63 protein-coding genes, 2 pseudogenes and 1 riboswitch (2 of these 66 only partly in view) are annotated in these 56,372 nt (G+C 41.2%); of the genes and pseudogenes, 37 read left to right on the top strand and 28 right to left on the bottom strand.

The window, feature by feature from the left end; genetic code table 11:
* Positions 1–61 carry the beginning of an ABC1 kinase family protein gene (locus tag E0H88_RS01465; protein WP_131272832.1) on the bottom strand. The gene continues 1,313 nt to the left of window position 1, outside the view, so 61 of the gene's 1,374 nt are visible here — the first part of the coding sequence; the start codon lies at positions 59–61; its stop codon lies beyond the left edge, outside the window.
* 266 nt (positions 62–327) lie between these two features.
* Positions 328–633 (bottom strand): hypothetical protein, encoded by a 306-nt coding sequence (locus tag E0H88_RS01460; protein WP_092819698.1) that lies wholly within the window; start codon positions 631–633, stop codon positions 328–330.
* A gap of 205 nt (positions 634–838) precedes the next feature.
* Here E0H88_RS01460 and E0H88_RS01455 point away from each other — a divergent pair, with 205 nt between their 5' ends.
* The 6 genes from E0H88_RS01455 to E0H88_RS01430 all read left to right on the top strand — a co-directional run bounded on the left by E0H88_RS01455 (position 839) and on the right by E0H88_RS01430 (position 6,494).
* Entirely contained in the window at positions 839–1,204 is a 366-nt protein-coding gene (locus tag E0H88_RS01455) for a lysozyme inhibitor LprI family protein (protein WP_131272831.1), read from the top strand.
* Between the two features lie 102 nt (positions 1,205–1,306).
* Positions 1,307–2,317, top strand: a complete 1,011-nt coding sequence (gene prmB, locus E0H88_RS01450; protein ID WP_131272830.1) for a 50S ribosomal protein L3 N(5)-glutamine methyltransferase — start codon at positions 1,307–1,309, stop codon at positions 2,315–2,317.
* A 12-nt stretch (positions 2,318–2,329) separates the two neighbouring features.
* Entirely contained in the window at positions 2,330–3,424 is a 1,095-nt protein-coding gene (gene aroC / locus E0H88_RS01445) for a chorismate synthase (RefSeq protein ID WP_092819695.1), read from the top strand.
* 111 nt (positions 3,425–3,535) lie between these two features.
* Entirely contained in the window at positions 3,536–4,078 is a 543-nt protein-coding gene (locus E0H88_RS01440; RefSeq protein WP_131272829.1) for a GNAT family N-acetyltransferase, read from the top strand.
* Positions 4,079–4,256: 178 nt separating this feature from the next.
* Positions 4,257–4,346, top strand: a riboswitch (glycine riboswitch).
* A 148-nt stretch (positions 4,347–4,494) separates the two neighbouring features.
* Positions 4,495–5,739, top strand: a complete 1,245-nt coding sequence (locus E0H88_RS01435; protein WP_131272828.1) for a D-amino acid dehydrogenase — start codon at positions 4,495–4,497, stop codon at positions 5,737–5,739.
* 110 nt (positions 5,740–5,849) lie between these two features.
* Complete coding sequence (locus E0H88_RS01430; RefSeq protein ID WP_131272827.1) at positions 5,850–6,494, top strand: flagellar biosynthesis protein; 645 nt, start codon at positions 5,850–5,852, stop codon at positions 6,492–6,494.
* Positions 6,495–6,560: 66 nt separating this feature from the next.
* On the opposite strand, the gene E0H88_RS01425 is transcribed toward E0H88_RS01430, so the two are convergent.
* Positions 6,561–7,211, bottom strand: coding sequence for an A1S_1983 family putative colistin resistance protein (locus E0H88_RS01425; protein ID WP_131272826.1), 651 nt, complete (start codon positions 7,209–7,211; stop codon positions 6,561–6,563).
* 99 nt (positions 7,212–7,310) lie between these two features.
* Between E0H88_RS01425 and ispF the strand changes: the two genes are divergently transcribed.
* The gene (ispF, locus tag E0H88_RS01420; protein WP_092819690.1) at positions 7,311–7,802 is read left to right on the top strand and encodes a 2-C-methyl-D-erythritol 2,4-cyclodiphosphate synthase; all 492 of its coding nucleotides are present in this window, start codon (positions 7,311–7,313) and stop codon (positions 7,800–7,802) included.
* Here the strand turns inward: ispF and E0H88_RS01415 are convergent.
* The 3 genes from E0H88_RS01415 to E0H88_RS01405 form a co-directional block, all read right to left on the bottom strand.
* Entirely contained in the window at positions 7,790–8,314 is a 525-nt protein-coding gene (locus E0H88_RS01415; RefSeq protein WP_092819689.1) for a protein tyrosine phosphatase family protein, read from the bottom strand. The genes ispF and E0H88_RS01415 overlap by 13 nt on opposite strands.
* A gap of 61 nt (positions 8,315–8,375) precedes the next feature.
* Positions 8,376–9,467, bottom strand: a complete 1,092-nt coding sequence (locus E0H88_RS01410; RefSeq protein ID WP_131272825.1) for a 3-deoxy-7-phosphoheptulonate synthase — start codon at positions 9,465–9,467, stop codon at positions 8,376–8,378.
* Positions 9,468–9,594: 127 nt separating this feature from the next.
* The gene (locus E0H88_RS01405) at positions 9,595–10,485 is read right to left on the bottom strand and encodes a sulfite exporter TauE/SafE family protein (RefSeq protein ID WP_131272824.1); all 891 of its coding nucleotides are present in this window, start codon (positions 10,483–10,485) and stop codon (positions 9,595–9,597) included.
* 712 nt (positions 10,486–11,197) lie between these two features.
* Between E0H88_RS01405 and lpxB the strand changes: the two genes are divergently transcribed.
* Positions 11,198–12,391, top strand: a complete 1,194-nt coding sequence (lpxB, locus tag E0H88_RS01400) for a lipid-A-disaccharide synthase (RefSeq protein ID WP_131272823.1) — start codon at positions 11,198–11,200, stop codon at positions 12,389–12,391.
* A gap of 1 nt (position 12,392) precedes the next feature.
* Here the strand turns inward: lpxB and E0H88_RS01395 are convergent, their stop codons facing one another.
* A complete protein-coding gene (locus E0H88_RS01395) occupies positions 12,393–13,316 on the bottom strand; it encodes an AraC family transcriptional regulator (RefSeq protein WP_131272822.1) in 924 nt (307 codons plus the stop codon).
* Positions 13,317–13,508: 192 nt separating this feature from the next.
* Between E0H88_RS01395 and E0H88_RS01390 the strand changes: the two genes are divergently transcribed.
* The 9 genes from E0H88_RS01390 (at position 13,509) to E0H88_RS01350 (ending at position 21,600) form a co-directional block, all read left to right on the top strand.
* Positions 13,509–14,723, top strand: coding sequence for an alkane 1-monooxygenase (locus E0H88_RS01390; protein ID WP_131272821.1), 1,215 nt, complete (start codon positions 13,509–13,511; stop codon positions 14,721–14,723).
* A gap of 250 nt (positions 14,724–14,973) precedes the next feature.
* On the top strand, positions 14,974–15,438 hold the full coding sequence (locus E0H88_RS01385) for a MarR family winged helix-turn-helix transcriptional regulator (RefSeq protein WP_131272820.1): 465 nt from the start codon (positions 14,974–14,976) through the stop codon (positions 15,436–15,438).
* 438 nt (positions 15,439–15,876) lie between these two features.
* The gene (ybaK, locus tag E0H88_RS01380; RefSeq protein ID WP_131272819.1) at positions 15,877–16,344 is read left to right on the top strand and encodes a Cys-tRNA(Pro) deacylase; all 468 of its coding nucleotides are present in this window, start codon (positions 15,877–15,879) and stop codon (positions 16,342–16,344) included.
* A 245-nt stretch (positions 16,345–16,589) separates the two neighbouring features.
* Positions 16,590–17,810 carry an MFS transporter gene (locus E0H88_RS01375; protein ID WP_131272818.1) on the top strand — a complete coding sequence of 407 codons (1,221 nt, stop codon included), beginning with the start codon at positions 16,590–16,592 and terminating at the stop codon, positions 17,808–17,810.
* Positions 17,811–18,021: 211 nt separating this feature from the next.
* A complete protein-coding gene (locus E0H88_RS01370; RefSeq protein WP_502699714.1) occupies positions 18,022–18,651 on the top strand; it encodes a 2'-5' RNA ligase family protein in 630 nt (209 codons plus the stop codon).
* On the top strand, positions 18,648–19,166 hold the full coding sequence (gene cobU, locus E0H88_RS01365) for a bifunctional adenosylcobinamide kinase/adenosylcobinamide-phosphate guanylyltransferase (RefSeq protein ID WP_131272817.1): 519 nt from the start codon (positions 18,648–18,650) through the stop codon (positions 19,164–19,166). Before E0H88_RS01370 ends, cobU begins: the two co-directional genes overlap by 4 nt.
* On the top strand, positions 19,166–20,218 hold the full coding sequence (gene cobT / locus E0H88_RS01360; RefSeq protein ID WP_131272816.1) for a nicotinate-nucleotide--dimethylbenzimidazole phosphoribosyltransferase: 1,053 nt from the start codon (positions 19,166–19,168) through the stop codon (positions 20,216–20,218). Before cobU ends, cobT begins: the two co-directional genes overlap by 1 nt.
* A 27-nt stretch (positions 20,219–20,245) precedes the next feature.
* The gene (locus E0H88_RS01355; protein WP_131272815.1) at positions 20,246–20,854 is read left to right on the top strand and encodes a histidine phosphatase family protein; all 609 of its coding nucleotides are present in this window, start codon (positions 20,246–20,248) and stop codon (positions 20,852–20,854) included.
* Complete coding sequence (locus E0H88_RS01350) at positions 20,851–21,600, top strand: adenosylcobinamide-GDP ribazoletransferase (RefSeq protein ID WP_131272814.1); 750 nt, start codon at positions 20,851–20,853, stop codon at positions 21,598–21,600. The genes E0H88_RS01355 and E0H88_RS01350 overlap by 4 nt, the downstream gene beginning before the upstream one ends.
* A gap of 68 nt (positions 21,601–21,668) precedes the next feature.
* Here the strand turns inward: E0H88_RS01350 and E0H88_RS01345 are convergent, their stop codons facing one another.
* The gene (locus E0H88_RS01345; protein ID WP_131272813.1) at positions 21,669–22,361 is read right to left on the bottom strand and encodes an LrgB family protein; all 693 of its coding nucleotides are present in this window, start codon (positions 22,359–22,361) and stop codon (positions 21,669–21,671) included.
* A gap of 1 nt (position 22,362) precedes the next feature.
* Positions 22,363–22,797: a CidA/LrgA family protein gene (locus tag E0H88_RS01340; protein WP_131272812.1), complete on the bottom strand. Its 435-nt coding sequence runs from the start codon at positions 22,795–22,797 to the stop codon at positions 22,363–22,365.
* A gap of 96 nt (positions 22,798–22,893) precedes the next feature.
* Between E0H88_RS01340 and E0H88_RS01335 the strand changes: the two genes are divergently transcribed.
* Both E0H88_RS01335 and E0H88_RS01330 read left to right on the top strand, forming a co-directional pair.
* Positions 22,894–23,793, top strand: a complete 900-nt coding sequence (locus E0H88_RS01335; protein ID WP_131272811.1) for a LysR family transcriptional regulator — start codon at positions 22,894–22,896, stop codon at positions 23,791–23,793.
* 171 nt (positions 23,794–23,964) lie between these two features.
* Positions 23,965–24,447 carry a winged helix-turn-helix transcriptional regulator gene (locus E0H88_RS01330; protein ID WP_131272810.1) on the top strand — a complete coding sequence of 161 codons (483 nt, stop codon included), beginning with the start codon at positions 23,965–23,967 and terminating at the stop codon, positions 24,445–24,447.
* 17 nt (positions 24,448–24,464) lie between these two features.
* On the opposite strand, the gene E0H88_RS01325 is transcribed toward E0H88_RS01330, so the two are convergent.
* From E0H88_RS01325 to E0H88_RS01295, 6 genes and pseudogenes are all read right to left on the bottom strand, one after another.
* Positions 24,465–24,776, bottom strand: coding sequence for a TusE/DsrC/DsvC family sulfur relay protein (locus E0H88_RS01325; protein ID WP_131272844.1), 312 nt, complete (start codon positions 24,774–24,776; stop codon positions 24,465–24,467).
* Between the two features lie 13 nt (positions 24,777–24,789).
* Positions 24,790–25,074, bottom strand: a complete 285-nt coding sequence (locus E0H88_RS01320; protein ID WP_092819671.1) for a DsrH/TusB family sulfur metabolism protein — start codon at positions 25,072–25,074, stop codon at positions 24,790–24,792.
* A 20-nt stretch (positions 25,075–25,094) separates the two neighbouring features.
* The gene (locus E0H88_RS01315; protein ID WP_092819670.1) at positions 25,095–25,445 is read right to left on the bottom strand and encodes a hypothetical protein; all 351 of its coding nucleotides are present in this window, start codon (positions 25,443–25,445) and stop codon (positions 25,095–25,097) included.
* Between the two features lie 43 nt (positions 25,446–25,488).
* Positions 25,489–25,857 (bottom strand): sulfurtransferase complex subunit TusD, encoded by a 369-nt coding sequence (tusD, locus tag E0H88_RS01310; protein ID WP_131272809.1) that lies wholly within the window; start codon positions 25,855–25,857, stop codon positions 25,489–25,491.
* Between the two features lie 453 nt (positions 25,858–26,310).
* A pseudogene (locus E0H88_RS01300) lies at positions 26,311–26,605 on the bottom strand (transposase); the annotation flags it as partial.
* Positions 26,606–26,690: 85 nt separating this feature from the next.
* Positions 26,691–27,071, bottom strand: coding sequence for a MerR family transcriptional regulator (locus E0H88_RS01295; protein WP_092819668.1), 381 nt, complete (start codon positions 27,069–27,071; stop codon positions 26,691–26,693).
* Positions 27,072–27,171: 100 nt separating this feature from the next.
* Between E0H88_RS01295 and E0H88_RS01290 the strand changes: the two genes are divergently transcribed.
* The gene (locus E0H88_RS01290; RefSeq protein WP_131272808.1) at positions 27,172–28,248 is read left to right on the top strand and encodes an SDR family oxidoreductase; all 1,077 of its coding nucleotides are present in this window, start codon (positions 27,172–27,174) and stop codon (positions 28,246–28,248) included.
* Positions 28,249–29,203: 955 nt separating this feature from the next.
* Here E0H88_RS01290 and E0H88_RS01285 read toward each other — a convergent pair.
* On the bottom strand, positions 29,204–29,548 hold the full coding sequence (locus E0H88_RS01285) for a hypothetical protein (protein WP_092819664.1): 345 nt from the start codon (positions 29,546–29,548) through the stop codon (positions 29,204–29,206).
* Between the two features lie 395 nt (positions 29,549–29,943).
* Here E0H88_RS01285 and E0H88_RS01280 point away from each other — a divergent pair, with 395 nt between their 5' ends.
* From E0H88_RS01280 to E0H88_RS01265, 4 genes are all read left to right on the top strand, one after another.
* Positions 29,944–30,951, top strand: a complete 1,008-nt coding sequence (locus tag E0H88_RS01280) for an SDR family NAD(P)-dependent oxidoreductase (RefSeq protein WP_131272807.1) — start codon at positions 29,944–29,946, stop codon at positions 30,949–30,951.
* Between the two features lie 134 nt (positions 30,952–31,085).
* Positions 31,086–32,480: a class II fumarate hydratase gene (fumC, locus tag E0H88_RS01275; protein WP_131272806.1), complete on the top strand. Its 1,395-nt coding sequence runs from the start codon at positions 31,086–31,088 to the stop codon at positions 32,478–32,480.
* A 280-nt stretch (positions 32,481–32,760) separates the two neighbouring features.
* Positions 32,761–32,961 carry a hypothetical protein gene (locus E0H88_RS01270; RefSeq protein ID WP_092819661.1) on the top strand — a complete coding sequence of 67 codons (201 nt, stop codon included), beginning with the start codon at positions 32,761–32,763 and terminating at the stop codon, positions 32,959–32,961.
* Positions 32,962–33,592: 631 nt separating this feature from the next.
* A complete protein-coding gene (locus E0H88_RS01265) occupies positions 33,593–33,943 on the top strand; it encodes a DUF3147 family protein (protein WP_131272805.1) in 351 nt (116 codons plus the stop codon).
* Between the two features lie 195 nt (positions 33,944–34,138).
* Here the strand turns inward: E0H88_RS01265 and E0H88_RS01260 are convergent, their stop codons facing one another.
* The 3 genes from E0H88_RS01260 to E0H88_RS01250 form a co-directional block, all read right to left on the bottom strand.
* A complete protein-coding gene (locus E0H88_RS01260) occupies positions 34,139–34,360 on the bottom strand; it encodes a hypothetical protein (RefSeq protein ID WP_180005683.1) in 222 nt (73 codons plus the stop codon).
* Positions 34,353–34,889, bottom strand: coding sequence for a hypothetical protein (locus tag E0H88_RS01255; RefSeq protein WP_131272804.1), 537 nt, complete (start codon positions 34,887–34,889; stop codon positions 34,353–34,355). The genes E0H88_RS01260 and E0H88_RS01255 overlap by 8 nt, the downstream gene beginning before the upstream one ends.
* 220 nt (positions 34,890–35,109) lie before the next feature.
* Positions 35,110–35,538 (bottom strand): hypothetical protein, encoded by a 429-nt coding sequence (locus E0H88_RS01250; RefSeq protein ID WP_131272803.1) that lies wholly within the window; start codon positions 35,536–35,538, stop codon positions 35,110–35,112.
* A gap of 180 nt (positions 35,539–35,718) precedes the next feature.
* On the opposite strand from E0H88_RS01250, the gene E0H88_RS01245 reads away from it, so the two are divergent.
* The 3 genes from E0H88_RS01245 (at position 35,719) to E0H88_RS01235 (ending at position 38,493) form a co-directional block, all read left to right on the top strand.
* Positions 35,719–36,858: a GGDEF domain-containing protein gene (locus tag E0H88_RS01245; protein ID WP_252151959.1), complete on the top strand. Its 1,140-nt coding sequence runs from the start codon at positions 35,719–35,721 to the stop codon at positions 36,856–36,858.
* A gap of 258 nt (positions 36,859–37,116) precedes the next feature.
* Positions 37,117–37,608, top strand: a complete 492-nt coding sequence (locus E0H88_RS01240; protein ID WP_092819658.1) for a hypothetical protein — start codon at positions 37,117–37,119, stop codon at positions 37,606–37,608.
* Positions 37,609–37,890: 282 nt separating this feature from the next.
* On the top strand, positions 37,891–38,493 hold the full coding sequence (locus tag E0H88_RS01235) for a nitroreductase family protein (RefSeq protein ID WP_131272801.1): 603 nt from the start codon (positions 37,891–37,893) through the stop codon (positions 38,491–38,493).
* A 90-nt stretch (positions 38,494–38,583) separates the two neighbouring features.
* Here E0H88_RS01235 and E0H88_RS01230 read toward each other — a convergent pair whose 3' ends face one another.
* Together E0H88_RS01230 and E0H88_RS01225 are read right to left on the bottom strand one after the other, a co-directional pair.
* Entirely contained in the window at positions 38,584–39,789 is a 1,206-nt protein-coding gene (locus E0H88_RS01230) for an MFS transporter (protein WP_131272800.1), read from the bottom strand.
* A complete protein-coding gene (locus E0H88_RS01225; protein WP_092819655.1) occupies positions 39,786–40,223 on the bottom strand; it encodes a MarR family winged helix-turn-helix transcriptional regulator in 438 nt (145 codons plus the stop codon). Before E0H88_RS01225 ends, E0H88_RS01230 begins: the two co-directional genes overlap by 4 nt.
* A 291-nt stretch (positions 40,224–40,514) precedes the next feature.
* Between E0H88_RS01225 and E0H88_RS01220 the strand changes: the two genes are divergently transcribed.
* From E0H88_RS01220 to E0H88_RS01210, 3 genes are read left to right on the top strand one after another with little or no spacing between them, the layout of a single operon-like run.
* Complete coding sequence (locus E0H88_RS01220) at positions 40,515–41,954, top strand: cytochrome ubiquinol oxidase subunit I (protein ID WP_092819654.1); 1,440 nt, start codon at positions 40,515–40,517, stop codon at positions 41,952–41,954.
* A complete protein-coding gene (gene cydB / locus E0H88_RS01215) occupies positions 41,951–42,955 on the top strand; it encodes a cytochrome d ubiquinol oxidase subunit II (RefSeq protein WP_092819653.1) in 1,005 nt (334 codons plus the stop codon). The genes E0H88_RS01220 and cydB overlap by 4 nt, the downstream gene beginning before the upstream one ends.
* 9 nt (positions 42,956–42,964) lie before the next feature.
* Complete coding sequence (locus E0H88_RS01210; protein WP_131272799.1) at positions 42,965–43,078, top strand: DUF2474 domain-containing protein; 114 nt, start codon at positions 42,965–42,967, stop codon at positions 43,076–43,078.
* Positions 43,079–43,203: 125 nt separating this feature from the next.
* Here the strand turns inward: E0H88_RS01210 and E0H88_RS01205 are convergent, their stop codons facing one another.
* Positions 43,204–43,758 (bottom strand): thermonuclease family protein, encoded by a 555-nt coding sequence (locus E0H88_RS01205; RefSeq protein WP_131272798.1) that lies wholly within the window; start codon positions 43,756–43,758, stop codon positions 43,204–43,206.
* A 379-nt stretch (positions 43,759–44,137) separates the two neighbouring features.
* Positions 44,138–45,055: a LysR family transcriptional regulator gene (locus E0H88_RS01200; protein ID WP_131272797.1), complete on the bottom strand. Its 918-nt coding sequence runs from the start codon at positions 45,053–45,055 to the stop codon at positions 44,138–44,140.
* Between the two features lie 91 nt (positions 45,056–45,146).
* Between E0H88_RS01200 and E0H88_RS01195 the strand changes: the two genes are divergently transcribed.
* From E0H88_RS01195 to E0H88_RS01170, 6 genes are all read left to right on the top strand, one after another.
* Positions 45,147–46,391, top strand: a complete 1,245-nt coding sequence (locus E0H88_RS01195) for an acyl-CoA dehydrogenase family protein (protein ID WP_131272796.1) — start codon at positions 45,147–45,149, stop codon at positions 46,389–46,391.
* A gap of 126 nt (positions 46,392–46,517) precedes the next feature.
* Entirely contained in the window at positions 46,518–47,639 is a 1,122-nt protein-coding gene (locus E0H88_RS01190) for a phosphotransferase family protein (RefSeq protein ID WP_131272795.1), read from the top strand.
* Entirely contained in the window at positions 47,636–48,334 is a 699-nt protein-coding gene (locus tag E0H88_RS01185; RefSeq protein WP_131272794.1) for a histidine phosphatase family protein, read from the top strand. The genes E0H88_RS01190 and E0H88_RS01185 overlap by 4 nt, the downstream gene beginning before the upstream one ends.
* A 26-nt stretch (positions 48,335–48,360) precedes the next feature.
* Positions 48,361–49,104 (top strand): SDR family oxidoreductase, encoded by a 744-nt coding sequence (locus E0H88_RS01180; RefSeq protein ID WP_131272793.1) that lies wholly within the window; start codon positions 48,361–48,363, stop codon positions 49,102–49,104.
* 261 nt (positions 49,105–49,365) lie between these two features.
* A complete protein-coding gene (locus tag E0H88_RS01175) occupies positions 49,366–50,076 on the top strand; it encodes an SGNH/GDSL hydrolase family protein (RefSeq protein WP_092819646.1) in 711 nt (236 codons plus the stop codon).
* A gap of 30 nt (positions 50,077–50,106) precedes the next feature.
* Positions 50,107–50,700, top strand: coding sequence for a uracil-DNA glycosylase family protein (locus E0H88_RS01170; protein WP_131272792.1), 594 nt, complete (start codon positions 50,107–50,109; stop codon positions 50,698–50,700).
* 21 nt (positions 50,701–50,721) lie between these two features.
* On the opposite strand, the pseudogene E0H88_RS01165 reads toward E0H88_RS01170, so the two are convergent.
* From E0H88_RS01165 to E0H88_RS01155, 3 genes and pseudogenes are all read right to left on the bottom strand, one after another.
* A pseudogene (locus E0H88_RS01165) lies at positions 50,722–51,203 on the bottom strand (pyridoxamine 5'-phosphate oxidase family protein).
* A 201-nt stretch (positions 51,204–51,404) separates the two neighbouring features.
* Positions 51,405–51,842 carry a hypothetical protein gene (locus tag E0H88_RS01160; RefSeq protein WP_131272791.1) on the bottom strand — a complete coding sequence of 146 codons (438 nt, stop codon included), beginning with the start codon at positions 51,840–51,842 and terminating at the stop codon, positions 51,405–51,407.
* 304 nt (positions 51,843–52,146) lie between these two features.
* Positions 52,147–53,706, bottom strand: coding sequence for a phospholipase D family protein (locus E0H88_RS01155; RefSeq protein ID WP_131272790.1), 1,560 nt, complete (start codon positions 53,704–53,706; stop codon positions 52,147–52,149).
* Positions 53,707–53,828: 122 nt separating this feature from the next.
* Here E0H88_RS01155 and E0H88_RS01150 point away from each other — a divergent pair, with 122 nt between their 5' ends.
* The gene (locus E0H88_RS01150; protein ID WP_092819642.1) at positions 53,829–54,944 is read left to right on the top strand and encodes an S-(hydroxymethyl)glutathione dehydrogenase/class III alcohol dehydrogenase; all 1,116 of its coding nucleotides are present in this window, start codon (positions 53,829–53,831) and stop codon (positions 54,942–54,944) included.
* A 53-nt stretch (positions 54,945–54,997) separates the two neighbouring features.
* Here E0H88_RS01150 and E0H88_RS01145 read toward each other — a convergent pair whose 3' ends face one another.
* Positions 54,998–56,203, bottom strand: coding sequence for an amino acid aminotransferase (locus tag E0H88_RS01145; protein WP_131272789.1), 1,206 nt, complete (start codon positions 56,201–56,203; stop codon positions 54,998–55,000).
* A 31-nt stretch (positions 56,204–56,234) separates the two neighbouring features.
* A protein-coding gene (locus E0H88_RS01140) for an amino acid permease (protein WP_131272788.1) crosses the window boundary here: on the bottom strand, positions 56,235–56,372 show its end. The gene runs 1,263 nt beyond the window's last position; the window shows 138 of its 1,401 coding nt (coding positions 1,264–1,401); its start codon lies off the right edge, out of view — the gene reads right to left on this strand; its stop codon occupies positions 56,235–56,237.

Below are 56,372 nucleotides of genomic sequence, written 5' to 3'. Positions count from 1 at the left end.
ATAAGCGTCGATCCATGGAAGAAGTTTTGAGTTGTTTAAGCTTATCGTTCTGATCTGACATTAAACAAAATCCTTAATCAGCAAGTCGCAGAATATTTAATTGTAGCGGATATTACCGTTTATTCACGTATTAAAAAAGTTCAATGTGCTGAATGGAGAGTAAATATGTTTAATATTTCATTTATTTTCCATGAAAAGTGTCACGGTACTTAGACAAAATAGAATTCAAGTGACACCTGCGCTTTGATCATAGACTTCCGATGACATTTATCAGGATTAAAGATAGGGATAGAGCAGAAAACCTGCTGCTCAGGGATGAGCTGAGATTTACATCCGAAATTGAATTTTAATATCGCTTTTCTGCTTTAATAAATTTTTATTGTCCTGAATATGTTTAAAAATCATGGCTTGAACCGTGTCATGCTGAAAACCAAGCGCATAACCTTTAACAATAATGATGCTTGGAAAACTAAAAAACAGATATTTTGCATCATCCTCGGATGGGCTGCTATGAATGGCGTGTTCAAGTAAAGTGTGTTGAAAGAATTTTTTTTCCTTCTGTACCTGTGCAGAATCGGTATCATTCCAGTAGTTTTCACGCATTGCCATTAAATTATTGTGTTTGTAGCTCATAAAAATAAAAATATTTTGTAGAAAAAGAATTGAAAATATATGGGGATATTTTAGTCAGATTCAATATGCAATTTGAATGAATTTGTTATTGGAGCTGAGGTCATAAAGGCTAAGCTTATAGGAATTTGCACATGATTGATGTAGTATCAAAGGATAAGCACAATAATAGTATTTAAATTTGAGTCATTTAAGACAGGGGAATATTATGCGATTGGCAATATCTGTGATGCTGAGTCTGGCTGCTTTCTGGTCAAATTCAGTTTTAGCTCAAGGCTATTCTGACGAATATAATAAATGTCTCGACACTTCTTATGGTGAAATTGAAACAGTCAAAAAATGTGTCGACAAAGAACTGAAAAATCAGGAAAAAATTTTAAATAAAGCTTATAAGGGCTATATAAATAAGAATGTGGTTAATCAAAGTAGTATCGAGCAACAGCATAAACTTTGGCTTAACCGTGTGGATCAAAAATGCTATTTAAAAGTAACATCTACCTATATGGCCGTTAAACAATCCAAGTGTGTACTCGAAATGACAATGGAGCGTACTTACTATTACCAGGCCAAATAAATTCGCCATAGATATTTGTTTTTAATCTGGTCGAAACATTATAAAACCCCGCAAAACAAGGTATCATAAGGCATTTTAAAATTGACCTTGGAGATGCCTTAAGTGGATCAACTGACTATTAGCCCTGAACATTTACAGGAAGCCGCTGAAAACCTAAGCACAATTCGCGATTTTATCCGTTTTGGTGTTTCAGCTCTACGTCAATATGATGCACACTTAGGTCAAGGTACAGAAGATTTTTTTGCTGAAAGCTCGGCTTTAGTCCTGCAAACACTGGCATTGGACTGGAATGCCAACCAGGAAATTTTAGATGCGAAATTGTTGCCAAGCGAAAAAGCAGAATTTATCAGCTTGCTGGAGCGTCGTATCAATGAGAAAGTGCCAACCTCTTATTTATTAAATCTGGCTTATTTCTGCGGGAAACCGTTCTATGTTGACGAGCGTGTACTGATTCCACGTTCACCGATTGCAGAATTGATCAATCAGCGCTTTGCACCTTACTGTCTGGATGAACATGGTCAGATGCGTGAAGCCTTGAACAATCTTCCAGAAAATGATCACCCACAAACACCGCGTCGCATTTTAGACATGTGTACCGGTTCAGGCTGTATTGCAATTGCTCTGGCTTATGCCTTCCCGGAATCTGAAGTGGATGCGACCGATATTTCCAAAGAAGCGTTGGAAGTGGCCTCGATTAACGCTGAACATCACAACATGCAATATCAGGTTGCCTTGATGGAATCCGACTTATTCGCCAAAATTCCTGCCGAAAATCAATACGATTTAATCGTATCCAATCCCCCCTATGTGGATGCCGAAGATATGGCAGATTTACCGGCAGAGTTCCTGCATGAGCCTGAGCTTGCACTCGCTGCGGGTCAGGATGGTCTGGATCTGGTGCGTAAAATGCTGGCACAAGCGGCAGATTATTTGACTGAAGATGGTTTGATTGTCATTGAAGTGGGCAATTCGGAATGGGCCATGAAACAGAATTTTAATACTGTGGATTTCCATTGGCTCACTTTCCAGAATGGCGGTTCAGGCATTTTTGCTTTAACCGCAGAGCAGTGCCGTAAATACCGTGATTTATTTGTACAATCTGTTCAAGCATAAGGAGTTGTGAACATGGCGGGTAATAGTATTGGACAACTGTTCCGTGTAACGACTTGCGGAGAATCTCATGGCGTTGGCCTGATGGCAATTGTCGATGGTGTGCCGCCCGGGATTGAACTGACTGAAGCAGATTTACAAAAAGATTTGGACCGCCGCAAACCGGGGACTTCCAAGTTTGCAACTCAGCGTAAAGAGCCGGACGAAGTTGAAATTATTTCCGGTGTTTTTGAAGGCAAAACCACAGGTACATCGATTGGTTTATTGATTCGTAATACCGACCAGAAATCGAAAGATTACGGCAATATCGCGCAAACTTTCCGTCCGGGGCATGCTGATTATACCTATACGCAAAAGTATGGTTTCCGCGATTATCGTGGCGGTGGCCGCTCAAGTGCGCGTGAAACAGCAATGCGTGTAGCTGCGGGAGCAATTGCGAAAAAATATCTGGCTGAAAAGTTTGGTATCGTGATTCGTGGTCATGTGACGCAAATCGGTACTGAAAAAACCGAAAAACTGGACTGGAATGAAGTTCCAAACAATCCGTTTTTCTGCGGTGATATCGATGCCGTGCCACGTTTTGAAGCTTTAGTGACTTCATTACGTGAACAAGGTACCAGCTGCGGTGCGAAGCTGGAAATTCTGGCCGAGAATGTTCCTGTAGGTTGGGGCGAGCCGGTATTTGATCGTTTAGATGCGGATATTGCCCATGCCATGATGAGCATCAATGCGGTGAAAGGCGTGGAAATTGGTGACGGTTTTGCGGTTGCCGAACAGTTTGGTCATGAATCGCGTGATGAATTAACCACAGATGGATTCCTGGCCAATCATGCCGGTGGTATTCTGGGCGGAATCTCAAGTGGTCAAACCATTCGTGTTGCGATTGCATTGAAACCGACTGCAAGTATCACTACTCCAGGTAAAACCATTAACATTCAGCGTGAAGATACGGACGTATTGACCAAAGGCCGTCATGATCCGTGTGTAGGTGTGCGTGCAACGCCAATTGCTGAGGCGATGTTTGCCATTGTACTTATGGACCATTTTATGCGCCATCGTGCACAAAATGCCGATGTAGTTGCACCGTTTGCTCCAATTGAGCCTAAGTGAAGAGCTTTTGTGATCCACTAAAAAACCAGACGCCAAGTCTGGTTTTTTATTGCTTGATTTTTTAGCTATTATTTATGGTAGTTTCTACGAAACAGAAATTTTTAGAAAAAAATGAAAGCATTAAAATATAGATTGGCAAATGCCAATGATATTGAAACGCTTGTTGTATTGATCAATCAGGCTTATCGCACAAATACTGGTCGCAGTTGGACCAATGAGCAGCATATTGTCATTGGAGACAGGATTAATGCCCAGCAGCTAAAGCAAACCTTGGCACAAGAGAATTTTTGTCTATTTATAGCTGAAATGGTCGAGGATTTAGAATCGGTTTTAGTGTCATGTATTGGCTTAACTTTTCTACAGAATAGTGTCGAAATAGGTACTTTTTGTGTAGCTTCAGCTTGGCAAAATCAGGGCATTGGAAAGCAGATGCTAGCCCATGCTGAAAGGAAAGCTTTAGAAATCTTTCCGGCATTCCAACAGTATGAAATGTATGTACTGCATGTAAGAACAGAGCTGATTCAATATTATGAACGCTGTGGCTATTCAAAAACAGCATGTGTTGAGTCTTATCCGATTGACGCCAATGTAGGGCAGCCCTTGATTGATCTGCAATTACAACAGATGTCAAAACCGGTGCTAAAATTGGGATAGGTGAAACACTCAAAACAGTGCATCTTGTGCATATAAGAGTTTAAGCTGAATCATTAAATGAAATTTTTAAATATAAGTGTTTGAAAATAATATTAATTTTTATTGTAATAACAGTGCTTAACAAATAAATGAATTTAGTGCTCGCGCATGGTACAAAAATTGCTCATATTAATAGAAGCAAATTATTGCAGGAGAGATGTTCTTCTGTGAACACGCCGAAGGAGCAACGACCCCGGAAACTCTCAGGCAAAAGGACTGTAATAATTTCAAAAATCTGGAGAGAAGCATAGCAAAATATATGCTCACCGAAGGGGATGGTCGACGTTATGGATGATAACGATATGATCGAAGCTCTCAGGTAAAAATGACAGATGGGGCGCATAGAAATGTAAATCTACATTTCCAAGGAGTGTGCTATGTGTCATATCGTTGTGATTGGATCAGGCATTACAGGAGTTACCACGGCCTATGAACTCGCCAATTTAGGTTATAAAGTCACGGTCCTAGATAAGCATTTGTATCCAGCCATGGAAACTTCATTTGCCAATGGCGGACAACTTTCCGCGTGTAATGCGGAAGTCTGGAATCAAAAAGCCACAGTACTGAAAGGTATCAAGTGGATGGCGAATAAAAATGCCCCCTTATTACTCAACCCATCTTTCGATTTGCATAAATATGGCTGGTTGATGGAATTCGTGGGCAATATCAAACATTATGAAGCCAATACCCGCGATACCGTTAAAATGGCACTTTTAGCGCGTGAGCACTTATTTGCTGTTGCTGAAAAAGAACATATTCAGTTTGACCTGGAAAAACGCGGCATTCTGCATTTTTACCACAGCAAGCTGGATTATGAGATCGCCACCAAAGTGAATGATTTATTGACCACGGGAGGACTGGAAAGAATAGCGGTTACTCCTGCCGACATCAAAGCCATCGAGCCAAGCCTGAAAGGTGAATATTACGGCGGTTTTTATTGTCCTGGGGATGCGACTGGCGATATTCATAAATTTACCAAAGGTCTCGCTGAAGCCTCTGAAAAATATGGGGTGAAATACCTGTTTGGGATGGAAGTCACCGATGTAAAACACCATAAAAAAGGTGTCACTGTGCTTTACCATGCCAGCAATGAAAATATGCATTTGGATGCAGCTGTGGTGGAATCTTTAGAAGCTGATGCCGTGGTGGTGTGTGGCGGTGTGGGAAGCTATCATTTGGCAAATTTACTGGGTGATCGGGTCAATGTCTATCCTGTGAAAGGGTATTCGATTACGCTGCATCTGAATGATGAAGAAAGTGTCAAAAATGCGCCGTGGGTCAGTTTGCTGGATGAAAGTGCAAAGATTGTGACTTCACGCTTAGGTGCAGATCGTCTGCGTGTAGCCGGAACGGCAGAATTTAATGGTTATAACCGGGATATCCGTGCCGACCGTATTCAACCGCTAACAGATTGGGTGAATAAAAACTTTAATATTACCACTGAAAATGTCGTTCCTTGGGCAGGTTTACGTCCGATGATGCCCAACATGATGCCGATGGTCAGTCGCGGTCGCCGTGAACGGGTTTTTTATAATACCGGTCATGGCCATTTGGGCTGGACTTTGTCTGCAGCGACAGCGGTGATGATTAGTCAGCAAGTCGCGTCGCAGCATCCTGTTTGAGAATACAAAAGCATGGAGTTATTGGCTTCATGCTTTTGAATATATAAAGATTCATTATTCGAAGACGATATGATAATTTGATTTTTATCACCTTAAAATAATGGATACTTATGAATATTTTTTCAAAAATTGTATTAAGTTCGGCTTTAATTGTGGGGATGACAGGGTGTGTGTCTACCCGTGGACTTGTGTCTTTAGAATCACCAGTGCAGCAGATAAATACACAGCAAAGTAGCCTTAAGACTGCAGTCATTAAAATCGTTGAAGATAAACGTGTATTTGAAGACAAGCCCAAACAGGCAAATATTCCTTCGCTCAAAGGTGGATTACAGAAAGCGACAGCATCAGATAAAGCGAAAGCGATTGCCCGTAAGCGTAATGGTTATGGTAAAGCCATGGGGGATATTTTCTTAAGAGATGAAACTGTGGTTTCCGTTTTCGAAAAACGCATTGAATCTGCTTTATTGCATGCTGGCTATAAAGTGGTGCCAGCGGCACAGGTTCAAAAGCCAGATTTGGTGTTAATGGTTAAAGTGAACAAGTTCTGGTCATGGATGCAGCCAGGTTTTTCTTATATAACGCTCAATACAGAAATTGAAACTGAAATTTCTGATGCCAATAGTGTTACACCGCCTATTCGTACTTATACAAAACTTTCTAAACCAACTGTAATGGCAACAGGCTCGCAATGGATTAGCACCATGAATGAAGCCTTAAACGATTATGAAAGCCGCTTAGTTGACCAGTTGAAATAATCTGACAGTTTGAATCAAACAGAGGCATAACTGCCTCTGTTTTTTTATGCACTAAATTCAATCTTTTTAATCATAAAGCCGGTATATACCTGCAAAACGTTCACAGCCTTTTTGCTTGGTTGTAATAGATAAAATCGCCTTGTTAAAGTCGAAATGGTATTTGCAATCATGTTCGTTATCGACAATCTCACTTTTCTGGTCAGCCGTGGTATAGGCTAGAAAGGGGATTGTTTGTGTTTCCAGTTTATTGTTTGGATTACGGTAGGCAATCCCTTCAATTTTAATTTTATCTTTGGTGAGCTGATGCACCTGTAAATGTACAGGCTGAGTGGCGAATTGACCGTGTTCAAATTTTAAATAATGATTGGTCAGACTCTGGTTTAATGAGGTATAAAAATTCAGATCTTCAATGCGTATTTCAAATTGCTGCTTATAACAGTCCAGACTTTTACAAAGTTGTAAACGTTTAAGCCATAAATGATGGGTATCTTCCAATAAGCGAACCGGTGCATCGCTGACCAAAAAGGCCGTGATATAGTGGTTACTCAGTTTTTCTCGCGATTCCGCAAAATTATCAGCGCAAATTTTTTTCATTGAGGCTGTATCAGGCCGTGTACAGTCAATGTCTTGAGCATATGCCATGGTTGAGCACAAACAGCCAATACTGAATAATGTGCCTAATGTTTTAATGAGATTAATATCGGTATTCACCAGCATGATCGCTTATAATTTCACTATGTTGCGCTGCTGTAACTATAGCGAAATAGAAAGCGTGAATACAACATCTCAATTATTTATTTCTTAAGGATGCTTAACGTGGTCGCACAAATTCGAATTGGTCAGGGAATGGATGTACATGCCTTTGAAGAAGGGGATTTTGTTACTCTGGCTGGGGTCAAGATTCCGCATACGCATGGCTTAAAAGCACATTCGGATGGTGATGTGGTATTGCATGCCCTCTGTGATGCCTTGTTGGGGGCTTTGGCTCTGGGCGATATTGGACAGCATTTTCCCGATACCGATGCAAAATTTAAGGGAGCAGACAGCCGGGTATTGCTGAAACATGTTTACCAGCTGATTCTAGACCGTGGCTATGTATTGAATAACGCAGATATTACCGTCGCCTGTGAGCGGCCAAAGCTGGCCAAACATAATCTGGAAATGCGCCAAAGTATTGCAGACGTTCTGGATGTAGAAGTGACCCAGATTAGTGTAAAGGCAACGACTACCGAAAAACTGGGGTTTACCGGACGTCAGGAAGGGATTCTATCGATGGCAACAGTACTGATTTCACATCAGGCAAAATGATCTGGTTGGCTCAACGACTGTTGTAGTTCCTGGGTAGCTTTACGACCTTGCAGTTGTAGGGCTACTGCATGGATTAAACCGGTCCAGGTTTCATTCGGTTCCCAAATACTGTGCATTAACTCCTGTGCCGTAGGCATGTCCATATCCATATAATATTGACGATATAAATACATCAGGCTGCTGACATGATGGTTGGTTGCACAGTGAACCCAAACCATCTGTTCTTGTACTAAATGATTGAGCAGGTCCAATACCAGTAAACACTGGTCATCAGAAGGTGTTTCTGCTGAAATGGGCAGCTTAATATAATTTAAACCTAAACCTAAACAAATCTTATCTTCATGGTCGAGATGCGGCTCGGCATCAGACAATGCCAGATTTACAATGGTCGTAATTCCATATTCTTTAATCAGCTTGAGCTGTTCCGCCGTAGGCTGAGCAGAAGTGAATAGATGCTCGTGAATAAACTGGAAATTTTCAATATGGCTAAGGGCATTTTCAATTTCATTCATAAGAAAAAATTCCAAAGGTTAAAGTAGAAACGCCATCTGTTCAGATGGCGTTTTAAATCTCTTAGCGATTTGGTAAAACGTCTTTCAATGCTTCATGCATATCGAGCAGGGCTTTTTCAGTGGTTTCCCAATCGATACAGCCGTCAGTCACCGATTTGCCATATTCCAGATCATCCAGATTGTCAGGAATATCCTGACGACCACCTTTCAGATGACTTTCCACCATAATGCCGACAATGGACTTGTTGCCATCCTGAATCTGTTCAGTAATGTTTTTCAATACCAGTGGTTGCAGGTACGGATCTTTGTTGGAGTTGGCATGGCTGGCATCAATCATGATCTTGTTGCTGACTTTGGCTTTGGCCAAGGCATTTTCAGCTTCTGCAACAGAACCTGCATCGTAATTCGGCTTGCCATTACCACCACGCAGTACCACATGTGCATACGGGTTCCCGCTGGTACGAATCACCGAAACCTGACCTTGGTCATTCAGGCCAAGGAAGCTATGGCCATGTTTAACCGATTGCATGGCATTGGTTGCTACGGTTAAGCCGCCATCGGTACCGTTTTTGAAACCTACCGGAGAAGATAAACCTGAAGACATTTCACGGTGCGTCTGGCTTTCAGTGGTACGTGCACCAATCGCTGACCATGAAATCAGGTCTTGATAATATTGTGGTGAGTTTGGATCGAGTGCTTCAGTGGCACATGGCAATCCTTTTTCATTCAGTTCAACCAAAAGCTGACGACCAATACGAAGACCTTTTTCAATATTGAAAGAGTCATTCATGTCAGGGTCATTAATCAGACCTTTCCAGCCTACTGTGGTACGCGGTTTTTCGAAATAAACGCGCATGACAATATAAAGGCTGTCTTTCACTTTTTCGCTTAAAACTTTGAGACGATCGGCATATTCGTGCGCAGCGACAGTATCATGAATTGAGCAAGGACCAATAACGACAAACAGGCGTTTGTCTTTACCATCCAGGATATTGCGAATAGTTTCACGGCCTTTAAGGACGGTTTGATAGGCATGCTCAGTCAGAGGTAACTCTTTTTTTAATTCAGCTGGAGTCACAAGAGGCTGAATGCTTTGTACATTCACGTCGTCGATGTCAGATTGTGTAATAGGTTTTGACTGTAGTGTATTCATTGCCGTCACTGGTTCGATCATACAAAAGTTTATTTCATAACCCGAATATAACACGAATATACGTTCACAATGTTATAAAAAAGATCAATATATAGGTCAAAAAAAAGTGATGAATCGTATAGTTAAATTAAACAAGCGCCGATTTTTCAACAATGATCACTTGCGCCGTAGCCGGTTTTGCAACAGGTTTTGCCTTGACCGGGTGCAGCATGAAATTCATGCCTAATGCAAATAAGGTAATACCCAGAATCTTGCGGATAATTTTCTCAGGCAGACGAGAACTGATTAAAGTACCCACCACAATTGCAGGAATGGAACCGACCAATAACCAGCCAAGCAAGTGTAAATCGACATTACCGGAACTCATGTGTCCAAGACCTGCAACCAAAGTTAACAATACAGCATGCACAACATCGGAACCGATAATACGGATCATCGGTAAATTCGGGAACATCAGCACAAGTGCCATAATACCGAATGCGCCAGCACCGACTGAAGATAAGGTGACGAATATACCCAATACAATGCCCATAATCACGATATAAGCACGTTTGTCTTTGGCTTGCAGATTGACCTTTTCCAGATCCTGGGTCATATCCAAAGGAACATCTTTACGCAGCTTGTTAAAAAAGCGTTCAATATGACCGCGGAACACGATAGAAACACCGGTCAGGGTCAACATAAACCCCAAAACCATGGTCAAGACAGCTTTGTAGCTACTGGATTGGCTGAGATAGTTTTCTAGTACCCAATGCGTTGCAAATGAGGCAGGGATACTGCCTACAGCAAGCCAGATCACAATTGGCCAGACAATATTCATTTTTTTTGCATGAACCAGAGACCCGCAGAATTTTGAAATTGCGGCATACAGCAAGTCGGTGCCAATGGCTATGTGCGGCTCGATTCGAAACAGGCTAATCAGGATGGGAGTCATTAAAGAACCTCCACCTACACCTGTAATTCCCACGCAGAAACCGACCAAAACACCCGCTAAAATAAATTCCAATGGACCAAACATGGTTATATGCCAAATATCAAAAAACGTGCATATGTTATGACTTTTCCATATAAGTCGTTGTCTTGATTATTGATTTGCTTATTCTAAAAAGAGATAAAGCAGGATGGATATTTCTTCTTTTACCTTATTCGGTGTGTTTGGGCTTTTGTATCATGGAGAGTATTAAACATAGAAAATTCAGTAGGATATGAATTCTTTAAATATAGATCGGAATAATGAAAGTTGATTATATGGCAGTTTAACTTAGACGATATCTGGGTGATTGTTATGGGATGCTATTTTCATAAAAAGTTTCGATCGCCTTTTTTATAGTGGAACTATTCATATAGGTACAATTTGCAGTCTATTTTTTCATGAATATAAAGGATGCGATTTGCCTTTAAAACCAGAACTGGTGGCTGCTGTAGCGTTATGGTTTTAAGTTAAGCGGGAAACCTATATTGAAACAAGGGATAAGAATGAAGAACTGAATATTCATGAAGAATATCAGGCTGAAAAGAAAATGTTTATTTGCCTATCGCCACTGTGTCTAAAAAAATTGTAAAACCTGTTGTTGAAGCCAAGTATGTATAGAACGCAAATTTTTCCTCTACACGGCAATTAAATTGATTGCGTTGCTATAGTTTAAAGAGATCAATGCTTAGTCATGTAAAGCCAAAGGACTATGCTAAAATATTGAACTATTCAGCCGAAGGATGTATGGGGAACGCACTTGCAAAATAGAAAACTAAAAATTGGGATGGTGGTTGGTGAGGTTTCAGGCGATACCTTGGGCGCTAAACTGATCCGTAGTTTTCGTGAGCAAGGCATAGATGCCGAATTCGAAGGCATCGGTGGTCCGCAGATGATTGCTGAAGGTTTCAAAAGCTATTATCCGATGGATATTTTGTCTGTTATGGGCATTGTAGAAGTTTTAAAAGATCTTAAAAAACTTTTTGCAGTGCGTGATGGCTTGCTTGAAATCTGGAGCAAAGAGCCGGTAGATGTCTTTGTCGGTATTGATGCGCCAGACTTTAATTTACGTTTATCTAAAAGCCTGAAACAGAAAAATCTGCCCATCAAGACCGTGCAATATGTCAGTCCTTCAGTGTGGGCATGGCGTCAGGGACGGGTACATGGCATTAAAGCCAGTATTGATCTGGTGCTGTGTTTATTTCCTTTTGAAAAAACCTTTTATAAAAAATTTGATGTACCGTCTGCTTTTGTCGGGCATCCATTGGCCAGCCAGTTGCCTTTGCAAAACCCGCTGATTGAAGCGAAGCAGGAGCTGGGACTGAATGTGGAACATAAGCATATTGCACTGTTACCGGGTAGCCGACGTGGTGAAATTGAAAGATTGGGTCCATTGGTACTTGATGCAGCCAAAATCGTGAGTCAAAAGCACCCTGAATATGTGTTTCTGATTCCTGCAATTAATGATGCACGCAAACAGCAGATTGAAGCCTTGCTGCAACAATATCCTGCTGATTTGGTGGCTAAAGTCTGTTTGCTGGAAAATACCGATACGGAATCGAAAATTGGCCGTCAGGTAATGAATGCGTCCAATATTGTGGCCTTGGCTTCAGGAACGGCAACACTGGAAGCCATGCTGTTACATCGCCCGATGGTGACTTTCTATAAACTGAACTGGCTGACCTATCATCTGGTCAAGTTCCTGATCAAGATTCCATATTATTCCTTGCCGAATATTATTGCGGGCAAAAAAGTCATTCGGGAATTAATTCAGCATGATGCGACACCAGAAAATTTGGCTACCGAAATTGAAAAACTGATGAATGTTGAAACCGCACAAATCCAGGCCATGCAGCACATCACCATGCACAAGCAGTTACTTTCAGGAAATAGTGAAGATCCAGTTCAGGCGATTCTAAATATTTTGAATGCAGGTACAGCTGACCAGGCATAACTTAATGGAACTGCTGGCGATATTGACTCGGGGTTAATTCAAATAGGCGTTTAAAGGTTTGGCTAAAGGCTGTTTCGGAAGAATAGCCGACCCGATGGGCAATCTGCTGTATGGATAATTGTCCTTCACGTAAATGCTGCGATGCCAAACGGAAACGGTATTGCTGTAGATAAGCCAGTGGGGTTTCACCGACTATGCTGCTAAACAAGGTGGCGAACTTGGAGCGGGACATGCAACATTGTTCAGCCAGACTTTCTACCGTCCAGGCCTGTTCCGGTTTGCCGTGAATCGCAGCTAAAGCATTGGCCAGTTCGGTATGGGAAAGTGCCCGTAGCCAGTTATTGGAGTCCTGTAACTGGGCAATATAATCGCGTACGCATTCAATAAACAGAATACTGACCAGATGATCGAGAATTTTGTCGCGGCCTGGTTGAATTTGATAGGCTTCTACGGCCAAAAAATGTAATCCGATTTGTAGCCATTCAGGGGCGGTACTGCCGGTAATATGCTGAATATGGATGTAGTCGGGCAGGGCATTCAGTAAAGGACGTGCCATAATGGTATCAATATGACAACGGATGGCCAGAATCAGTGCAGGTTCACCACTGGAACTGCCAAATTCGATGGTTTCTTGCCTTCTTTTATCAAAAAAATCATTAATATTCAGTGCCTCAAGCAAATTTTCCATATTATCACTGCGGCAAATATGGCTTTGTCCTGAAGGGATCAGGATTAAATCTCCTGCTTCTAGCTGCAACAATTTTTGTGATTCAAACTGGATGTTGAGGGTGCCCACCAGAACCACATAGCCAATCATGGCATCCTGCTCCTGATATGCATAGGCCCAGTGACCTTGCGGTTTTAAATAAATGTATTCAGATTTATTCAGATGAATATCGTCAAAAATTTTGCTTAAGGCATCCATGTCTTATCGTTCTGTCATCATCTAATAAAAATTATAAAAAGCCTTGATTAATATCCGTATGTGTTTTGAGGTCAAATATTGGCTATTGATGCCAAGGACGTTTGCATAGCTTTTTTGGACGTTTACAACTGTTCTTGATGACCTATTTCTAGAAATATAACGGTAGAATAAAAAATAGGGAAGATCGCCAACATGAATGCACCAGTAAATTTAAATCAAGCCAAAGTTCAGACCCTGTCCAATGTTTCAGGTTTAGCCCTCGATAAAAAACGCTACTGGTGGCTGCTGAGCCCCGGTTTACCGGTGATCGGAATGGGGATTCTGGCTGGCTACCAGTTTGGTCCTAAAGCCACGAAAAAAATCTTTGCTTTAGGGGGACCCTTATTGCTGCATGTGATTATTCCAACTGTTGATGCTATTGTGGGCAATGACAGTAATAATCCTAGCGATGAAGAAATCAAGTCACTGGTAGCAGACCCGTATTATGAACGCATTGTAAAATTGTTTATTCCCTTGCAGATGGCGGCGAACCTTTTTGCCGGTTATGTGGTGAGCCGTAAAGAAACTTCTTTTATTGACCAGATCCTGCTGGGTATTTCCATGGGCGCGATTAACGGTGTGGGAGTGAATACCGCACATGAGCTGTCGCACCGACCGCATAAAAAGGATCATTATCTTGCCCATGCGACATTAACACCGCTGTTTTATAATCACTTTCGTGTTGAACATCCGTATGGGCACCATAAACGTGCGGCCACGCCTGAAGATCCAGCCTCTTCGAAAATGGGTGAAACTTTTTATGAGTTTTGGCCAAGAACGGTCTTTGGAGGAATTAAATCGTCCATTGAAATTGAGAAAAACCGTTTAAAACGTAAAGGCTTATCTTTCTTTAGCAAGGAAAATGAATTGTTTCAAGGCTGGGCCATGAGTGCCGCTTTCCATGCCAGCATGCTGAAGCTGTTTGGTAAAGACGTGATTCCTTATTTGGCCACGCAGGCATTTTATGGAATCAGTTTGTTTGAAATTATTAACTATATTGAACATTACGGTTTAATGCGCGATAAAAAGGAAGATGGGACTTATACACGTACCATGCCTGAGCATAGCTGGAATAACAATAACATCACCACCAATTTGTTTTTGTACCAGTTGCAGCGTCATTCCGATCATCATGCCTATCCAACTCGTCCGTTTCAGGCTTTACGCCATTTTGATGAAGCACCTGAATTGCCGAGTGGATATGCCACTATGTTATTGCCGGCTTTAATTCCATCGCTCTGGTTTAAAATGATGGATAAACGCGTTTTTGATCACTATAAGGGCGATTTAAATAAAGCCAATATTCATCCAAAACGCCGTGCCAACATATTCAAGAAGTTTGGATTGTCACTACAAAATGAAGAGTGATTAAAATAGTAGTGCAATGAAAAACATCATGAAAAAGCCCAGTTGTTGAATTAGGGCTTTTTTATTTTATAAGAATTCTGTTGGACAATATTAAATATTTTTGTAGACTTTTTAATCAATTTATAAGAATATAAGTGCTTCAAATAAGCAATAAAAATAATTTAATATATTGCTAAAAAAAACGACATTAAAACAGACTTTATAAATTTAAAATATTTCAATTAAAACAATAGATTAGAGGTTTTTAGCCATGGCAAGCAAGTACAGTAAATTTTTTTCCACAGCTTCTGAATTTAATTTAGATAATTTTCCATACTACTGGATTACTCAAGTACATTCTCAATATGTGCAGAATGTGGATCATGCATTAAAAAAATACGGTTTAGACAATTCTCGTCGGCGTATCTTGTTAGCTTTAAAATCAAAGCCCAATGCGAGTGTATCCGACTTATCCGATATGTTGATTTTCAAGATGTCGACGACGACCAAAATTATTTACCGTTTAAAAGATGAAGGCTTGGTAGATACTTATTGTTGTGAAGAGGATGCGCGAATTACCCGTGTCGTTTTAACTCATATGGGCGAGCAAATGGTGGAAAAAATTAACGATCTGAGTCATATCGTTTTAGATCAGTCTTTTGAAGGTTTGACGCCGCTGCAAATTGAAAAAATGTTGGACAGCCTTAAACTTATTTTCAGAAATTTGGCTCATTAATTTTAATCTTATCAATTTAATATCATCAAGAAAGCGTGGATGTCGTATCCACGCTTTCTATTTCTTGTCGGCTTTTCTTTTTTAAATTAAACATCATCCTTTGAAGCACTTGAATCTAAGCCTAAGCATCTCGCTATAGCAGATTAGGTGAGGAAAAATCCGTTCTTCCAGTAAAAGAGGGTAAATATCAAGTATCACAATAACAGCTTGTAAAAAATGCTGGGTTTGCTTGAAAGTGGAATAGGTATAGCAGCAGGCATTTGTTTAGGTTTTAGCCGTATCCATCATCTGACTTTTAACATATACATTCTGAGAAAAATTTCAATTTTCATAAACTGATGAAGTTTAAGCACAAATTTAAAATAGCCTAAGCATGCTAAACATTCACTTTTAAAAAGCCTATAATTTATTTAACCTGTTTTTAATATTATCGAAAAAATGACCCCTGCTTGCAAAGTTTTAAAATCCAATAAAATTGAATTCTCTATCCACGAATATGAACATGATGCCAATGCCAAAAGCTTTGGTCTGGAAGCCGCCGAAAAACTCGGTTTGAGTGTTGATGAAGTGTTTAAAACGCTGTTGGTGACGGATGACAAGAACTATTTTGTTGCGGTGTTACCGGTAAATCACCAATTGAATTTAAAAAAAGTCGCAGCAGCAGTCGGCTGTAAAAAATTGCAAATGGCCGCTCCTAAAAATGCTGAACGCTTGACTGGCTATCTGGTCGGAGGGATTAGCCCGGTTGGACAGAAGAAACGCTTAAAAACAGTGATCGATGCTACGGCACAAAACTTGCCAAAAATATATGTCAGCGGTGGAAAAAGAGGCCTGGATATTGGCCTGAAACCGCAAGATTTAGCGCAGGTTTTGGGTGCACAGTTTGCAGATGTGCTGGATTGCTAAAATATCAAATGAAGTGATTCTGATTAGCCCTAAAGAAATTTAGGGCTTTTTTTTGTGCAAGTTTTGGCGATTGGCGGTACTGACAAAGCCCAGCAAGATGCGATTAAATAGGGTTTTGTTTACCCATACTGAACCTATGGCCAAGGCTCTGATCTGAAAGGCACTATCACATCTTAAAAGCACCTGCATAGGTTGCCTCTAATTGCTTGTAAATGTAGACCTGTATTAGGAATAAAAAATAAACAATGGATAAAAATAACAAAATCTTCATTGCAGCAAGTCTGGCCAATGGGGCAAGTTTTTCAATGATTTTACCTTTGCTGGCGCCTTTGGTTCGCCAATTAAAGCTGTCAGAACTGCAAGGCGGTTCCATGGTATCGGGTGGGGCCTTACTGATGGCGATTGCAGCCATTTATATTTCTAAAAATCAAAATAAATTTTCTATATATCAGTTGCTTAGTCTTGGCTTTATGGGCATGACCATGACCTGGGGCATTTTTACTGCCGTGCTGTTTTATGGCCTGTCGGTTCAGGTCTCGTTAATCAGTCTGTTTGGCTTGCTCATGGCGGCGCGTGCAGGAACCGGGGTATTTATGGCTATGCCGCAGATTGCGCTACAAACCTATGTGATGACCCGTTATACCGATGAACAGCAACGCAGCCAGACCATGTCAACATTTGGTGCCTTAAATAGTGTAGGGGTAATCGTCGGGCCTTTTTTAACAACTTTGCTATTAGCATGGGGCATCTTGGCGCCTTTATGGGCTGCGATTATCATTTTAAGCTTGTTTAGTCTGGTGATTGTGTTTGGATTTGAGCGAAACAGCTCATTACAATCTTCAAGACAGGATCCTGAGCTTATTGAAACCCGTCTCGATCTGGACTTTTCCATGCAGCAATGTTTTGCCTGGTTGCTGCTTGGTTTTAGTCTCTATCTGGCAATTGTGACAGTGAATCTGACGGCTGGTTTTTATATCCAGGATCATTTTCACATGAGCATTGCACAAAGTGCCGTGTACTTTTCCCAGGGTTCTTTAATTGTGGGCATTGCCTTAGTGATTATGCAAAGCCTGATTTCTAAATATCTGCAATGGTCCGTTTATTGCCTGTTATGGGTGGGCCTGCTGTGCATGACCGCAGGGCTGCTCATTTCTGTACTGACCGAGCATATCCGTATTTTTCAGTACAGTTATATTCTTTATGGAATTGCAGTGGCCTGCCTAATTCCTGCTTTTACCACCGGAGCGGCACAAAATGCATCTAAAACCCTGCAAGCCAAGGTTGCCAGCTGGTGTACCGCAACCCAAGCCTTAAGTTTTGTTTTAGGCCCAATAGTAAGCACCGGCTTGTATCAGTGGCACAAGAGTTATCCCTATTATTTTTTGCTGTGCTTAATGCTGGGTTTAACGATTTATTTTTCAATGAAAGTCATGCTGCAGGAAAAGAAAAATATCATTGAATCATAAGGATATAACAGATGGCTAAAAACTTATCAGTCCCATCTTGAGGAGAGGAGTAGACAGGGTTATTGTCTATAAAAAATAGCCGTTCGCACAAGGAGGTGCTGAAAGAGCTGAATAAATTTCAGTACCGGCTGAATATTGTTAAACCAATACTTTAATCAATTGCATCAAATTCATGGTTAAATAACGTAATTGAATTTAATGTGAATTTCACGTGTTTTTGAAGCCTTCTATGCCGGTGGTGCCTACGCTTGCACAGGACTATCCTGAGTGGCATAAAGGGCGCACGGATTATTCACTCTGGTATCTGGAAATACAGCAGCCCGAATTGCTGCATTATTTACATGATTTGCGTCAGCACTTTTCCGACTTGCTGTACGCGCCAAATACACGCCAGTTTCATATCACCTTATTTATTTGCGGATTTTTGACTGCCCACCCACAGACTTGGGATGACGATTTTAGCCATCAGCAATTACAGCAGCAGATTGAAATTTTAAGGCCACAACGAAGATCTTCATTTAAACTGAAGTCTGGACGCTTAAATAGTTTTGAAAGTGTACTTTTTATTGAAATTGAGGATATTGAAGGAAGCCTAGCCGAGATCCGTCAACAGTTATATGCCTGTTCAGAAGAGGTTGCACCCTTACAATATTGTCCGCATATCACTTTGGGTTTATATAAAGATACTATCAATAGTGATGCAGTCTTTGAGCGTATTCAACATATTTCACAGCAGCAATTTGAATTTCAGAACCGGCAATTAATCTTTGGAACCTATCATGCACAAACGTTGCAGGGACCATTAACACCGTACCATCAATTTATTTTGGGTGATGCATGATCCAACTCATTTTAGGCGGCGCCCGTTCTGGCAAAAGTCGTCTAGCAGAACAAACTGCCCAAGATTCAGGCCTGGCTGTAACTTACATTGCAACGGCCCAGGCTTTAGACATAGAAATGCAGCAGCGAATTGCCCATCATCAGATGCAGCGTCCTGCCGATTGGCAGCTGATAGAAGAACCTTACTTACTGGCAGAACGATTGCAGAAAATTGATGCACCGAATCAGCTAATTTTAGTCGATTGCCTGACCCTATGGATGAGCAATCTATTGATGCATGAAGATAAAACTCTGCAAGCCACCGAATGTCAAAAATTACTCGATGTGCTGCCAGGCTTACAATCACAAATCATTCTGGTAAGCAATGAAACCGGATTGGGCGTCGTTCCCATGGGTGAGATCAGCCGCAAGTTTGTAGATGAATCCGGACGGTTGCATCAGCAGTTGGGGCAGATTGCCGATAAAGTGATGTTTTGCGTCGCAGGTTTCCCAATGATTTTAAAAGGAGAGAAATAATGAACTGGTGGTTAGATGCGTGTAAAACGCCAAGTGCAGAAGCCAGACTACAGGCTGCAGAGCGTCAATTACAGCTCACCAAACCGACCGGTTCACTTTCCGAACTGGAAAATGTTGCGATTCAACTGGCCAGTTTGCAAAACACTCCGCGCCCGAACATTGATAAACCGTGGATTACTATTTTTGCCGGTGACCATGGGGTGATGGAAGAAAACATTTCCGCCTATCCGCAAGCGGTAACCCGGCAGATGTTGCAAAATTTTACCGGTGGTGGTGCGTGCATTAGCGTGATTGCCAAAGAATACAATGCCAAACTGCAAGTCATTGACTGTGGTTCTGTCGGAGATGCCTATGAATATGCAGGAGTAGAACGACATTGTATTATGCCGGGTACTGCCAACTTCGCTAAACAACCGGCCATGACCGAAGCGCAATGTGCTGAAGCCATGCTGCTGGGGGCAAAAAGTGTAGAACAAGCCGTTGCGTCTGGGGCTTCTGTTTATGTGGCTGGGGAAATGGGCATTGGCAATACCTGTTCTGCTTCAGCCGTTGCCTGTTTCTTGCTGAATGAGCCTGCCGAGCAATTGACCGGCGTGGGTACCGGCATTCGTGAAGAACAGCTCAATCACAAAAAAAATGTCATTAACCAGGCGATAGCATTGCACAAAGAATATGTAGGCGATGATGCATTTAAAGCCTTGTGCGCCGTGGGTGGCCTGGAAGTGGCTGCAATGGTCGGTGCTTATATTCGCTGCGCACAGCTGGGTTTGCCTATGGTGGTCGATGGCTTTATTACTACGGCATCTGCATTGGTAGCCGTACGCTTAAATCCGGCCGTACGTGAATGGATGCTGTTTGGTCACCAATCGGCTGAATATGGGCATCAGCGTTTATTGCAGGAACTGAATGCCAATCCGTTGCTGAAGCTGAATTTACGTTTAGGCGAAGGCAGTGGTGCCGGGGCAGCTTTAGGAATCATCAAGTTAGCATGCAGCCTGCATAACAATATGGCGACTTTTGCTGAAGCTGCCGTGACGGGTGAAAAAGTTTAATCTGCCTGGATTTAAAGGTGATTTAAGATGTACAGGATTGATCTACTGCGTCATGGTGAAACCGAGCTGAGCCATACTTTGCGTGGCTCGACTGATGATGCCCTGACGGATTCAGGCTGGCAACAAATGCGCCACACGGTAGATCAGTTCTTAAAAAATAATTCACTTAACCCTTGGGATATTGTGTTTAGTTCGCATTTGCAGCGCTGCGCTTTATTTGCAGATGAAATTGCCAGCAATTTAAAGCTTGAAATCATACTGGATCGAAATTTGCAGGAAATGCATTTTGGCGATTGGGAAGGGGTTGCTACGCAAGAGATCTATGAAAAGCAGCCGGAGGCATTGGCGCAGTTCTGGGAAACGCCAACTCGATTTAGTCCCCCTAATGCAGAAACCATGCAGCAGTTTCAGCAGCGTGTTTTAAATGCAATGCGACAGATTCAAGGTTCCATGCAACAAAACAAGTTTGCACATGCAATAGTGGTCACGCATGGCGGAGTGATTAAACTGTTAAAATGTCTGGCTTTAAAACAGCCACTGGACAATATTTTAAAAATGTCTGCTGAACTTGGGCAATTCAATCATTTTATTCTGCATGATGATTTAAGCATTGAATATGTGGAGCAATCAGCATGACGCCATTTTTTATTGCGCTGCAATTTTTAACCACATTTCCGGTTCAATTAAAACAGATGCCGAGCAAACAGCAAAATGCTCAATCTTTGCTGTTTTATCCTGTAATTGGACTGATAATTGGACTGATTTTATTTGCACTTGCCCATCTTTTACAGGCGATTCCCGTCATTTTATTAAGCAGCTTAATTTTAGTACTGTGGATCTGGCTGACAGGCGGATTGCATCTGGATGGCCTGGCAGATACGGCCGATGCCTGGGTTGGCGGTTTTGGTGATCCTGAACGTACTTTAAGCATTATGAAAGATCCAAGCTGCGGACCCATTGGCGTGCTCAGCTTGATTATTCTGTGCCTGCTGAAATGGTCTGCGCTGTATGTATTATTGCAGCAGCACTTATATTCAGCCCTGATTTTATTTCCGCTATTGGGTCGTTTAGCGCCGTTATTTTTATTTTTAACCACCCATTATGTGCGCGAAAAAGGTTTAGGGTCTGCAATTGCAGAATGTATTCCGAAAACTGCCGCCCTTATTGTATGTGCATTATGTTTGCTTGCATCGGTATATTGGGGATGGGCTGGCATCATGAGTGCCATAGTGATGACAGCTAGCCTGCTGTATTTAAGACACAAATTTATCCAGCGTATTGGCGGTATTACAGGTGATACGGTAGGGGCGAGTATTGAAATTTGCGAGGCGGTGAGTCTTTTGGGCTTCGTTGTAGCGAGTTTTTATTTAACCATCACATGATTTTAAAATGGGAAGTGAGCAGCCTGATCATCTCGACAGCATCACTTCCGTATCATGGGCATTGTTATTTATAAATAAGTGACGACCATGGAAACAATTGCGGGTCCCAGCAGCACCATAAACACGCCTGAAAGCACCATGGTCAAGCATGCGACCATGCCTTCCTCACGATGACGCATAAACGCTTTACTGGTCCCGAAGCCATGCGCTGCATTACCAAAAGATGCACCCTGGGCAAAACGTGAATTGAGTTTAAGTGCCAGTAGAAGCAGATCGCCCATTGCTACGCCGGCAATTCCGGTAATCATGGTAAATAAAATCACCAGTTCAACCGAACCGCCTATATGGGAAGTAAGTTCCATGGCAAAGGGCGTCGAAATGGAACGGGCCATTAAACTGTAAGACGTGGCCTGGTCAAAATGAAATACTCTTGCCAGATAAAATGCGCTGATCACCCCGACAATCATGCCCACCACAATGCCTAAACCAATCGACAATGCATGTGCCTTAATCACTTGACGATATTCATAAATCGGAATGGCAAAGGCAATGGTCGCAGGTCCCAACATCCAGATCAGCCACTGATTTTCCAGTATGTAGGTGTCGTAGGAAATATTGAAGGCCAGCATCAATATCATCAGGATAAAGGGCACAAAAATACCCGGTGCCAACAGCATGTAGGGATATTTTTTATGCAGTTTTTTAGCCAGTACATAACAGATGAGTGTCCCGATAAAACATATAAGCGCAGTCAGGTTCATGTTATTTCCCCTGTTCTAACAGGTGTCGGGATTGTGATTTATGCTTTAAACGGGCTTCCAGTTTAAAGCCGAAATATACGCTATAGGCGGTAGCTAGCATCACGCAGAAAGTGCCGATGACCACCGATAAAATCAGTTGCCAGCCTTGAGTTAAAAGCAGGTCTTTATATTTAATGATGCCAACCACACAGGGAATAAATAACAGCACCAGTTCACCCAGGATAAAATCTGAACCGGTTTTAATCCATTGCAGTTTAAACAGGCCGCTCAGCAAAGCCATGAACACCAGTAACAGGCCAATAACCCCAGCAGAAACCGGTAAATCAAGCGCTTGTTGAATGAGTGAGGAAAGCCACCAGATGAGGATCAGCAGGCTGAGCTGTAGCACAACCTGGGCAATATAAATTGGTTTAGAAGATCGTGAGGAAGTAGACATAATCAGCAAATATAAAAACTTGAAGTTATTTTAAATTTGACCCTGTGCTCATATTATGAATAATAAAAAAAAGATTATGCTTAAATGGAATAATAGGTGGATATCAAGAGTCTGACCATGTTCGTTAAAATTGTGCAATTGCAAAGTTTTACCAGAACAGCTGAGGAGATGTGCCTGACCCAACCCACCATCAGTAAGGCCATACATCACTTGGAACAGGAAATTGGCGTGGCTTTATTTCATAAGGGAGATGCCGGGCGTAAGCGTGAGGTTGCCTTAACATATACCGGTGAACAGGTGTATCAGCATGCTTTGATCATACTGGAACAGCAGCAGCGTATTTTTGAAACCGTGGCTAAAATCCGCCAGCTCAAACAGGGCAAATTAACCTTGGGTTTACCGCCATTAGGTTCAGTTTTACTGAGTAGTTTAATTGCCAAGTTTCACAAGCAATATCCACATATCGAATTAAGTTTTCTGGAAGTCGGTGCTGCTGCAATTGAAGAGGCCATTTTGGCGAAAAAAGTCGATGTGGGCATTTTACTGGGGCATTTAAAACCTGTGCTGAGTGGTATTCCGATTATGGATTCGCCCTTATGTCTGCTTTCTCGAAAAAAAACCCATTGGAAGGACCGACAAACCGTAAAATTGATTGAATTAAAAGAAGAGTCTTTTTTACTTTATGATGATTCCTTCAGTTTAAACAATGTGATTATTCAGGCAGCGAATTACGTCGGTTTTGAACCGCATGTGGTCTGCAAAAGTAGCCAATGGGACTTTATTGCCAAAATGGTCGAGTCGGATGTCGGGATTGCTTTATTACCCAAAATTTATTGTGAACAGCTGGATCAGGAAAAATATAACATCAGCCTGCTGGAAAGCCCTTGTCTGAACTGGACGCTGAGCATGGCCTGGAATACCACTGTTGCCATGAATCCAGCTACGCGGGCATGGTTAAAAATTATTGAAGAAAATCAGGATGAAATTCATTTTTAAACAAAATTTTAAACAAAATGTTTGGTAAGTAAAGGACGCTAAAAATATGCTCTGGCTACAGATTAAATCTGCAAATTTGAACTAAACTTTATGCAGATTCAGATTACACGTCTTTTCATCTTTACAGGAATACGGTAACTTTTCTGAGCTAAGTTTTGTTGATGATTTTTTATGAAATGGGATGAGATTGGAACGCAACCGTGTTCAATTGCCAGAACTTTATCGGTGATTGGTGATCGCTGGACATTATTGATTTTGCGCAATGCCTTTTTGGGCACACGCCGTTTTGAATCCTTTCAACAGAATTTAGGCATCACCCGGCATGTATTGTCGGAACGTTTAAAGCGTCTGGTCGAACATGGCATATTGAAAAAAATGCCTTATGTAGAGCGTCAAGAACGCTACGAATATCATCTTACTGAAAAAGGTTTGGCGCTTTATCCAATTTTAATGTCTATGGCGCATTGGGCAGATCAGTGGATGAATGAAGGTTTAGGACAGCCCATGCAATATATGCATAAAAGCTGTGGTCATAAAATTACCCCGCGACTGGTGTGTTCTGAATGTCATGAAACCCTATATGCCAAGCAGGTTAAAGCCGAATTGACGCAAGATTATTACGACTATCTGGAACGGCACAAAATATCGTCCTGAATCTTGAGCTTCAGAACTTATAGGCAATTCGGCGGTTTCGGAATACCGGCCAGACGGCTTAAATGGCGTGCCACCAGACCGGTATTAAATTGCTCTTGCAAAACCGCATTATTAATCTCGGCACTGACAGTTTTCATCAGGAACTTGATCAGCGGGCGGGTTGCCGGTGAATGCCCAAACTGTTGGTAAAACTGGCGTACCGCATGCAAAACCTCAAAATGCCACGCTGTAAGGTGCAGCTCCAGAGTATTGGCTAATTCTTGAGCTACTGCTTCATTCCAAATAGTGTAATCGACGAGGTGACCATCTTGATCGAGTTCTAAATTCATCATTAATCTCAAATTAGTTCAAGCGAATACAGCGGCTATGGTCCAGGCAGAGATCTGCAAATTCTGCATAAGAAATCAGCTTTAAATTTTCGGTGGTTTGTCCTGCCAGAATTTCCGCATCGGTGTCCAGTACATAGACCTTGTTCAATGCTTGCAGAAAAGGATGCTGTAGTTGCAAGACCGATTCACCCATCATCACAACCGTATCTTCAGGGCTGTAAAGCTGTTGCAATTTGCTCAAAACATTCGGGGTCGCTGAAAAAGTACTTTGCACCAAATATAAGCTTTTATTCGACATAATCAGTTAACTCTTCAACTTTACCAGTACAGCACAAAATCAAAACTTTGAATGAAATCAGGATTTAACTCAACAAATTCAATCTCCTGTTGAGCATTGGCTACAAAGTGTGAATGTTGATGTCTGTTTTCGACCAAAATCGGGCTAAGGTCATAAAATTCAAAGCTATCGACCATGTTGGATGCCACTTTAAAGGCATGTTTAAGCTGCTCGAATTGCAGTTCGGCATTGAGTAAACTTAAGGCGGCATCTTGCAGTAAAACTTTCACTTCACAGCCAAAAGTTGCCAGTACCATGGTGGCAGACAGGCTTTCATGCACCTGCAGATTGGCCAGATTGGCTTGGGTCAGAATAACGAGTACAGATTTCACACAATTTACCTTTTAAAAGCCACAAATACCAAAAAATATCGTCTTAGAATTGAATCAGACGTTGTGTGGATTGCACTGCATCGGCAAGTTCACCCAGACCAACCAGTTCAAAGCCTTGCGCAAGATTGTGTTGGCTAATTTGATGTCGTTTGGCATTTTCCTCATCGCTAATACCACGCGCCAAAGCAGCACTCACACATACCGGTAAGCGAATTGCCAGTTTTTGCCATTCTTCAGACAGGTTACGCTGATCGTCTGGAACCCATTGCAAGGCATTCGCTACAGCGACACCGTCCTGATAAAAAAATACGCGAAATGCCCGGTTTTGAGCGTGCAAGGCCTGAGCTAGACCCAAGGCATGCCAGGCATAGATCGAGGTCGGCGCGGAGGTAATTAGTAATAAGGTACTCATCGAAATTCACTTGAAGAATGCCCAATCCAATATTGAAGCATCCAAACTTCATAAGAAAAGGGTAGTATACAATGATTTTAGAGGGTATCTAAAGAATTCAGCACCGGATGTTAAAATTATTTTAAAAATAATTTTTTAAAAACAATATGTTATTTTGGTGAATGAAAATTAAAAGTCATAAAACCTGGTTTTTATCTGCACGAAATTACCTGTATTTCCTTTTACTGTATTATCCATAGAATAAAAGCCAATCTGCACAAGAAAAATGAAACTTCTGAAACCCATACAACGTGGGGCAGGTTGGCGTATCTCGGTCACTTCTGAAAACAAACGATACTCAGTAACCAGTGATACAGCAAAAGAATGTGAGCACTGGGCATCAATCAAGCGACTAGAGCTTAAAACAGGTAAGGCTAATCTTGAGCAGGGAATTAAGCCAGCATATCCATTTTTGGTCGTGTAGTCTGGTGCTGTCCAATCTAATCGACACAGTTTAATGAGGCTCTGAACAGAGCCAGTGAAGTGACCATTCGTAAAGAGAGTCGAAATAGAGACTTAATTATAAGACAGCCTTAAATAGCCTACCCGCATCGGAATAGGTTTGATTTTGTCCGTGTTTATCTTTTACTTGTACCTACCATTGAGTATTGGCATCAAACCAGATCGAGAGATTTCCTCGATTCATCAGAGATTGATTGTACATTTGCCAGTTAGAGGTACGAAAGATTTTAGGCGTAGGCTTATTCATTTGAGAATTATATTGCTGAATAAGCCCTTAGCGATAGATTTGTGAAACACAGCCGTTCTTTTATAAATGATCTTTTAATCAATCATCAAAGTGAATCGTAAATCACATCACAGCCTTTTTTGAATGGGCAAGGTTCTCTCTCCATCAGGTTTTCCAGCATCGTCTGCATCTGCTGCAATTGCTCAATCTTCTCCCGAACTGTATTGAGCTTATCCTGCAGAATTGCTTGAAACTGTTCGGCAGGAATTTCACTTTCATTCGCCAAATGGATAATCTGCCTAATCTCAGCAAGAGTAAATCCCAGATTTTTCGCAACCTGTATTAGCTGCAGCTGCTGCAGCGTTTGTTCAGGATAATCCTTATAGCCGTTATTGCGAACCAGAGGGTGGATCAGCTGCATTTTTTCATAAAAACGGATGGTATCCCGGCTCATATTCATCTGTTGTGATAATTCACCAATCAGCATGTGTAAAGTCCCTTTAGGATTAATTTTTTAAAAACTGCTTGACCATAGAGTGTACTCCATACTTTAGCTTAAGTATGAAAATTCGACTGATTACACATTTATGCACATTTCAAATCAGACAGCCCTCGTAGTAGGCGCAACAGGCTTTATCGGTAAATTTCTCATAGCACGCCTGCTTAGAGATAATGTTCAGGTATTTGCCTTATGCCGCAATCTCGATCAGCAAGCCCCACAGCTTCAGCAATGGCTGACACAGCAGAGCATTATACATCAACAGTTAAATTTCATTCAGGGCGATATTACCCTGCCCAACTTAGGGCTGTCTAAGCAGGACTGGCTGCAGCTCAAAACGGTCAATTATCTTTATAATACCAGCGCCTTATTTGCATGGCACTTAACGATGCAGCAGGCTAAGGCAGTCAATGTTGATGGGCTTGAACGATTGCTGGCCTGTGTCAGCAGGCATTGTCAATTAGAACGGGCAGTACATCTGTCAGGCTATATGCTGACTTTGGATGCGCACTTACAGGCAGCGGGTATTTATCGCGAGCATATTGGGCAGACTGATTGGCCACAGGTCTATGCCAGATTGGGGGCGTATGAAGCGTCTAAAATACAAGGGCATTTCACTTGGATTAAACATGCCAATCAGCATAATATCCCATGGACAGTTATCCACCCAGCCACTGTTATTGGTGATGAAACAACCGGAGAGATTCCATCTCATCAACCGATTGCACATCTAATCCGGCAAGTGAAACAAGGAAAAATGACGGCTATTCCTGGAACGCGGCAGCACTCGTTACCATTAGTTTCGGTGACGATGTTGGTTGAGGCTATAATTCATGCTGCCCAAGATCCACGTACGCATCAGCAGGAAATTCTAGTGGCAAATCCAGAGCAAGTTTCCTTTCCGGAATTGATTCAGATAATTGCACAGCATCTGCAGGTCAAGGCGCCGCGCCACTTTATTTCACTAAAATTACTTCAGCCGATTTTAAAATGGCAATGGTTAGCGCGAAAACTGGATATGTCTACGGAAATGCTGAATTTCCTTAGAACAGAGCAGCTTGATTTGGAGCGGTTTATCACATTGAATCAACATTGGAATATTCCAAATACAGATATCAAAAGCAAAATAGCAAAGACAGCGGCATGGGTTAGTCGCCCATCCTGAAAAAGAACAAGCCCTTAAGTGAGCTGTTAAGAAGGCATTTCCACCAATCTGAAATGCCTTCTTCTTGCTTATTTAGATTTTTTAACATCCGTTTGTTTGAATTCATTATTACTGTTTTTGGAATTTTCAGTCTTTATATTTGTGGATTCAGTTGGAAAATCCAGATTGTGGAGAATGGGCATTGCCAATGCTGAAACAGATACAAAAGGAGATAGAATCATTAAGATTGCGAGAAAATTGCGTTTTGAACCGAACATAATATTGCCTTAAAAATAAAATAAAGAATATTTAATCTAACTAATTAAATAGTTGTTTGATTTAATAGAGAATATTATGATTTGAATATCACCAAAACTTGGTATTTTATATTATGCAGGGTAGTGCTTATGTCTAATAGGAAATATATTGACATCAACTCTTAAACTGGATTAGTAAGGATTAAGAATCTGCATTGGTGTTATTAAATTTCTCAATTGAGGTCTATAATTAATCTTTTATTGTTAAATGATTTGCTAAAAGGAATGTTTCAATTTTATTAATAATTTCTACTGTTTCTTGGATCATTTCCTCAAGGTTTTTATATTGAGTAATTTTTTTATTGGATTGAATGAAAGTATAAACATCAACTTCAATAGAAAGTTTTGATTTTAAGTTATAAATCATATCTACAGGTTTTATTATTCCTAAGCTTTCATAAGTTTGATAGGGTTTCTGATATGTTTTATTTTTTTATAAGTTGCTAATTTAAATAAATTTATCATAATAATTCATATTTTCTGAGGATCTTGGCAATATCAACTCTGATTTGACCAATATGATTCTCTAGGGATTCCTATTCTTCGTAAATATCTATATTTTTTTTAAAAACTACATTTGTTTAAGTGTTTGATATTTGGAGCTGGTTTAAAAATATCTTTTTTAGGGCTAAAGCATACATAATTAATATAACTGGTATTCAAAAAGCGAAATTTTCTACATGTCTTAAATTGATCAGTATTTCTAGTAACCATCTCAGCTCAAATCTGATTGAAACTAAAAGTTCTAATATTGGAAATGCAAAATCTTTAGCTGATTGAAAATCTACTTCTTCTCGCCAGTCATTCAAAAGATAGGCTGCAATAAAAGATGCACCCAATGTGGCAGCCGCTCCAAAATAACTACCAGTAGTGTTTAGAGCATCTTTTATAGTATGAGGTCCTGAATATACAAATATGCAAAACGTAACCATTAGAAAGGTAAATGCTATTGATAAGCTTACAATAAAACTAAATGTGATAGTTTTAAATCTACTTAACTCCACACCTTGCTCAAAACCCTAAAATTACTTTTCAGTCCCAAAGCCCAACCATGTTCCTTGCAAAAAATTCCCCATTATTTACCGTGTACTCGATATAAAAGTACATCCATGTTTTCATTTTTATTTCTTTCAGCTGTTTACAATGGTGGTTCGGTCTTTTACAAGATAATTAGGTGGTTATTTCTTGTCGTAAATAAAATACATTTCATAGCCATAACTGTAACACATGCATTATTCCAAACCTTTAAAATGGCGATATAGTGCTCTTGCAGATTAGCCGACGCAAGAGAATTTTGAGTCGGTTTTTTGCTTTTAATATCTGTAGATAAGTTGTTGTGAATACCAAAATTTCACCAATAAATTGCAAGGTACTGATTATTATAAGGAGTATCTAAACAATGATTTTAGTGACTGGTGGTTTAGGCTTTATAGGCTCACATATTGCGTTAAGCCTGATGGCTCATGGACAAGAAGTCATCATTGTCGACAATTTATCCAATGCAACTTTACAAACTCTGGAACGACTTGAATACATTTCCGGCATGTATGTGCCTTTTGTCAAAATTGACATCCGCAATACGCCGGCTTTAAACAAAGTTTTTGAACAATATTCCGTAGAAGCCGTCATTCATACCGCCGGTTTCAAATCGATAGAAGAATCTGCGCTGAAACCGCTGGAATATTATAACGATAATGTCAGTTGTATTATGAGTTTGCTGCGTTCCATGCAGCGTACAGGCATTCGCAGCCTGATTCATTTATCCAGTCTGGCGGTCTACGGCCAGTCCAGCTTAATTCTGACCGAAGATACGCCATTTAATTATTCCTATCCAAATCCCTATATCAAATCTCAACAAATGACGGAAGAAATCATCCGCGATACCGCACTGACCGACAATGAATGGAAAATTGCCATTTTAAGATTATGCAACATTGCCGGAGCCTTTGAACATGCCGTACTCGGGGAGTTTGTTACACCATTGCCGAAAAACATTATTCCACTGGCTTTACAGGTTGCAGCGAGAAAACGTGATTATATTGAACTGCGACAGCAAGCCCAGACCCTGGATCGTACCGTTGAACGCAGCTTTTTGCATGTATTGGACTGTTGTGATGCCATTTTCGCAACCTTGCAGTGGTTAAGAACCCAACCTTATACCTGTAATGCTTTTAATATTGCAGGACAAAATATGTCCATCCGCGCCTTACTCAGTGAAGTGTCCAAAGTCACCCGGACTGAAATCAAGACCATAGATGCACCGTTTTATACTTATGCTGAACTCGATCAGGTGGGGGCGACTTCAAGCAAGGCCCATGAAATTTTAAAATGGCAACCTAAACGCAGCATTACCCAAATGATTGAAGATGCCTGGCGTTTTTATCAGCAAACGCTAAAAGGAAATTAAAAAGGTATGAAGCTTAAAAAGTATATGTAAATAATAATTATTTACAATTACAAGATGTTTGATTAAGATCATTAAATATGTCAAAACTAATCAATTGGCTGAATGAATAAAACGACAGGGATATGAGGTAGAGCATGCAAACACGTATTGAACACGACACCATGGGTGAGGTAGAGGTTCCAAGCGAAGCAATGTGGGGTGCGCAAACACAGCGCAGTTTGCAAAACTTTAAAATTGGCCAGGAACGTTTACCCCGACCGATGATTCGGGCGATGGGCTTAGTCAAAAAAGCGGCAGCTATTACCAATGCCGAGTTAGATCAAATTCCTCATGAATTGTCACATTATATCGTCAATGCTGCAGAAGAAGTCATTGCCGGGAAGTGGGATAGCCAGTTTCCACTGGTGGTTTGGCAAACCGGTTCGGGTACGCAAAGTAATATGAACTGCAATGAAGTGATTGCCAATATTGCCAACCAGAAACTGGGTAATCCTTTGGGGGCGCAAAAGCCGGTTCATCCCAATGATCATGTCAATCGTGCGCAATCGACCAATGACTCTTTTCCAACGGCCATTCATGTGGCTGCAAGCCTGCAAATCAATGAACTGCTGATTCCTGCGGTACAACGTTTACGCGATACTCTAGAGGCTAAATCTAAAGCATTTTCAGATATTGTGAAAATTGGCCGTACCCATTTACAGGATGCAACGCCCTTAACGCTGGGTCAGGAATTTAGTGGCTATGTATCACAACTGGATAATGCCTTAAAACGTCTGCATTATGCCTTACTGGGTTTGTATGAATTGCCTTTGGGGGGAACAGCAGTTGGAACCGGTTTAAATGCTCATCCTGAATATGCGGTTAAAGCAGCAGTACAACTGGCCAATTTAACCGGTTTGCCATTTGTGACGGCTCCGAATAAATTCGAAGCTTTGGCGGCCCGGGACGCTGCAGTATTTGCCTCTGGAGCCTTAAAAACGTTGGCAGCAAGTTTAAATAAAATTGCCAATGATATTCGCTGGCTGGCAAGTGGTCCGCGCTGTGGGTTTGGCGAAATCCGTATTCCTGAAAATGAGCCGGGTTCAAGCATTATGCCGGGCAAGGTCAATCCGACCCAAAGTGAAGCCATGACCATGGTGGTGGCACAGGTGCTGGGGAATGACACGACTATTAATGTCGCTGGAGCTTCGGGCAACTTTGAACTGAATGTGTTTATGCCGGTCATTGCCTTTAACCTGTTGCAATCGATTCAACTGTTGGGCGATGCATGTAACAGCTTCAATGATCATTGCGCCGTTGGCATTGAGCCAAACCGGGAAAAGATAGATCATTTCCTGCATAACTCACTCATGCTAGTCACCGCTTTAAATCCGGTGATTGGTTATGAAAATGCTGCGAAAGTTGCAAAAACAGCTTATAAGGAAGGCAAAACCTTAAAACAGGTCGCGGTCGAATTGAATCTGGTTACTGCGGAACAGTTCGATGCTGTGGTGGTTCCGGAAAATATGGTGTCTCCTAATGTGAAATAGGCATCTAAAGGCGAGAACAGCTATCATCAATTGCTCATCTGTGGTTTTTTCCAGGGTAGATATCCGTACAATATAGGAAGAAATTAACTGCCGATGATTAGACTTCTTTCATAATTGTGCACATCCTCTTTGTTTTCTTCCATAGGAGGAAATAAAGAGAATTTATGAAAGAAGCCTATTGATTATGCTTGATATTTTGATTTAAACGCTTGCCAAATGGTGGGCTTTTTTCATCTTTATGTTAAATTAATTGCACAATTAAAAGCCCATGGGGGTGTCTGTGAAAGAAGCACTAAAAGAATATCGCATTGCAAGAACCAAGCTTGAAGATGAAATTCAAGAGTTTCTGAGCCAAAAATTTGCAGAATTTAAAGAAAAGACGGGGGCTGAAGTTATTCATTTAGACGTAAACATTGAAGTACTGGATGATCATGAAGCAGATGCTTTTATTGAAAGTGTGTTTGTCAGTACAGATTTATAGTGAATAGCCAGAAAGTAGAAGCCCAACGAAAGGTAGGCTTTATTTAATCCACAGAAATTTACCTAACATACACAAGCTATCGAACTGGGCTTAGAGTGCAATCGGTATAAGTTTGAGCCATATATGCTTGGATTTCTAATCGGTTGAGGTAAAAGATGAAATTATTCACTTTGATTGGGGCAGGGTGGCGGCTAGGTATTATTTTTAGAAAGTTAAAAAAGAAAGAAAAATAAAAAAAAAGCCAATAACTTACGAGAAATAGAGGAACCAATCAAGGCACAAAATATCACTGTTTAATTTATGAAAAGGTCTTACACTTTTGTGAGACTTGGTTGACTTCCCAGAGCCATGATTTTAAGTCTACAGCTAAATTTTTTTTTGATCCTGAGGCAATTTAAATAGATGATCAGAATGATGATTATTGTCTATCCATAACGAAAGAAATAACCCAAAATAAATGCGTGAAAAACAGTTCCTCTAATTGCCCTATACTTTTTGCCACTCAAAGCATGGGACATAGAGGAAAAGAAGGATAAATTTCTTGTCTATTGAGCAATTTATAGGTCGAATAAAGCGTGTAGATGATTGAAAGCACCTATAAAAAGTTTTTTATTTGCTAAAGGAAATGCATATGGTTTGGCTTATTGCTAAATATGCTATAACTGCTGGGATGGTCATACTAATTTCAGAAGTTGCTAAACGTAGTGACCGTCTAGGAGGGTTGATTGCCGCCTTGCCTATTGTCACGGTACTTGTGCTGATATGGATGAAAATTGAGAATCAGGATCCCCAGAAAATTTCCAATCATGCTTGGTATACCTTTTGGTATGTAGTACCAACCTTACCTATGTTTTTAGCATTTCCGATACTTTATCAGCGTTATGGATTTTGGCTGTCTCTAGCCATCTGTTGCATAATGACTATCCTTATTTTTCTTGTCTGGGCTGTGATTTTGCGCCATTTCGGCATTGATTTAATGTAAAGTATTAAAACGATTATTCATCCCGAATCAGGATGAATACTGGAGGGGAAATTGCTAATTTCCTGCTGGAAAACCATGAAACATCCATTGGATGCCATATAAAATAACCAGGATTAAAATTACTGAAAAAATGATTTCTAATTTCTTCATTTTTAAGTATTCCTAAAATTGGCTATGCGGAATAAGTAGTGGAATTTAAGTTTTAAGAATATTCCGTATAGCCATTTGGTCACTATAGCGTTCTTCTATTTCATTAAGATTCTTACGAGCTGTTTTCTCATCCGTAAGAACACCATTGAAATAGGCTATAGTTACATCAGACTTGTTGCACAAATCATTTATATCGTCTGTAGCATTAGTGATGCTAGATGCAACCATTAAAAGAGAAATGGCACTCAAATAAATTTTCTTATTCATCACAGTAATCTCTTTGTGGTATCGTGAACACAAAACCATCTAAAGCATCACTATATTTGTAATAAGCCTGTAGGCGTTTTTTGGTATTTGTAGTCATATTTCCTATTTCATCAATTACATCGGATGCGTCTATATTCGGGTTACTTTTGAATGTTTTATAAACACAAGTCGTTGCTCTATCAGCTTCATGAGATGATGCTTGTAATTCAACTTCATTCTCTAAATTAACAGCCATTTTTTGCTGACTATTCCTTGCAAATTGTTGAACCGCTTTTTTTTCAAGTTCATCTTTATATTTTTGTTCAATATGAGCGTCAATATCATCACGGATGCCATTTTGGTCCTTATCAATCCCTAAAATTGAATCTGTTCTTTCAAATTTTGGTAATTTTCCTTCATCCTCTAACTTCTGAAAGACTTGCTCTTTTATCGTTATTTTTTCATTTTGTGGTGCTGAAGAATCATTTTTTCCACCGCAGGCACTTAAAGCTATTAAGCAAAAAGAGCCTAATAAAATAGACGTAAACATTATTACCCCCCGTTGTTACTCGTATATTTTTCATAAGATTCATACAAGCTTGCCCACACGTTATTCCGTATAGTCCTAAAATTAACTAAATATCTCTTATAAGAAATGAAGAGTTATTTTGATATAAGTCATTCGCTTAATCTTTATATAAACTCCCATCACTTCTACTAGGGCTTTTTATTTGAATCGCAATTCCGCACTTTGTTTATTGAGGGGTTTTTTATTTCAGCAAAGCATCTGTTGTTTTGGATTCAGAAGTTAAATGCCAGCGTACTAAGTAACTCGCAAACCAAATGCCTGGAATTAAAAGTAGACCTAAGCCAATCCATAAGCTAAGCGTAACAGCAAATATGGAATTGATTATTCCGCAAAATGAACCTAAATAGATAAAATATGGATGAATTTTCTTATTTATTAGCCAGCCAATGTTCATGGCTAAGAATACTAAGATTGCAATCCAGACCGTGCCAGGGAAGAGAAACTGGTCGAATAATTGAGTGGGGCTTAGTACTGTTAAATTAGTTAAATCAGTTAGATGTTCACGAAAGCGATCAGGATTTTCACCCTTTAAAGCCATATAGAAAAAGGGAAGAGTAAATAACCAGACTATACTGGTAGTCACAATTTTAATGATTATTACATATTTCATTATTGGACACTTCTGAGCATTGCTACCCGGCAATTAGAAAAAATAGTGAATTAACGAACGACTCAAGCACAGCAATGATAAAAAAATACAGCTTTTATTATTAAAAATAAATATTTATTGAATAATTTTAGCTAAACAATTTAGAATAAAAACTACACAACTCTAGGTGTCATTCAGTCCGTGAACCTGCCAGATACCCAGTATTTTTTATTAGTTTACCCGATTTGCTTAATGCTCATTGGGGCAGTCTTTATTGTTGCACATGTATGGTTTAAAGCTCCCAAATATTTATTGTGGATGGGTCTGAGCTGTGTTTTGCCATCAGTAGCATTGGCTGCACAGACACTGATGACAAATGTACAATTGAAACTGACTGCACCATGGTTTGCACTTTTCTATTTAGGTGGGGCTTGGGCAGTCACACATGGAATGCTGTTAAAAGCCAATTCCAGGTTAAATATGGTTGCAGCTTCTCTTTTTATGATAGTGGCTATGTCTTTTCTTTTATATTTCAAGTATATCGATGAGCAGTTATGGCCACGCATAGTTACAATTAATATTGCAATTCTATGCTTAGAGGCATTGGCACTTCCGAAAGTGTATGCCTTATTGAAAAGAACAGACCTCCTGGAAAAACTTTTATGCTTTAGCTACTTTCTCTTGGTTGCTTATGCTGTTATCAGAACTTTAATCGTCATTGTATATCTTCAAAATGTGCAACTGGTCACCTTAGCCACAACAAAGTGGTGGATGATGATGATTGCAGTAAATATACTCTTCAGCCTGTGGTTTGCAATTGTCGTTTCAGCTGTAGCTGTAAAAGAAAGGTTTAGTATCATTAACGAACAGAGATTGAAAGATCCTTTAACGCAGCTGTATAACCGTAATGGTATTTTAGAAAAAACAGGAGACCTGTTTAAAAACTTGCAGCATGGTGAAGTTTATCTGGTGATGTGTGATGTTGATCATTTTAAGATTATAAATGATACATGGGGACACACCATAGGGGACACAATCTTGTGCACAATTGCGGATATATGCAGATCCAATATTCGGCAAGGTGATATTGTCGGCAGATATGGCGGAGAAGAATTTATTATATTGCTGCAAAGTTCAGATGAAAAATCTTCATTAGCTTTAGTTGAACGCTTACGCAAAAAAATTGAAGATCAACTTTTTATTAACAATATTAGAGCTACCGTAAGTTTTGGTGCAGCTCGAATAGATGCAGAATCTCAGTTCATTACTGCTTTAGAGATAGCAGATGAACGTTTATACAAAGCTAAAAACGCTGGCCGAAATAGGGTTTACTTTAATTAAACTTTTTGCACATATGCTCAATATAAAAATACAGCCCAGGTTTCATTGTGTTGTCTTAATTTTTTATTGAGATATCGAAATAAGAACGGATGGACCAAATGGGTGAGCTTTATAGCGCTTAATTTAGCGTTGAATAAATTGTCATAATTGCTAAAATGCATTTCGTTTTTTATTACTGTTTTGCAATTATTTTGCATTAGTTTTGCGAGGTGAAAAATAAAACCTTGAAAAACAGTAATCTATCTAGGAAAATTTTTAATGTTCGATATTTATTTAACAGATGTTCAGAAAAAGGTGCAATTTAAGGATTATCCGGGTGAGCATCCTGTTAAATTTATTTTGAATTTTAAAAAGATTTTTCCAAGTGTGATGGAATTATTGCTTCCGGTTCTGCCTGGCGATGAAAATCTGGATGAAATGACCTGGGAATCGACCAGTGAAGATTTTGAATTGTTCAAATTATTACTCAGTGGTTGGGGCGTAATTGAATTGCGTTTAAATGCAATTTCTCAATTTAAAAATAAAAATTATGCCGACCAGCTGGTCAAAACTGCGCAGCAAAAGCGTAAAGAATTTGCGAAAAATAACCATAAATTAACCACTGTAGAACTGGATTATCTGTTCATGCATGAAATTCATGCACTGATTGATGCAGAACTGGTTGAAATTGGTGAAAAATTCTATTTACCAACACTGCGTGATCTCTGGAAGCATAAAGTGCCGCAAAATGTGTTGAATGCTAAATTTTAGACCCGTTTAAAATACGATAATAATCCTCCAAATATTGGGGGATTTTTTATGCCAATTTTAACTGTAAAAAGATCAGCTTAAGCTATTTAAGTGTGTCTATATAAAAGATTAAAAATTTAATTATCAATAAAATGTACTAGTAATTAGAATTATGATTGCATATGGTAAGACCACAACACTTTGACCTGAATATTGTTATAAAAGTAGATATTTCACATTTTATTAACAGTGAGGGTATGGTGTTCCAAATCTTCCCGAAGAAATACCACAGGATTTCATTGAATGTCGAATCAGTTTTTAGATTTAATTAATAAACGCCGTACCATTTATGCGGTGGGTAAAAATGTAGAGCAAAGTCCCGAGTATTTAACTGATTTGATTAAGCATGCCATTAAGCAGAGTCCGTCATCTTTTAACTCGCAGTCTTCACGTGCGGTGATTCTGTTTAATGCCGAGCATGAAAAATTTTGGGATTTAGTCAAAGAAAAACTCAAGTCTTATGCCAAAGATGAAGAAAGTGCGGCAAAAACCAGTGCCAAAATGGACAGCTTTGCAGCAGGTGTGGGCACCGTTTTATTCTTTGAAGATATGGATGTGATTAAAGATCTGCAAGAGCAGTTCCCGTCTTATGCAGAAAATTTCCCGATCTGGGCAGAGCACTCAACAGCGATTGCCCAGTTCGCGACCTGGACAGCCTTACATACGGATGGATTAGGCGCTTCACTTCAGCACTATAACCCGATCGTCGATGAACAGGTCCATGCTGAATGGAACATTCCGGCAGCCTGGAAACTGCGTGCCCAGCTGGTCTTTGGTTCAGTCGAAGGCGAAGCCAAAGAAAAAGCTTATATAGATGATGCAACGCGTTTCAAAGTGTTCAAGTAATTTATAATTGTTTGAAATCCCCTTTATGAAAGGGGATTTTGCACATATTCGCCAACGGTTTTAATTTTTTCCGATGCTATTGGAAAATGATTAAGCAGCGTTAACGGCTTTGCTTTTCACTTTATGTCCATGCAGCACATAGTAGAAACCAATACAGATCAAAGCTGCAATCGCGCTATACATATACAGCTGAGCATAACCGATATAATCCAGTGCCATACCAATAAAGTAGGGACCAAAACCAAGACCTGCATCGAGGAAGATGAAGAAGGTCGAGGTGGCAAAGCCCATCCGGTTCAGTGTGGTACTTTTCACCGCAATAGTCTGGCAAACCGACTGAATGTTGCCATAACCCAATCCCAGCAAGCCTGCACAAAGCAACAAGGTCATCGGGCTATGTGCCTGACTGAGCAGATACAAGGCCAATGCCATAATAATAAATGCGGGATACATAATGATATTTTCACTTTTACGATCCATCAATGGACCAGTAAATGGACGCGAAAATAAAATCGCAATCGCATACATCAAGAAGAAGAAAGAAGCTGTTTCAACCAGATCAATTTCTTTGGCATAGAAGTTAATAAAGGATAAAACCCCGGAATAACAGATTGAAGTCAACAACATGATGATCGAAATTGGCAAGGCTTTTATTTCAATAAACTGCGAAATGAAACCTGGTTTTTTGATATTGACCTGTGTTTCAACCGTTTTGGTGTGTTGCGGCAGCTTAGGCACTTCAATCATCAAAGCCACCACCAGGCAGCTTACTGCGACAAGGCTCGATAAGGCAAAAATTGAACTATAACCGACATGCAGCATCATCCAGATAGCCAGAAACGGGCCAATCGCGGTACCCAGAGTACTGCTCATGCTATAGTAGCCAATGCCTTCACCACGACGGGTCGGCGGTAAAATCTGTGCGATGATGGTGCCCAATACGGTCGATGCCATGCCCATCATAAACCCATGCATGAAGCGCACTCCCAGCAAGGCAGTGATATTCATGGGAATAAAATAGAATCCTGAAAAAATCAGAAATCCGATTAAACCCACAATCATGGTGGTCTTTTGGCCAAAACGTTGCAGAAACTGACCGACAAGCAAACGGCCAATAAGGGTGCCGACAATGAACAAACCTGAAACCAGACCTGCCTGAGCCGTGGTTGCTCCCAGTTCAGCAACGGCATAACCGACAATGACCACCACCAGAAGATAAAAGGTCAGGACCAGCTGAAAGTTAATGGCACTGACAAGAATGAAATTTTTGCTCCATAAGGGCGTATGTTCACTCATGACTGACCCCCTTTCATCTCTTGCAGATGTTGCATAAGTTGATGAAGGGTGCTTAAGGTACTATTTTGAGCAGCCTGATCCAAGGGCAATAGCAGCTGTTGTTCAAACAGGTCCAGTTTTTGAGAGCATGTGGCAAAAAGCTGTTGGCCTTTAATGCTCAGGATCAGTTTCTTTTGCCGTTTGTCTTCAGTATCGACCTGATCCAAAACCTCCAGTTGCATCAGGGCATGAATCCGTTTTGCAATTGAAGGCTTGGAAACATTCAGATATTCAGCAATGTCGATAGAGGTGCAGCCTTGCTTAAGCTGTATGACATACAGTACCTGCCACAAGGAATAATTTAGCTGATGTGGAAGTAAAATGATGTTGATTTCATCGCTCATTAAACGTGCACAGCGCAGTAACGAAGCACGAAAGTTAAGTGGATTTAGCATAATAGTTAGCTAGGGTAACTAAATTTAGTCAACTTTACGCCTGTTTAGTTGATTGTTCAAGTATTAAGCAAACCTCCCTCAAGATTTATTGTTAAAAATGACTTAGTCATATCCGCCATTTCAATTCATTGATGAATCATATTTCAAGCCAGCTGTAAAACCAGGAAATAATAAATCAACATACTTTGCTTAAGATTTAGGCGTATCCTGAATAAGGTCAAAACAACAACAGCATATTATTGAGTCGCAACGTGCTTAATCACCACATCAACGAATTAAAAAGGTGATGTTATGAATTTAGGACTAACCGCACTTGAACTGGCCCGAGTTCAATTCGCTTTCACTGTATCGTTTCATATTATTTTCCCCGCCATTTCCATTGGTCTCGCAAGTTTTCTGGCTGTTTTAGAGTGGCGCTGGCTCAGAACCCAAAATCCGGTCTATCAGGACCTGTTTAAATTTTGGGTCAAAATATTTGCCATTGCCTTTGGTATGGGCGTGGTTTCAGGCGTCGTCATGAGTTACCAGTTTGGTACCAACTGGAGTGAATTCTCGCGGGTTTCAGGCAGTGTAACGGGACCGCTGCTGGCCTACGAGGTGCTGACGGCATTCTTTCTGGAAGCAGGCTTTCTGGGCATTATGCTGTTTGGCTGGGGACGGGTGGGGCCTTATGCACACTTCTTTTCTACGGTTATGGTTGCGCTCGGAACATGTATTTCCATGTTCTGGATTCTTTCATCCAACAGCTGGATGCAGACCCCGCAAGGTTTCAGCATTGAAAATGGCATTATTGTTCCGCAAGACTGGCTGGCCATTATATTTAATCCCTCTTTCCCATATCGCTTGGCACATATGGCAATGGCCGCATTCCTGGTTTCCGCCTTACTGGTCGCAGCGACAGCAGCATGGCATTTGCTGAAAGGCCGCAGGGATGAACTGGTCAAAACTTCTTTTTCCATGGCCTTATGGATGATTTTAGCGCTTACGCCTTTACAAGTTTTGATTGGAGACCTGCATGGAATCAACACCTTAAAACACCAGCCTGCAAAGATTGCCGCGATAGAAGGACACTGGGAAACCAATCATAATGAAGGTATGCCTCTGTATTTATTTGGCATTCCAGATATGCAGGCAGAAGAAACCAAGTACGCCATCGGTATTCCAAACGCGGGAAGCCTGATTTTAACCCACTCCCTGAATGGTCAGGTTCAGGGCTTGAAAGAATTTGCACCTGAGGACCGGCCAAATTCCACCATCGTATTCTGGAGCTTCCGGATTATGGTGGGGCTAGGCGTACTGATGCTGTTATTGGCCCTCACCGGTTTATGGTTAAGACGCACAGGTCGCTTCTATGAAAGCCCCGGGTTCCACCGTTTTGCTTTGTGGATGGGACCATCGGGCTTTATTGCCTTGCTTGCAGGCTGGTTTACTACCGAAGTCGGGCGTCAGCCTTGGGTTGTTTATGGCGTGATGAGAACGAAAGATGCCTTATCCCCAGTTTCGGCAGAACAGGTGGGATTAACCCTGATTATCTTTGTCGTGGTCTATTGCGTGGTCTTTGGCATTGGCATTTATTACATGCTCCGAATCATGCATAAGGGTCCGGAATTTGTTCATTTCGTGCCGCATAGTGAAGAAAGGGTTATTCAGGCTTCGCATCGTCCATTGGGCAGTACCGATGAAGAGCTGGATGGTCAGCCGCTCGACAATCAGCAGGAGAATGACAAATGATTGATTTATCTTTTATCTGGATTGTAATTATTGCTGTCGGCGTGCTGATTTATGTGGTGCTGGATGGCTTTGACCTGGGTATTGGCATCTTGTTTCCTTTCTTTAAAACGCAGCAAGAACGTGACGTGATGATGAATACTGTTGCTCCCGTATGGGATGGCAATGAAACCTGGATGGTACTGGGTGGGGCAGGCCTGTTTGCGGCATTTCCCCTGGTGTATTCAACAGTGCTTTCTGCGCTATACCTGCCGATTATTCTGATGGTGGTCGCGCTTATTTTTCGCGGAGTGGCCTTTGAATTCCGTTTCAAATCCAGACGAAACCGACATCTTTGGGACATGGCTTTTATTGGCGGCTCGATTTTAACTGGATTTTTTCAGGGCATCATTCTCGGCGCTTATATTCAGGGCATCAAAACCACCAATGGCGTTTATACGGGAGGTGGACTGGACTGGCTTACACCGTTTTCAGTCTTTACCGGAATCAGTGTGGTGGTACTGTATGCCACTTTGGGCTGTGGATGGCTGATCTTTAAAACTGAGGCAGACTTGCAAAATCGAATGTTTCAGCTCATGCCGAAGCTGATTGTAGCCTTGTTTATCATTTTCGGTGCAGTCAGCATTTATACGCCTTTGGCCCATCCGGAAATTGCCGAACGCTGGTTTAGCCAGCCTCAGCTCACCTATTTCAGTCCGGTGCCCATTCTGGTTCTGGTCTTTACCTACCTGGCTTTACGTGCCTGCAAGCAACGTAAAGAACTGAGTCCATTTATTTATACTCTGGCACTGGTATTTCTGGCCTATACCGGATTCCTGATCAGTTTATGGCCATATATCATTCCACGTTCAGTCACTATCTGGGATGCGGCTGCCCCACAAAGCAGTCAGTTATTTACCCTGATTGGTGCATTACTGCTCATTCCAATCATTATTATTTATACCGCTTTGTCTTACTGGGTATTCCGCGACAAAGTGCGCATTGGTGACCAGGGCTATCATTAGGGAGTAAATATGAAACTTTCACAGATGCAGTGGTTTATTGTGTTGTGGCTAGGTGGATTTTTTGCTTTAGCATTGATTGCTGGAGCATTCCGGCTGCTGGTTCAACTGGCTTATTATCTTTAATTGTTGATCATAAATTTTAAAGTGGTTTGTTTTAGACAAGCCACTTTATTTTTTAACCCGCAAGTTTGATCTATGAGATCAAACTCAAATCTATATTTGAAGATGATTATTTGTGTTATCAAATTCTATTTATTTCGCTTACGGTAAACACTGGGACGTACCGGATGCGAATTTTTCCATAAACCTTTTTTCTGCTTCTTGGCCTGATTTTGAAGGGCCAGCCATTTCTGTTTTTGCGTCGGGTTTTTAATATATTCCTCATACACCCATGCCGCGCCCCGTTTGACCAGTTCCTGATTGATATTGCATCTAAAACGGTAAATAACGCCAACACAGCGCCCGTAACGATCGACATCGGTAATCTCGACACGGACCAGTTTGTAATACACCATTTTTTTGACCAGAAGCTGAGATTCCTTGCCATAGGTTTGCGTCGACTCTGGAGCATCCACGTAGGCAAAACGCAGTTTGGTTTCTGAGCGACGCAAGTTAAACCGTGTACAAGTCAGGGTATCGCCATCACTCACCGCAATTACTTTACACCAGTATTTTTTCCCTTTTTTGAAGGGTTTAAATAGGTCAGTAAGGAAAGCATGAATTTTGCGGAAGATAAAAAACAGCACTGCACACAGCAGCATGCCCAATACAATGAGCCAAACAGGGGAGAGATTTGCCAACATAGATAAAATTTGTTGAATTTGGCTGGAAAATACCAGAGCAAATTCAGCAAGAAAAAGAAAAAAAATGAGCTGCTATATTAAGGGAAATCCTGAAAAATGATGGCTTGAGAAATAGCCAAACAGCCTCAAAACCCTTGCCAATGCAGTATTTCGGCTACTTATTCAGCAAAAGGTGATTCCGGAATAAAAAATCATTCAGATCTATCAAAATATCCAAAATAGCCTAAGTAGTATTGAATTTATCAATTCAATTCAATTCAATTCAATTCGATCTTTCACTATGCAAAAATGAGACATAAAACGCTTCATTACTAAAGATGGCAGCTGTTGATTGTATTTATAAATAGCCTAAGCAAATTGATTAATTTATCAAAATAGCCTAAGTAAAAATTTTGGAAATTTCGCTGCACAGAAACTGATGACGCAAATTATCTTTCAACTCTTTATGCCAATACATCCCCAGATAAATAAGCGGCAAGTCTACAGGCACCGGAAAAATATTTAATGATGGAGAAACTTGTAAATGATTCAGCAAATTTTGAGGAATAGTTAAAACGGATTGAGGGTTTAGCAGCAGAATCTGTAAAGCCGTTGAATAGTGCTGACAGCGCAAAAGAATCTGCCGCGACAGCTGTTTACGGTTTAAATAAATATCTTCTACCAAAACACCAGTACGACGAGAGGAAACGCCAATATGCGGAGCAGCCAGGTACAGCTGTTCAGTCATTTCCGGTTGCTGGGTACACACCACAAACTGATCTTGTAGCAGCTTCTGAAATTGAATTTTATCACCGAAGTTTTGTTCCAGATCAATGACAAAGTCTATTTGCTGGGTCGCGAGGTCAGTCGCCATGCTTTTACGGTCGAGCTTGCTGCTGAAAAATTGAATGTCCAGATCCAGGCTTTGAAAGTGCTGAACCAGTTTGGGAAAAATGATCGGTTCAATTTCATCATGTACCGCAATTTTTAAACTTTGCACCATACCAGGTTCAAAACTCTGTTTTTGCATTGAAATGTTTTGAATGGCAAACAGTGCATTTTTAATGACGGGATAAATTTGCTCGGCAAATGGAGTAGGCAGCATTTTGCTACCGGCACGTGCAAATAAATCATCCTGTAAATGCTGTCTTAAACGCTGTAAGGCATGACTGGCAGCAGATTGACTGATACATAAAATCTGCGCAGCCTTGGAAATGCTTTTTTGTTCATAAACTGCAATAAATAAGGGATATAGGTTAATGTCTATGCGATGAAAAACCCCCAGATCAATCATGGCTTTATTATGAATACTGTTCATAGTTCTATATTGAATTAAATCATTTCATTCATAATAGGTTTCAGGGTATGTTGTTGTAAAGATCAGATAATATATTTTGAGGGAAATGGTCATGTTCGAGCTGTCAGCACGTGCACAGGATTATATTGAAAGAACAAAAAAGTTCATTAAGGAAGAAATTGAACCGGTTGAAACCGAGTTCTGGAATGATGTTCATGAGCTCAATCAAGGGGGGGACTGGACAACATGGCAATGGCCCACTCAACTTGAAATATTAAAAAACAAGGCCAAAGAAGCCGGTTTATGGAATATGTTTTTGCCCGATCCTGTTCTGGGGCAAGGGCTTTCCGTTCAGGAATATGCACACATTGCCGAACTTTCCGGCCGTAGTTTAATTGCACCAATCGTATTTAACTGTAATGCGCCCGATAGCGGCAACATGGAAGTATTGTGGCGTTATGGTTCTGAACAACAGAAACAACAGTGGCTCATGCCATTGCTTGAAGGAAAAATCCGTTCAGTCTTTTGCATGACTGAACCTGCGGTAGCCTCCAGTGATGCCACAAATATGCAGGCAACGGCGGTTATCGAAGGAGATGAAATTGTTTTGAATGGCCGCAAATGGTGGTCATCCGGTTTAGGCGATCCCAATGCAAAAATCATCATTTTTATGGCCCATACGCCTGATGAAAGTAAAGACCGTCATCATCAACATTCCATGGTACTGGTTCCCATAGATACTGCCGGGGTGAAAATCGAACGTATGCTGCCTGTGTTTGGGGATTATGATGCACCTCATGGTCACGGCGAAATCAGCTTTAATAATGTACGTGTGCCTGTAGCCAATTTTATTGGCGGTGCAGGCCAGGGGTTCGAAATTGCCCAGGGTCGGTTGGGACCAGGCCGTATTCATCATTGCATGCGCTGTATTGGCGCGGCGGAAAAATCTTTAGAACTGATGATTGACAGGGGTATGAGCCGTACTGCTTTTGGCAAGGAAATTTTAAAACTGGGCGGTAATCTGGAGCGCGTTGCAGAAGCGCGTGTAGCCATTGATCAGGCACGATTACTTACACTTTATGCTGCTTACAAGATGGATACTTTAGGTAATATGGCAGCACTGACTGAAATTTCAGCGATTAAAGTGGTTGCGCCAAGCGTGCTGGAAAAAGTCGTGGATATGGCCATGCAGATACACGGGGGTGCTGGCGTATCAAGGGATACGCCACTGACCGGTTTTTTTGCCCAGGCACGCAGTTTACGTCTGGCCGATGGTCCGGATGAAGTGCATAAAGGCATGATTGCCAAACTTGAACTGGCTAAACGCGGTTATCGTTCAAGTCGTAAAAAAGATTAATTAGCGAAATACAGGCTGAGGCTTCTTACAACTTACCTGAAAATTTTGCTGTTTATGAACAGTGAATTAGGTATAAATAAGGAAGCTAAGAAGTCTTTTTGAAAGTGAAGATTCAGGGAAAAAACAATGTCAGTGATTGATGTGGGTGGAACGGTCCGTCAAGGTGAAGAGCTAGATGTCATGGCTGTTGAGCATTGGCTCAAGGCACAAGGCATTGATTTACAAGGTCAGGTCGAAGTCACGCAATATTCAGGTGGGGCGTCTAACTGGACGTATCGTTTAAAATATGACAACACGGACTTGATTTTACGTCGCCCGCCTAAAGGGACCAAAGCCAAATCTGCACACGATATGGCACGTGAATATAACGTGCAAAAAAATCTGGCACCTTTCTATCCGGTCTTGCCGGAAATGGTGGCCCTGTGTCAGGACGAATCTGTAATTGGCTGCGACTTCTATGTCATGAAGCGAGTGGAAGGCATTATTCCACGCGCCAATTTACCCAAAGAGCTCAATTTTAATGAATCCCAGGTTCGGGAATTATGTATCAATGTCATCGATAAACTGATTGAATTGCATCAGGTGCCTTATGCTGGGACAGAACTGGAAAAGCTCGGTAAGGGCGACGGATACTGCCGCCGTCAGGTAGAAGGTTGGGATGCCCGTTATGAAAAAGCCAAAACCTTAAATGTGCCTTCCTTTAAATATGTCCGTCACTGGCTGAAAGACAATATTCCTGCCGATTCCACCAGCTGCATTATTCACAATGACTGGCGTTTTGATAATGTGATTTTAGATCCGAAGCATCCGACTCAGGTGATTGGGGTGCTGGACTGGGAAATGGCTACTCTTGGTGATCCTTTAATGGACCTAGGTTCAGCTCTCGCGTATTGGGTTGAAGAAAGCGACAATCATATTTTTAAAGCGACGCGTCGTCAGCCCACTAATTTAAAAGGCATGTTCACACGTCAGGAAGTCGTGGATTATTATTTGCAAAAAACCGGCTTACAGACCCATAACTGGACCTTTTATGAAGTGTTCGGCATTTTCCGTTTGGCTGTAATTGCACAGCAAATCTATTACCGTTATTACCATAAGCAGACCAATAATCCAGCCTTTAAAGATTTCTGGGTGGTGATTCATGCCTTGCATATCCGTGCGCTTAAATTGATTGGCCTACAAAAAATTGAGGCCAATGAACTGGCGCAAAAATATATCGCGAAATTTAAGGAAATGATGCCAACATGACCACAATCTATCTAATTCGTCACGGACAAGCTTCATTTGGAGCGGAAAGTTATGATCAGCTTTCTCCCAACGGCGAATTACAGGCGAAATTATTGGGACAATATTTCGACCAGATTCTAAAAGAGGCCCCTTATGTGGTGGCAGGCTCAATGCAGCGTCATCAACAGACAGCCAACCTGGCTTTGGCTGAATGTTTCCCTGAAACCGAGATTCAGACCGACAGCGCATGGAATGAGTTCAATCACCAGCAGGTTTTTGCCAGATACGAGCCACGTTTTAATGAACCGCATCTGTTAAAGCAGGATGTCGCCAAGGAAGATAATCCTCGGGCTTACCTGGCCAAAATTTTTGAAGGGGCAATTGAGCGCTGGACGGGTGGTGACTATCACCATGAATATGATGAATCCTGGCCGCATTTTAAAAACCGGGTGGAAACAGCATTGCAAAATTTATGCAATGAACTGGCCAAAATTAAACCGCGTTATGCCGTGGTGTTTACTTCGGGCGGGGTGATTTCGGTGGCTGCAGGAAAACTGTTAGAGCTGAATGCCAACCGGACTTTTGCCTTAAACTGGGCAATCGCCAATACCAGCATGACCACACTGCGTCTGGTGGGAAATGAACCGCAATTGCTGAGCTTGAATGAACATCATTTTATTAAGGCCGAAGATCCCGGCTTACTGACCTGGATCTGATTAAAAAAATAGCAAAGGAAGAAAACATGGCAAAAACAATTTTAATTACCGGGGCAAGTTCAGGGATTGGTGCAGGTATGGCACGTGAATTTGCACAAAAAGGCTATAACCTTGCCATCTGCGCCCGTCGTTTGGAGCGTCTGGAAACTTTAAAACAAGAGCTGGAAAGCAAGTACGGCGTAAAAGTCATTGCAAAAGCATTAGACGTAACCCATTACGATCAGGTGTTTGAAGTGTTCCGTGCATTTAAAGCGGAATTTGGCACCATCGACCGTATTATTGTCAATGCCGGTGTGGGTGAGGGTCGCCGGATTGGTAAAGGCAACTTTGAAATTAACAAGGCGACCGTCGAAACCAACTTCATTTCTGCTTTGGCACAATGTGAAGCTGCGGTGGAAATTTTCCGTGCGCAAAATGCAGGGCATCTGGTGATGATTTCATCCATGAGCGCGATGCGTGGCATGCCGAAACATTTAACCGCGTATGGCGCCAGCAAAGCCGGAGTGGCTCACCTGGCTGAAGGCATTCGTGCCGAGCTGATTGATACCCCGATTAAAGTCACCACCATTTTCCCGGGTTATATCCGTACAGAACTGAATGAAGGGGCCAAAAAACTGCCTTTTGAGGTGGATGAAAAAACCGGTTCGCATTTACTGGTTAAAGCCATTGAAAAAGCACCGGTTAAAGCTTATGTGCCACAGTGGCCATGGTTACCTTTAGGCTTGGTCATGAAAGTATTGCCGCTGAAACTGGTCAACAAGTTGGGTTAATTTCGAATTATAAACAGCCCATTCGATGGGCTGTTTTTATATTGCTTAGATTAGCATTTGAAGTGCAATACCATCTTCTTGCCATCATACCTGACTTGGAATTTTCAAGCAGATGGCAAAGATTATCAGCCCTAGATTACTACTGACCTGATGCAGCACATTTACTATTTAATTCGATGAAAATTATTATAATTTAAGTCAATGCTTCTCACCCCATAAACTCCTATATTGATACGCATACCATTTTGAATTTCATTGTTTATGCTGCTAAAAATTTCAACTATCGTGCTGATTCCATCGCTGATTATTCAAGGCAATGCCGTTAAGAAGAATACTCTACGTTTAGCAGAACCAGCAGGACCACGTCAGGGGACGGTCGGAACTGGAAAAGCGCTGTCTGTTTTAATTATCGGAGATTCGGCAGCCGCTGGAGTCGGTGTTGAAACTCAGGAAGATGCTTTACTCGGTGCAGTGTTGAAGCAGTTACAAGATGCTTATGAAATAAGTTATCAACTTGAAGCCACCACCGGTCATAGCAGCGGACAAGTAATTCAGACGGTAAAGAATATGTCCCATCAACACTTCGACGTGGTCATTACTTCTGTCGGGGTGAACGATATTACAAAACTGATGCAGCCTAAAGACTGGATTCAAAAGCAGCAACAACTTTATGCAGAAATTAACCGGAAATTCACGCCTGAATTGGTTATTGCGTCTGGCGTACCACCGATGAACAGGTTTCCGGCATTACCTCATCCACTGGCCTGGTTATTTGGGCAATATGCCAAAGGCATGAATAAAAATCTTGCCAAATTTGTGCAGCAGCAGAGCAATATGCAATGGATTGAATATGATTTGCAGCGTTTCAAGAGCCTGAATCTGGAAATGGCAAAGGATGGTTTTCATCCCAGCAAGGAAATTTATACACTTTGGGGCAAGCAGGTAGCAGATAAAATCCGTCAAATGTTTTAAATTAAACTGAATACGGATAAATGGACTGTTATGAGCACCGAACTGGAAATAGAAACTCATCCACTGGAACCTTTTTTACCTGCAAATGCCAAATTGCTGATGATGGGCAGCTTTCCGCCGCCTAAAACCCGCTGGAAAATGGAGTTCTATTATCCAAACTATCAAAATGACATGTGGAAAATTTTTGGTTTGGCATTCTTTGGCAATAAAGAACACTTTTTAGATATTGCCAATAAAAACTTCAAGGAACAGCAGATCCGTGATTTCTTAATGCAAAAAGGGATCGCAATTTTTGATACGGCCTATCAAATTATTCGTTTAAAAGGCAACGCTTCGGATAAATTTTTGCACATTGCTCAAGCGACCGATTTAAGCAAGCTTCTACAGCAGATTCCTGAATGCCACAGCATTATGACTACAGGTGATAAAGCGACAGATACCCTGATGCTTTCCATGCCTGAAGCTACGGAAAAACCGAGAATTGGACAGCCCTCCAAAGCCTGTTTTGCTGAACGCGAGCTGACTTTATACCGAATGCCATCTTCATCCCGAGCCTATCCACTTGCTTTGGAGAAAAAGGCCGAGGCTTATACTCAGTTATTTAAAGAAATAGGCTTACTGTAAGTAAGTTTGAAATATCTATTTTTAGGCGAAAGGCATCATTTTCGGATATTTCACCCATTTAAAAGCCTGTACCTGAAAATCCCGTACATGGGTAAAATCGGACCAGATGAGTTTACTTCCTTGGGGCCATTTTAGACTTTGGATACGTCGTGAAATTTGAGCCAGTTCTTCGGCATTGGCAAGTCTAAGATCACCAATTTCCACGTACAGTCGAACGCCAGGATAATCACTAAATTCGCCTTTAAATAAGGCTTTTAACCAGAATAAGCGGCTACTGTTGACTGCCTGAATGCAGGCTTTGCTATTTTTCGGCAAATTCTGTTGCAACGATTCAGTATAGGTATCAAAGAAAAAACGTTCTGGTGATCCTTTAAAAATAATGTGCCTATAGGGCAGATAGTGGGCTGCATATGTTGATCGACTGTAGCAATCGAACAATGCATTGCAGCACGTTGTGCATCATTCACCACTTTGCAGATATGTTGCCATTCTTGTGTTTTCATTTTATTTTTTCCTTTTTATTTTTTTAATATTGTTCAGTAAGATGAATATCAACCATTTAGATCATTTAAACATGAATGAGGCGTTATCTACATTCATTCACTTGACTGGTTATTCATAGCAATTTTAGGCAAATGTGCAGGATGCATGTATTAAATAAAAACTATTAAAACATGAGATTTGAGTTTGAATAGTCCACAAAGCTATCCATCATATTCGACATAGTCCCATAAATTTAATCGGGCTTTAATTTCTTTACGGATATTTGGCAACATTGGCAGCAGGGTTCCGTCAATCCACAGGCTTAAGGTCTGAGCAGAAATCAGCTGTTCATCGGCATCAATCAGTTTTGCACCCTTGACCATCACCAGGGTTTCTTCACTCGCTTCGGTTTCAATGCCTTTAAACAGGACCTGAAGTTCAAAACCGGTATCCTGAATCAGCCATTCCAGTTCCAGCTGTACATTCTGATTGGATTTTAAAACGGCCTGACCTTCAATCAATTCTGAATCGGACTGGCAATCGTGCTCGACCCGAACTTTCGCCAAAAACCAGTCTTGAGCACCCAAATCGTCAAGCGTTTTATACGGCGTTAAAATATCACTTAAATTAAATTGACGGCTTAAATCAAAAAATTGCATTGCAGAAGATCACGATAGGGAGAGAGCTGAGTTAAATACTCGAAAAGAGGAATGTTAAATCAAATCTGGAAACGAGTAAAAGCTTTGTGTGGATTGATCTAAAATATGTATAAATCGCCGTTAATCTCTTATAAGTCATAACAAGCATGTTAAATTAAAGTAAATACCAGGTTTGATACTGGCGAGATGAAATAGGTTGAAACAGGAACATTAAACCTGTTCACATGCAGTAATCTTTTTAAGTGGTGAGATTGTATTAAAAAAGACGAGCTCATTTTTGTACTCAAATGTCATTGGTTTGTCATTACATCATCCATTCAATTGGAAGGTATGACACCATTTGCATGCTAAAACGCTGAAATCTGGTGGATTGAGGATCATGTAAATACTCTGTGCGGGTACCATCTTTACGATGCTCTATCCAGATTACTTCACCTTGTGGATTAAGTTTCAATTCATAGGCAATGAGCGGTAAATATTTATCTAAAGAACTTGAAATTTGTTGTTGCAAGTCAGCGGATTCGACCACCAGTCCTACTTCGCTATTTAAATTGGCGGAACGGGGATCAAAATTGGCAGAACCAATAAATACCTTGCCATCTATATCCAAAAACTTGGCATGCAAACTGGAGGCATTTTTCCCCTTAGCGGGAATGACATTACCCGTCATCACTTCATACCAGGTCCGTTTATTGCGTTCGATATAGGGCTTAAATTCATATAATTTTATCCCGTTTTTCAGTAAATCATAGCGATATTGTCTATAAAAGGCATGTACCAGAGGAACGTCATTGGCGAGGAATGAATTGGTGAGCACTCGAACATTCACGCTGTTATGAGCTAAACCGGTTAAATAGTCCGTACCTTTTTGGGTAGGTACAAAATAGGCGGAGACCAGTTCCAGATGTTGTTTCGGTTCGTCCATAATCTGGAAGATCTGACGGTAAATCATTTGATCATTAGATGCCTGGCCGTGAATTTTCCCGGGAGGGTCTGCGACAAAATGTGCTTTTGCCCAATTAATCGGGCGATCTTTTAAATGTTCATTGATCTGTTTTTCAGCCAGTTCAATCCGCCTTTTAAGCTGGTCTTTTTGCAAGGCAGTCAGTTCATAGTATCGGCGTAATTTGGCAAGCTGTTCTGGACGGCTTTTACCCAGCAGCAGAGGTACAGGATAACTTAAATCATCACTCCAAAAGTCCTGAAATACTTTATTGGCATGCTTCACCGCAGTGCCATAAAACAGAATATCCATATCGGTAAACTGGAAATTGTCACTGGCTTCAAAGTATTCACGGCTGATGTTGCGGCCACCGGTCACCGCTATGGCACCATCGGCAATAATCAGCTTGTTATGCATACGGCGATTGATCTGCCTGAAACGAAAAACATAATCAAACACGCGCAATTTTCTAACCCTGAAGGTGTAGGGATTAAAGATTTTAATTTCAAAGTTTGGATGTTGTGCCAGTTGTTTTAAGGTTGCATCGAGCTGGGAACCGTTCTGGTCATCAATCAATAATCGGATTTTTACCCCTCGGTCTGCGGCCTTGAGCAATTCAGCCAGCATCAGGTGACCAATCGAGTCATCTTCCCAGATGTAGTACTGCAAATCGATATTATATTGCGCTTTATTAATCAGATGCAGCCTTGAGGCAATACTGAGAAAAGCATCATCTAAGGCAAGATAGGCGGTTAAGCCCTGAATAATTTGTGCATCAACATTGGAACCGTTTAACCAGTGCTCGGCATGCACCTGAGTAGGAGACTGCTTTTTGGATTCATTCATCGGCAAACTGCACCCCGTCATGGTAAAAATTGTAACAGCAAACATGACAGCATGCATGGATGGTCTAATCTGCATAATTGTTATGAAGTCATAAAGTTATAAGTACATATTATCATCATGTTATAGGTTGAATCGGACAATAAAAAGAGGTTACTGTAGCTCATCTGTTAAAGAACCGAACAAAGGATGAATCATTCATGAAATCACGTGCTGCAGTCGCATTTGGTCCAGGTCAACCGCTCCAAATTGTTGAAATTGATGTTGCTCCGCCAAAAGCAGGTGAGGTTTTGGTGAAAATTAGCCATACCGGCGTATGTCATACCGATGCGTTTACTTTATCGGGTGAGGATCCTGAAGGTGTTTTTCCGGCGGTATTGGGCCATGAAGGTGCGGGTGTAGTGGTTGAAGTAGGTGAAGGTGTAACCAGCGTGAAACCGGGCGATCACGTTATTCCACTGTATACTGCCGAATGTGGTGAATGTTTATTCTGTAAATCGGGTAAAACCAACCTGTGTGTCGCGGTTCGTGCAACACAAGGTAAGGGTTTGATGCCAGATGGCACCACCCGTTTTTCTTATAATGGTCAGCCGATTTACCACTACATGGGATGTTCAACCTTCAGTGAATATACCGTAGTCGCTGAAGTATCCCTGGCGAAAATTAATCCTGAAGCGAATCATGAACATGTCTGCTTGCTCGGTTGTGGCGTGACTACCGGTTTGGGTGCGGTGAAAAATACCGCCAAAGTTCAGGAAGGTGACACGGTTGCCGTGTTCGGTTTAGGCGGTATTGGTCTGGCCGTCGTGCAAGGTGCCAAGAAAGCCAAAGCCAGCCGCATTATTGCCATTGATACCAATCCTGAAAAATTCAAGCTGGCTGAACAGTTTGGTGCGACAGAGTTTTTAAACCCTAAAGATTATGACCGTCCAATTCAGGAAGTGATTGTTGAGAAAACTGGCTGGGGCGTGGACCATTCTTTTGAATGTATTGGCAATACTAATGTCATGCGTTCTGCACTGGAATGTGCTCACCGTGGTTGGGGACAATCCATCATTATTGGGGTAGCCGGTGCAGGTCAGGAAATTTCAACCCGTCCATTCCAGCTGGTCACTGGCCGCACCTGGAAAGGTACCGCTTTTGGTGGCGTTAAAGGCCGCTCGCAATTGCCGGGTATGGTGGAAGAAGCCATGAAGGGGGATATTCAATTGGAACCTTTTGTCACTCATACCATGGGACTGGAAAAGATTAACGAAGCCTTTGACTTGATGCATGAAGGTAAATCGATTCGTACCGTAATCCACTTCGAAGACTAAGCCATCTTCAAATTAAAAAACGGGCAATTTGCCCGTTTTTTTATCCCTTGAATTTAAGCTGTGGCTTTAATGACTTCGGCAATGGATTCAGCCACATAATCAATATTGCTTAAATTCAGACCTGCTGCGCACATACGGCCACTACGCACCAGGTAAATGCCGTATTGATTTTTGAGAATATCGACCTGTTCAGCACTCAGGCCGGTATAGCTAAACATGCCTTGCTGTTTGACCAGATAGCTAAAGTCACGTTCTGGCAAAGCCTGACTGAGTTTATCTTTTAAAATGTGACGCATTTGAATAATACGTTCACGCATTTCTTGCAGTTCAGCTTTCCATAATGCAGTCAGCTGTTCATCATGCAAGACATTATTCACCAGCAATGCCCCAGTCGTTGCCGGACTTGAATAGATACGGCGTACAGTCGCTTTTAGCTGTCCCAATACTTTTTGTGCAGTGGCCGAATCATCACAGACAAAAGTTAAACCGCCGACACGTTCGCCATAGAGCGAGAAAATTTTGGAAAATGAATTGCTGACAATAAAATTCATCCCGGCCTGATCGAGTGCGCGAATCGCATAGGCATCTTGCTCCAGGCCTTGACCAAAACCTTGATAGGCAATGTCGAGGAACGGAATCAGATCCCGTTTTTGCAAGACTTCAATCACCTGATCCCATTCCGCAGCAGTCAAGTCTGCACCGGTCGGGTTATGGCAACAAGGATGTAATAACACAATGCTTTTTGCAGGAAGCTGGCTTAATTTTTCCAGCATTGCTGGCACATTAACGCCGTTGGTTGTGGCATCAAAATAAGGGTAGAAATGCGAGTGAATGCCGGCACCGTTAAAAATAGCAATGTGGTTTTCCCAGGTCGGCTGGCTGACCCAGATATCAGATTCTGGAAAATATTTTTTCAGAAAATCGGCACCCACTTTCAGTGCGCCAGAACCGCCTAAAGTCTGGATGGTGACCGCGCGACCATCACGGCGCGCTGCACTATTTTCGCCCAAGACCAAGGCTTGAGTAGCTTGATTATAAGGTTTTAAACCATCCATCGGTAAATACAGCTTGACCTGATCATTGCTCGCTTCAATATTCTTATATGCTGCTTTGATGGCCTCAAGTTGAGGCACAATATTGTCCTCATTATAATAAAGCCCGATGCTTAAATTCACTTTTTGAGTCCGTTCATCTTTAGCAAATTCTTCCATCAAAGAAAGAATCGGATCACCTGCATACGCATCAACATGTTGGAACATGAATACATCCTTCGTTATGGAGTAAAACAAATCAAGCCTTCGGTATAGAACGCATTTTATCTTTTAATGCTAATTGATGGTCCGAAATTTTCTTGTTTTTAAAGAAATAGGCAATCAAGAGTAATGAAATCCAGACCGGAATCATCAGAACCGCAATACGCATATCGGG

This window comes from Acinetobacter sp. ANC 4216 (assembly GCF_004331195.1).
Taxonomy (GTDB): Bacteria; Pseudomonadota; Gammaproteobacteria; order Pseudomonadales; family Moraxellaceae; genus Acinetobacter; species Acinetobacter kookii.
This window is presented reverse-complemented; position numbering and strand designations above follow the sequence as displayed.

Bases quoted from the DNA above. Each gene is read 5' to 3' on its own strand.
- E0H88_RS01170 (WP_131272792.1), top strand. From the start codon at position 50,107: ATGAGCACCGAACTGGAAATAGAAACTCATCCACTGGAACCTTTTTTA.
- E0H88_RS01430 (WP_131272827.1), top strand. From the start codon at position 5,850: ATGAATATTTTTTCAAAAATTGTATTAAGTTCGGCTTTAATTGTGGGG.
- E0H88_RS01225 (WP_092819655.1), bottom strand. From the start codon at position 40,223: ATGCTAAATCCACTTAACTTTCGTGCTTCGTTACTGCGCTGTGCACGT.
- E0H88_RS01460 (WP_092819698.1), bottom strand. From the start codon at position 633: ATGAGCTACAAACACAATAATTTAATGGCAATGCGTGAAAACTACTGG.
- E0H88_RS01240 (WP_092819658.1), top strand. From the start codon at position 37,117: ATGTTCGATATTTATTTAACAGATGTTCAGAAAAAGGTGCAATTTAAG.
- E0H88_RS01385 (WP_131272820.1), top strand. From the start codon at position 14,974: ATGGCAAGCAAGTACAGTAAATTTTTTTCCACAGCTTCTGAATTTAAT.
- E0H88_RS01435 (WP_131272828.1), top strand. From the start codon at position 4,495: ATGTGTCATATCGTTGTGATTGGATCAGGCATTACAGGAGTTACCACG.
- ybaK (WP_131272819.1), top strand. From the start codon at position 15,877: ATGACCCCTGCTTGCAAAGTTTTAAAATCCAATAAAATTGAATTCTCT.
- E0H88_RS01185 (WP_131272794.1), top strand. From the start codon at position 47,636: ATGACCACAATCTATCTAATTCGTCACGGACAAGCTTCATTTGGAGCG.
- E0H88_RS01395 (WP_131272822.1), bottom strand. From the start codon at position 13,316: ATGGATGCCTTAAGCAAAATTTTTGACGATATTCATCTGAATAAATCT.
- E0H88_RS01230 (WP_131272800.1), bottom strand. From the start codon at position 39,789: ATGAGTGAACATACGCCCTTATGGAGCAAAAATTTCATTCTTGTCAGT.
- E0H88_RS01205 (WP_131272798.1), bottom strand. From the start codon at position 43,758: ATGTTGGCAAATCTCTCCCCTGTTTGGCTCATTGTATTGGGCATGCTG.
- E0H88_RS01410 (WP_131272825.1), bottom strand. From the start codon at position 9,467: ATGAATACACTACAGTCAAAACCTATTACACAATCTGACATCGACGAC.
- E0H88_RS01200 (WP_131272797.1), bottom strand. From the start codon at position 45,055: ATGAACAGTATTCATAATAAAGCCATGATTGATCTGGGGGTTTTTCAT.
- E0H88_RS01260 (WP_180005683.1), bottom strand. From the start codon at position 34,360: ATGAATAAGAAAATTTATTTGAGTGCCATTTCTCTTTTAATGGTTGCA.
- E0H88_RS01235 (WP_131272801.1), top strand. From the start codon at position 37,891: ATGTCGAATCAGTTTTTAGATTTAATTAATAAACGCCGTACCATTTAT.
- E0H88_RS01330 (WP_131272810.1), top strand. From the start codon at position 23,965: ATGAAATGGGATGAGATTGGAACGCAACCGTGTTCAATTGCCAGAACT.
- E0H88_RS01320 (WP_092819671.1), bottom strand. From the start codon at position 25,074: ATGTCGAATAAAAGCTTATATTTGGTGCAAAGTACTTTTTCAGCGACC.
- cobT (WP_131272816.1), top strand. From the start codon at position 19,166: ATGAACTGGTGGTTAGATGCGTGTAAAACGCCAAGTGCAGAAGCCAGA.
- E0H88_RS01150 (WP_092819642.1), top strand. From the start codon at position 53,829: ATGAAATCACGTGCTGCAGTCGCATTTGGTCCAGGTCAACCGCTCCAA.
- E0H88_RS01210 (WP_131272799.1), top strand. From the start codon at position 42,965: ATGAAACTTTCACAGATGCAGTGGTTTATTGTGTTGTGGCTAGGTGGA.
- E0H88_RS01325 (WP_131272844.1), bottom strand. From the start codon at position 24,776: ATGAATTTAGAACTCGATCAAGATGGTCACCTCGTCGATTACACTATT.
- E0H88_RS01345 (WP_131272813.1), bottom strand. From the start codon at position 22,361: ATGAACCTGACTGCGCTTATATGTTTTATCGGGACACTCATCTGTTAT.
- E0H88_RS01290 (WP_131272808.1), top strand. From the start codon at position 27,172: ATGCACATTTCAAATCAGACAGCCCTCGTAGTAGGCGCAACAGGCTTT.
- E0H88_RS01425 (WP_131272826.1), bottom strand. From the start codon at position 7,211: ATGCTGGTGAATACCGATATTAATCTCATTAAAACATTAGGCACATTA.
- E0H88_RS01265 (WP_131272805.1), top strand. From the start codon at position 33,593: ATGGTTTGGCTTATTGCTAAATATGCTATAACTGCTGGGATGGTCATA.
- E0H88_RS01160 (WP_131272791.1), bottom strand. From the start codon at position 51,842: ATGCAATTTTTTGATTTAAGCCGTCAATTTAATTTAAGTGATATTTTA.
- E0H88_RS01155 (WP_131272790.1), bottom strand. From the start codon at position 53,706: ATGCAGATTAGACCATCCATGCATGCTGTCATGTTTGCTGTTACAATT.
- E0H88_RS01180 (WP_131272793.1), top strand. From the start codon at position 48,361: ATGGCAAAAACAATTTTAATTACCGGGGCAAGTTCAGGGATTGGTGCA.
- cydB (WP_092819653.1), top strand. From the start codon at position 41,951: ATGATTGATTTATCTTTTATCTGGATTGTAATTATTGCTGTCGGCGTG.
- E0H88_RS01405 (WP_131272824.1), bottom strand. From the start codon at position 10,485: ATGTTTGGTCCATTGGAATTTATTTTAGCGGGTGTTTTGGTCGGTTTC.
- E0H88_RS01355 (WP_131272815.1), top strand. From the start codon at position 20,246: ATGTACAGGATTGATCTACTGCGTCATGGTGAAACCGAGCTGAGCCAT.
- E0H88_RS01390 (WP_131272821.1), top strand. From the start codon at position 13,509: ATGAATGCACCAGTAAATTTAAATCAAGCCAAAGTTCAGACCCTGTCC.
- E0H88_RS01340 (WP_131272812.1), bottom strand. From the start codon at position 22,797: ATGTCTACTTCCTCACGATCTTCTAAACCAATTTATATTGCCCAGGTT.
- aroC (WP_092819695.1), top strand. From the start codon at position 2,330: ATGGCGGGTAATAGTATTGGACAACTGTTCCGTGTAACGACTTGCGGA.
- E0H88_RS01195 (WP_131272796.1), top strand. From the start codon at position 45,147: ATGTTCGAGCTGTCAGCACGTGCACAGGATTATATTGAAAGAACAAAA.
- fumC (WP_131272806.1), top strand. From the start codon at position 31,086: ATGCAAACACGTATTGAACACGACACCATGGGTGAGGTAGAGGTTCCA.
- E0H88_RS01415 (WP_092819689.1), bottom strand. From the start codon at position 8,314: ATGAATGAAATTGAAAATGCCCTTAGCCATATTGAAAATTTCCAGTTT.
- E0H88_RS01190 (WP_131272795.1), top strand. From the start codon at position 46,518: ATGTCAGTGATTGATGTGGGTGGAACGGTCCGTCAAGGTGAAGAGCTA.
- E0H88_RS01375 (WP_131272818.1), top strand. From the start codon at position 16,590: ATGGATAAAAATAACAAAATCTTCATTGCAGCAAGTCTGGCCAATGGG.
- E0H88_RS01440 (WP_131272829.1), top strand. From the start codon at position 3,536: ATGAAAGCATTAAAATATAGATTGGCAAATGCCAATGATATTGAAACG.
- E0H88_RS01220 (WP_092819654.1), top strand. From the start codon at position 40,515: ATGAATTTAGGACTAACCGCACTTGAACTGGCCCGAGTTCAATTCGCT.
- cobU (WP_131272817.1), top strand. From the start codon at position 18,648: ATGATCCAACTCATTTTAGGCGGCGCCCGTTCTGGCAAAAGTCGTCTA.
- E0H88_RS01175 (WP_092819646.1), top strand. From the start codon at position 49,366: ATGCTGCTAAAAATTTCAACTATCGTGCTGATTCCATCGCTGATTATT.
- E0H88_RS01255 (WP_131272804.1), bottom strand. From the start codon at position 34,889: ATGTTTACGTCTATTTTATTAGGCTCTTTTTGCTTAATAGCTTTAAGT.
- E0H88_RS01280 (WP_131272807.1), top strand. From the start codon at position 29,944: ATGATTTTAGTGACTGGTGGTTTAGGCTTTATAGGCTCACATATTGCG.
- E0H88_RS01295 (WP_092819668.1), bottom strand. From the start codon at position 27,071: ATGCTGATTGGTGAATTATCACAACAGATGAATATGAGCCGGGATACC.
- E0H88_RS01250 (WP_131272803.1), bottom strand. From the start codon at position 35,538: ATGAAATATGTAATAATCATTAAAATTGTGACTACCAGTATAGTCTGG.
- E0H88_RS01145 (WP_131272789.1), bottom strand. From the start codon at position 56,203: ATGTTCCAACATGTTGATGCGTATGCAGGTGATCCGATTCTTTCTTTG.
- tusD (WP_131272809.1), bottom strand. From the start codon at position 25,857: ATGAGTACCTTATTACTAATTACCTCCGCGCCGACCTCGATCTATGCC.
- E0H88_RS01455 (WP_131272831.1), top strand. From the start codon at position 839: ATGCGATTGGCAATATCTGTGATGCTGAGTCTGGCTGCTTTCTGGTCA.
- E0H88_RS01350 (WP_131272814.1), top strand. From the start codon at position 20,851: ATGACGCCATTTTTTATTGCGCTGCAATTTTTAACCACATTTCCGGTT.